Here is a 57,671-nt window from a genome sequence, read left to right as displayed (position 1 = left end):
TCCGCGAACCTGGCACTGAACGGGGTGACGAATGTGCGGGCCCGGCGCATCGCGGTGGGCAGCGAAACCGGAACCATCCGGGTGCCGGTGCTCGACCCGCGCTGCTCCAACAATTTTGGCGCCCTCAGCCTTGGTGGCTGGGAGCATGGCGAAATGGTCCCGCTGATGACGTTGGACAGCTTCGATCTGCCGTCCTGCCGTCTGCTCAAGGCCGATGTCGAGGGCATGGAGGCGGAGGTGCTGCGTGGGGCATCCGGGTTGATCATGCGCCACCGGCCGGTGCTGTATGTCGAGAACGACCGGCGCGACCGCTCGGCCGCGCTCATCGGGTTGATCCGGTCGATGGGCTACCGCGTGTGGTGGCACACGGCCCGCTTGTTCCACCACGACAATTTCGCCGGCAATCCCACCGACGTGTTCGACGGCATCGGCGCCGTCAATCTCGTCGCTTTGCCGCCGGGCAGCGACATCCACATTCCCGATCCCGAGATCACCGACGATCATGAATGGTGGCGGTAAGGGCCGCGACTGCGGCCCCGCAGGCCGTTTGAGGGCGAACGAAGCCGATGGGTCAGGCTTTACGTTCGATGATATGAGACGGTATCCATGACCGGATCACGATCATGACCGAAGCCTTGCCGCTGGACAGGGAAAGCGGGGGGAATTCGATCAGGCAAAGTGATACGGCACTGTGAATCCGACCAAGCCTTCCAAGTGATGGCGGTGGGAAGTCTGCTTTCCTGCTTGTGAACCAATTCAGACAAAGAGGTTTTGGTGGTTATGCTTCCGTCGGATGCGCCGAGTGACCGGTTTTCTGAGATACATGAGAAGGTCAAGAGCATATTCGCGAAAGACCGTTTCAGCATCATGTCTCTGATGGGCATAAATGGGGTGATTGGTGCGCCGGGAGGCATTTGGCACGGATTCGAAACCGATGATTGGAATGTATCCGGCAGAGTAGAGTTGTCGGAAAGTTTTGCAGAAGCTGACATAATAATTGCAAATATATTTGGAGAAGATTTGGGAGGCCTGAGGGGATACCTTGAAAAGCGCGGTTTCAGAGGGTTTCTGTGTTTCTGGCTTCATGACAACCACATTGCTCATCAGCAGAACAAGAATTCTATTGTCGAAGGTGATATGTACTTCAGCTCTCATCATGGGGCCGAACACGAAGATTATCTGCTGAACGAGCGTTCTATCGCGGGGCCAATACTGCCGGCCTGCTACAGAAACCTTCCGATTGAGACCGTCGATTGCGTTATGAGAATGTATAATGAATTTCCCAGGATATCGAAGGCGGTTGCTCCCTACTTTCTGTACGATGAAACCCCAAGAACAAAATATTTGGAGGATGTGGTTCGAAAATCTCCAGAGACTGTCTGCTTCTATACAAACTCATCGGATAGAAGTGAGAAGTATTATAAGAAGCTATCCGACATGGAAAAGGCCATCAGGTGGTTTTCCTTCAAGTCGTCTATAGTTGTTCCATTGAACAGGGATCTATCCATTCGCTTCTTTGATGGTCTGATGTGGGGCCATACAGTGATCGTTCCAGATCATCTGCTTGCGTTCGACCACGTTATCGACTCCAAGGCCGCAGAGCGTCTAGGCGTGATCCGCTATGACATGAGCCAAGGTGTGGAGGCGATCAATGAAGCGGTAAGCAAGGCAATCGCCGTTTTCGATGAGGCTGGAGTCGAGGGGGTGATGGAGCGTCACAACTTCGTGATCTCAAATCACCTTTATGCTCATAGAATGCGTGGGCTTTTGACGTTCCTGATGGATTTTGCGTCTCAAAACACTGTGAATACTGTTGTCCGGACACATTCCGGCTGGGGAATGAGAGCCCGTCGCGCTGATCGGCGGCCGTTGATTTAGAGTGCGTAACAAAACCGGCCAGGAACGGTTGGTAGGGGCATGGCAGCCCCTCTTGTTTCCGACGCCTTGTGGGCGATCATCGAACCGCTGATCCCGCCGGAGCCGCCCAAGCCAAAAGGCGGACGGCCCCGGTTGGACGATCGTGCGGCGCTGACCGGCATCCTATTCGTGCTGCGCACGGGTATTCCTTGGGAGCTTCTGCCGGTGGAGATGGGCTGCGGCTCGGGGATGACCTGCTGGCGGCGTCTGCACGAGTGGCATCGGGCTGGCGTGTGGGAACGGCTGCATCGTGTGCTGCTCGACCGGCTCGGCTATGCCAACGCCATCAACTGGGATCGTGCAGCGGTGGACAGCGCCAGCGTCCCGGCAAAAAGGGGGGTGAGGAGACCGGCCCGAACCCGACGGATCGCGGCAAGCCGGGCTCCAAGCGCCACATCCTCGTCGATGCTAACGGCATCCCGCTCGCCCTGAGGATCTCGCCAGCCAACCGGCACGACAGCAAGCTGCTGGAGGCGCTGGTCGATGCCGTGCCGGCGATCCGCCAGTGTGCGGGCCGGCCCCGGCGCCGCCCGGCCAAGCTGCACGCCGACAAGGGCTACGACTTTGCACACTGCCGGCAGGCGCTGCGCCAACGAGCGATCATTCCGCGGATCGCCCGGCGTGGCGTCGAGAGCAGCGAGCGTCTTGGCCGACACCGATGGGTGGTCGAGCGTACGCTCGCTTGGTTTGCCCGCTTCCGCCGCATCGCCGTCCGCTACGAACGGCGCGCCGACATCTTCACTGCCTTTCACCATATCGCGGCCAGCCTCATCTGCTGGCGCTTCGTCCAGAGATGGTTCTGTTAGGCGCTCTTAGGTGGTGTCTGGCGGACAGGGCGGCGACTGCGGCCCTGCGGTCCCATGCCTGCGAAGGCAAGCGGCCGGTCGGATGTATCGCATCGACAGCCATCTGCGAGCCGCGTGACTGCTGTACGGTGCGATGCCGCCGATGTGGCGCCTTCCTCCACGCGTGCATGGCGAAAGGAGGTTCCCGTTCTTTTTGCTCCGCCTTTTCCGGGCGGGGTTCAGGACATGATCCGCAAGATGTTGTCGACCCAAGGGCCAATGGCATGCCGTTCTCCGACATGGACATAGGCCTCCGCGGCAATTCTCTGGCGCTGTTCCGGAAACTGGGCCAGCCATTCGAATGCCGCGGCCAGGCGGTCGGCGATCGGCTGCTGCGGGGTGTGTACGGTCGAATAGTCGTCGCGCATCCAGCCGGTCTGCGGGTCGGGCGAGTAAACCTGCTCGCGCCGTCCGGGAATGATGATGCCCGTCTTGCCGTCGGTGATGTATTCCTCATACCCTGGAGCGTCGCTGCACAGCAGCACGGCGCCGAACTTTAGGGCGCGCAAGGCCGAATAGCTATGCAGCCCCGCCGCTGGAAGAGCGAACAGGTCAGCGGCGAGCAAAAGCTCGTACAAAGCCTCTTCTTCGATACGCTCCTTGATCCAGGTGACGTTCCGAAGATCCATTCCTTGCAGGGATTCCAGAGGCAGTTGGGGCGACAGGATGGTCAGGGTGGCGTCGGGAACGGTTTGTCGCAGGCGCTGGAAGGCCAGCAGCACTTCCATGCCGCCGCGCAGATTGAAGCCGTCGCGATGACCATGGGCGGAGTTGGTGAACAGGATGTTCAGGGGCTTGCGCTGCGGAATGGAGCGGATCTTCTGCTCGATCCGATCGTGCATGGCCTTCGGAGCGTCGACGCCGAGGGGAATGTAATGAGCCTTGGCCGCGATGGTCGGGCTGTCGAAACAGCGCAGCATGGTTTCGTGGCTGCTCTTCAGGTGAGTGAAGATCGCCCGGCAATTGTCAGATTCGAGTTGAGCCTTGACCATATGGTAAATCGGTTGGATGCGCAGCGATACGTTGCGTGTTTTCCCCATGGAGAGAAAGGGGAAGAACAATGTCATTGGGCTTTCGTAATGCAAGATGAAAGGCAGCGTGCTGGAATGTAAGGGAGCCGTGTGATGGAAGACGATGTCAGCATTTCCTTTTAAGGAATCGATGCACATCTGGCTGACGGGATCTCGGGAATTAAGAAAGACCGTCATATAAGCTTTGTGGTCGATCCTTCCACGGAACGCGCCTTCGCCAAAAATAAAGGCGTCGTTCATAAGGCTGTAGCAGATATTGTTTAGTCTTGAGCTATGAAATTGAAAATTAACATCGGGGAATATTGTTTCAACGCCTTCTGGGCATGATTCAACAAAGCTGGAAAGTAACGGATGATATCCATTGATCCCATCATAAAAGCTCATTTTCCAAGGAATAATAACTTTAAGCATCGAGCGCGCCTGATGTGGGAGGGGAGTCTTTGAGAATGCGCGATTATGAGTTACTATAGCTATAGTAACAGTTTGTTTTTAATTTAATAATAGAAATTAAAAAAATCAATGCGATAAGTTAGCAATCGTTCATTTAAATCAAGAAATTTTCTTGGGTATTTCCTGACATTATATGGCTTTTGCAGGCTCATCAACGGTGGGATCATCCAATGAGCCCGCCGTTGATGAGAGACTTCAATTCGTTTTGGACGCTCATGTCGAGAATACGGTAGTCCTGACTGGCGATACCTTTCAAGCCGTTGGCTGTGTTGATGATATAGGTGCCGCGGTAGGTCCGGTAGCCGGATGGCGGAGTGATTGTGCCGTTGTGGCCGACCTCCCTCAGCAGCGATACCAGGGATGCGGCGGCTTCCTTGATGTAGAGGGACCGATTGGCGCTGTTCTGGCCTGAACGGACGCGGAAGGCGGCGATAGGCTGATAGAGGCAGTGGATGTCCGCAAAGCGGAAGAAGCGGGCCCAGAGGTCGAAGTCACCCGCGAACTCCAGTTCGTCCCGCAGACGTCCGCCGGCTGCGTTCCAGAGATCGCGTCGCCAGTAGGAGGACTCCAACTGCAGAAAACCGGTACTGCAGGGAAGCATGCCTTCGGTGTGGCAGCCGTCCAGGAAGGATGCCCGCGAGATGCCGGGGTGGCGCGCGATATGGACGATGGCTCCAGTCTCGTCCGCCACCGGGCAAACCACCGATGAGATCCACCGCACCTTGTCCGACATGCGGAAAGCGTTGGCGATGGTGAACAGCGAGCGTGGCAGGTGGAAGTCGTCCCCACCCAGCCAACCCATGATCTCACCGGTGCTCACCGCAAATCCCTTGTTGATCGCATGGTGAGCGCCCCGGTCCTTTTCGGACACCCAGTAGGATAGATGCTTCTCGTGCTTCTTGATGATGTCGACGGTGCCGTCGTTCGAGCCGCCATCGATCAGAATGTATTCAAGGTTGGGGTAGCCTTGCGACAGAATGCTGTCTATGGCTTCCTCCAGATAACCCGACACGTTGTAGGTCGGCATGACAAGCGTAATTCGAGGAAATTCCAAATTCGACATGGCATTGCATCCTGATTTTTTCTGGCACCAGTCCTGCCTCACCGAAACCGGAGAGGCGGCCGATCAGGTACCGGGTCGGCCTCGTCTTGGCCGCGCCTTACCCGCGAGCCCGCACCCAAGCCTGGTAGAGCCCGCCGAAAATCATCGGATACTCGGCCTCCAGCCGGTCCCAGCGGGCGAGCGAGGTCATCGCCGGGTCTTCGGGGAAGCGCTTGCGGTACAGCGCCGCCACCGCCGGATCGGCCAGCCGGAAGCCCAGGAACTCCAGGCCCAAAGTCTCGAGTGCGCCGGCCAGCCAGGGCAGGGTGACGTGCAGTTCGTGGACATGCATCAGCAGGTCGCGGCAGGCGCTGGTGCCGTAGAAGTCAGGGGAGTGGGCGACGACGCGCGCCGGATGCCCGTCCGGCAGGCCCAGGATGTCGCGGCGGACATGGCGGATGCCGTCCAGCGTCGACGGGTGGCCGCGTTCGGCGATGAATTGCCTGGCGGCCAGGATCGGCCGGCGGGCGGCGGCGCTGTAGAAGCCCACCTCCATCACGCCATGCGGGCGCAGCAGCCCGCGCAGAACGCGCAGGCCCGCCATCGGGTCTTCCATGTGGTGCAGCACGCCGACGCTGTGGACCACGTCGAAGCGGCGGCCCAGCGTCTCCAGTTCCAGCAGGTCGGCCTGGGCGAACTCGACATTGTTCAGGCCCAGCCGCCGGCTCTGCCGCGTGGCGTAGGCGAGGCTGCGGCGGCTGAGGTCGACCGCCAGCACCCTTGCGTTCTTCAGGGTGGAGGCGGCCCACACCGCCTCGCGCCCGGTGCCGCAGCCGGCGACCAGCACCTCCGGCGCCTCCCAGCCCGGCGCGTTCCAAGCGGAGGGCCAGGCCGGCGAGGCGGGCAGGGCGGCATGCGGGAACAGGGCATGCAGGAAGCGGGACAGCGGCACCGGCTCCGGCAGCAGGCCGGTGGTCATCCAGCGCGGATAGGGGTTCTCTTCATACTGGGCGCGCACGCCGACCGACACCGGGTGGCTGATCCGGGTCAGCGCCGGCAGTTCCGCCTGGATCGCCGCTTCGGCCAGCGGTTCGGCGACCTGCCGGTTCAGCAGCCGGGCGATCTCCTCGGGCCAGGACAGGGACTGCAGGGCTTCCGCCCGCTCCCAGCGGTAGAGCGGCCGGTAGGCGCCGAGCAGGGCGACCAGCACCGCCGGCGGCTGCTCTTTGCGCTCCAGCGCCGCTTCCGCCGCGCGGACCAGCACCGCCAGCACCTGGAACTCGCCGTCGTTCTCGGCGAAGACATATTCGTTGAGGAAGCACTGCTCGGCGATGGCGGCGCACAGGGCGCGCCAGGACGGCCGGTCGGGCAGGCCGGGGCCGGTCAGCGCCAGCAGCAGCACCCGGCGCAGCCGGGTCAGCGCGCGTTCCAGAGCGGGATCGCAGACCGGGGCGGCGCGCAGATGGGCCAGCAGCAGGGCATCCTCCGCCAGCCCGGCGAGCGACCCGTCGGCCAGCAGCGCAAGGCTGGCGCCGTCCAGGGACGGGCCGGCATCCTCCGGCAAGGCGGCGAGGGTCTTGAGGACGGGCGATGCCATCAGGACGCCGGCGATGGCGCGGGACAGCCCACTCCCCTCCACCTCCGGCCGGCCGAGCGCGGCCAGCAGGTCGGCGCGCAGGCCCTCATCCACGCCTTCCGGTTCCGGCGGGGCGGCGTCGCGCAACGCCTCGGTGAACGCGATCCAGTTGCGCGGCTCGTCGGGGGCGAGGCGGATCGCCTTGCGCACATAGGGCAGGGCCTGGTCGCGCCAGCCGCCCTGCAGGAACAGGGCCGCGATGCCGAAGCACAGCTCCGCGTCCTCCGGTGCCGTGCGGGCGATGCCGAAGGCCTCGGCCTCCGCTTCGACGGTGCGGCCGGCGGCGATCAGCAGCGACAGCAGGGCGCGGCGCAACGGCAGGGGCAGCGGCTGGTTGGCCGGCCGGCCGGCGGTGGCGCGGCGCAGCTCCTCGATGGCGGCGTCGGGGTTGCCGGTTTCCTGGTGCAGGCGGGCGAGGTTGTTGTGGACCTCCGGCAGGTCGGGGGCGAGGCGCAGGGCTTCGCGGTAGGCCTCCAGCGCGCCCGCGGCGTCGCCGCCGGTCTGCAGGGCGGCGCCCAGATTGGCCAGCAGCGGCGTGCGGACGGGATCGTCCGGGTTCGCGATGCGGGCCAGCCCGTCGCGGCAGACGGTGGCCGCCTCCTCCCAATGGCCGGCGACGCGCAGGCTGTCGGCCAGCCGCAGCCGGGAGTCGAGATGGCCGGGATCGACCGCCAGCACCCGGTGGAAGGCGGCGATCGCCGATTCCGGCTGGCCGGCCCGGTGGTGCAGGGTGCCGATCAGGTGCAGGGTCCCGGCCAGACGCGGGCGCAGCGCCACCGCCTGTTCGGCCTGCTCCAGCGCCTCCTCGTCGCGGCCCAGCCGGGCCAGAAACGAGGCGTGGTTGCCCAGAATCTCCGGCAGGAGCGGACGGTGGGAGAGCGCCCGGCGGAACAGCGCCTCGGCCTCCTCGGGCCGGCCCTCCAGCATACGGACCAGCGCCAGGGTGCCCAGCGTCTCGGCCTGTGCCTGACGCAGCGCCTGGGGGGCTTGCGCGGCGCCGCCGGCAAGGCGCAGCGCCTCGTCGCAGGTTGCCGCCGCCTCGGCCAGCTGGCCGCGGCGCAGCCGGGCGAGCGCCTGGGCGCGGTGGGCCTGGATAGCCGCCTGGATATCGGCCGCCCCGGTCCCCGTCCGGCGCAGCGCCTCGGCAGCCGCCGCGAACCCCTCGTCGGCACGGCCGGCGGCGACGAGCGCGATCGCCAGCACGCTCCAGCCGTCGGCGCTGCCCGGCTGCGCCCGCACCGCGGCCTGCGCCCAGGCCACGGTGTCGGCCGGCCGGCCAAGGATGCGGGCGGTTTCGGCCAGCGACAGCAGCCCGGCCGCATCGCCCGGCGGGCTGCCGCAAAGCTCGCCATAGGGCCCCTCCGCCTCCTCCGGCCGGCCGGACCGGCACAGTTCCAGAACCTGCGACAGACGCTGTTCCAGGGCACGGTGCTCCGGGGCGCTTCGGTCGGTCGGAAGGCCGGCGGTCCCGGTTGCGGTTTCGGCGGTCATGGAGCAGGACCCTTCGGTTTGGAGGGGATGAGGGCTGTCCGGCCTCAATAGGCCTGGTAGGATTTTTCCTCGACCAGCTCGGAGCCGAGCTGCCGGTTCAGGTCGCGCTTCAGCGCCGCGCGGCGGTCGTTGGTGTGGTAGACCTGCCGGGCCAGCTCGACGAAGCGCGGGCCGAAATCCTTGGCGCGCTCGCAGTCGCGAATGTCGTCCTCGATCTCCCACAGGGTGGTGTTGACCGCGCGCAGTTCGTCGATCAGCGCCGCGACCTCCGGCCGGGCGGTGTCGGCCTGCGCCGCCACGGCGACCAGCGCCTCGCGCTCGCGCCGGACATTGGCCAGCTTGTCGGCGTCGGCGATGCGCTCGGCCTTGATGTCGAGGATGGTGATCTTGTCCAGCAGTTCGCCCCAGGAGACGGGCGCCATAATCGGCATGTCGGAAGGTCCGGTTCGGAGGTGGGGGGAAGATGCGGCGCGCTCGCGCAGGGCGCGCTCCAGGCGGTCCATGGCGCCGTCCCAGGAACCGGGGCGGTCCTGCCGGAACAGGCGCATGGTGGGATACCAGGGACTGTCCTCGCGGTCGAGCATCCAGCGCCAGTCGGGGGCGAAGGGGACCAGCACCCAGACCGGGATGCCGAGGGCGCCGGCGAGATGGGCGACGGAGGTGTCGACGCAGACCACCAGATCGAGGCCGGCCATGATGGCGGCGGTGTCGGCGAAATCCCTGATGTCGGGCGACAGGTTCAGCAGGGGGAAGCCGCCGGGCGGGGTCGCCGCCTGTGCTTCGGTCGGCCCCTTCTGGATGGAAACCAGGCTGACGCCGGGGATGCCGGCCAGCCGGGCGAAGGGGGCCAGCCCGATGGAGCGGTTGCGGTCGTTGCCGTGGGTCGGCGATCCCGCCCAGACGATGCCCACCTTCAGACCCGCCAGCCCCTTCAGCCGCTCGCCCCAGCGCGCCGCCGGTTCGGGCTCCGCCGTCAAATAGGGAACACGGTGCGGGATGGTGTCCATCTGGGTCCCGAACACCTCGGCCAGGCTCAGCATCGGCAGGTGCAGGTCGAAGGCGTCGGTGGGAAGCTGGCCGCTGACGAAGCGCTCCACGCCCGGCAGCCCGGCCATCACCCGCTCCAGAGGTGCCGGCAGGCCCAGGATCACCCGGCCGCCGCGCGCCGCCACCAGGGGGACGTAGCGGCAGAACTGCAGGGCGTCGCCCAGCCCCTGCTCGCCGTGCAGCAGGATGCGGCGGCCGTCCAGCGGCTCACCGTTCCAGCGGGGCTTGGTGGGCATGGCGGCGTGGGTGGGAGCGTCCTTGCAGCGCAGCCGCCACTCGTATTCCCGCCAGCCCTCCTCGAAGCGGCCGGCGACCAGCAGGGCCATGCCCAGGTTGCGGTGGGCGTCCGGCCCGGCCGGGTCGATGGCGACGGCGCGGCGGAAACCGGAGACCGCCTCGTTCACCCGGTTCTGGTTCAGCCGGGCGTTGCCATGGTTGGCATGGCCGCCGGCGAAGGCCGGATCAATGGCGACGGCACGGGCATGGGCGCGGGCGGCCTCTTCCAGGCGCCCCTGCTCCTGCAGGGCCAGGCCAAGGCTGGTGTGGCCGGCGGCGAAATGCGGGTCGAGCGTCACGGCGCGCCGGTGGCAGTCCATCGCCTCGACCGTCCGGCGCAGCCCGCGCAACGCGATGCCCATGTTGTTGCAGGCGGCGATGTGGGCCGGGTCGATGGCCAGCCCGCGGCGGTAGGCGGCGACGGCGCCATCCAAGTCTTCGCGTTCCTGAAGGACGTTGGCCAACCCGTTGTGGCCTTCCGACGTCATCGGATTGGCACGGACCGCAAGGCGGTAGGCGCGTTCGGCCTCGGCGGAGCGGCCCTGCGCACGGTACAGCCCGCCCAGGTTCTCATAGGCGGCGGCCATATCCGGCCGCAGGGCGATGGCGCTGCGGTAAGCCGCGGAGGCCGCCCCATGTCCATGGTCGCGCAGGATGTTGCCGAGATTGAGGCGCGGCTCCGCGATGCCCGGATCGACGCGCAATGCACGGTCCAGAAGGCGAAGCCCTGTCTGCAGTTGTCCGGCTCGCCGGGCGACCAGCCCCAGCAGATGGAGAGCATCGGTCTGGTCGGGCGTGATCTCGAGAATGCAGCGGTAGAACCTTGCGGCAACGGCAAGCCGGCCGCTCTGATGATGCTGTACCGCGGCCGCGAGCGCCTCCTGAATAGTCGCCATGCTTGAATCTATAGTCCCTGCCCTCGCTTCCGCCCCCCCTGGGCGTTCGACCGTCGCAACGGAATAGCGGGTGTCGCCGAAATCTCCAAGCCCATCCTCGTCGCATCGATGAGCGAAAAGCAGTCTTTGTTAAAAATCTGTAGCAGAAACGACTGAAAACAGCCAAGGCAGGGCTTTTCTGCAAGTCATTCAAGGGTCCGCCACTGTGCATCGATTCGACAACAGGCATTCTTCGCTTCCCGGCACAGGGCGCGGCCGATCGGCCGAAACAAGTGGAGGCAAGTTCCAACTGGCCTGTTGCGGATCCGCCATGCCGGTCATTTTTCAAGCCATGTCAAAGCGTTGGCGAAACCAGTCGGGACCAGGGGCTAGCCGCTTTTGCGGGCGGTCACACGATGGGGGGCTTTGCCGTACCCATTTTGATAGAAAACGCGTTGCTTTGCATCGGTTCCATCGGATAACAAGGTCACGGTGTGCTAGTTCGCGCGAGGGCTGAGTCTCGCCTGCCCTCAGCCAAGCGAGAGCGAGCCATCAAAGAATGGTTCATCCGCCGGCGAACCAAACCTGAAGGGGATCAGTATGGCTGGAACTACTCTAACAACGGGCTCTACTCTAACTATATCATCATCGCAGTATGATACGATCATCGGCAGTGACGGCACCGATGTCATCACGATCGCAACGGGCGGCAGCACGCTGTCGATCTCGGCTTTGGAAACCTTGATCGGTTCGGTCGACATTGACTTCATCACTCTGACTGCCGGTTCGACCCTTCAGGTTTCGTTGCTGGAAACCCTGGTGGGCAGCTCGGAGACGGATGTCGTCACCGTGGGCACGTCGGGTTCCACGATGCTGGTGAGCCTGCTTGAGACGCTCACCGGCGGCGTCGGCACCGACGTCATCACGGTCGGCTCCACCGGCAGCACGATGCTGGTGAGCCTGCTTGAGACGATCACCGGCGGCACCGGCACCGACGTCGTCACCCTGGGCATCTCGGGCAACACCATCCTGGTGACTGGCCTCGAGACCCTGACCGGCGGCACCGGCACCGACGTCGTCACCCTGGGCGCGGTTTCCAACACGCTGACCGTCGGCGCGATCGAGACGCTGACCGCCGGCGCGGGCACCGACGTCATCACGCTCGGCACCACCGGCAGCACGCTGCTGGTCAATGCGGTCGAGACCCTGACCGGCGGCACCGGCACCGACGTCGTCACCCTGGGCGTCTCGGGCAACACCATCCTGGTGACTGGCCTCGAGACCCTGACCGGCGGCGCCGGCACCGACGTCGTCACCCTGGGCGCGGCCTCCAACACGCTGACCGTCGGCGCGATCGAGACGCTGACCGCCGGTACGGGCACCGACGTCATCACGCTCGGCTCCACCGGCAGCACGCTGCGGGTCAATGCGGTCGAGACCCTGACCGGCGGCACCGGCACCGACGTCGTCACCCTGGGCGCGGTCTCCAACACGCTGACCGTCGGCGCGATCGAGACCCTGACCGCCGGCGCGGGCACCGACGTCATCACGCTCGGCACCACCGGCAGCACGCTGCTGGTCAATGCTGTCGAGACGCTGACCGGCGGCACCGGCACCGACGTCGTCACCCTGGGCAATTCGGGCAACACCATCCTGGTGACTGGCCTCGAGACCCTGACCGGCGGCACTGCCTCCGACCTGGTCTATCTCGGCTCGGCCGGCAACACGCTGTTGCTGTCGGCGGTCGAAACGCTGGTCGGCGGCGCGGGCACCGACGCCGTCGCGCTCGGCACCACCGGCAGCACGCTGCTGGTCCGCGATGTCGAGTTCCTGCTTGGCGCGACCGGCACCGACGTGGTGACCCTGGGCAACACCGGCAACACGCTGACCGTCGGGGCGCTCGAGACGCTGACCGGTGGTACGGCGATTGACGCCGTCGCGCTCGGCTCCGCCGGCAGCACGCTGCTGGTCTCTGCTCTTGAGACCCTGATCGGCGCCACCGGCACCGACGTCGTCACCCTGGGCGGCTCTGGCAACACCATCCTGGTGTCGCGCCTCGAGACCCTGACCGGCGGCGCGGGTTCCGACCTGGTCTATTTCGGCACGACCGGCAACACGCTGCTGGTTTCGGGCGTCGAGATCCTGGTCGGCGGCACCGGCACCGACGTGGTCACGCTGGGCACCTCGGGCAACACGATCCTTCTGCGTGACCTTGAGACCCTGACGGGCGCTGCCGGCACCGACGCCATCACGCTGGGCGACACGGGCAACACGCTGCTGGTTTCGGGTCTGGAGACCCTGACCGGTGGTTCGAGCAGCGACTCCGTCGCGCTGGGCACCTCGGGCAACACCCTGCTGGTCTCGGGTCTGGAGATCCTGACCGGCGGTACCGGCACCGACGTCGTCACCCTGGGTGGCGCCGGCAACACCGTGCTGGTTTCCTTGCTGGAGACCCTGGCCGGCGGTGTGGGCACCGACGTCATCCGTCTCGGCACCTCGGGCAACACCCTGCTGGTCTCGGCTCTGGAGACCCTGACCGGCGCTGCCGGCACCGACGTGGTCACCCTGGGTTCGGTCGGCGGCACGCTGCTGGCTTCGGCTCTGGAGACGATCACCGGCGGCACGGGCTCCGACCTGGTCTTCCTCGGCTCCTCGGGCAACACCCTGCTGGCGTCCGGGCTTGAGTACCTGATCGGCGGCGCGGGCACCGACGCCGTCACGCTGGGTTCCGTCGGCAACACCGTCGTCGTCCGTGGTCTGGAGACCCTGGCCGGCGGTACCGGCACCGACGTGATCACCATCGGCGACACCGGCACCACCATGCTGGTCTCGGGTCTGGAGACCCTGGCCGGCGGTGCGGGCAGCGATGTCATCACGCTGGGCACCTCGGGCAACACCCTGCTGGTTTCGGCTCTGGAGACCCTGACCGGCGCTGCCGGCACCGACGTGGTCACCCTGGGTTCGGTCGGCGGCACGCTGCTGATTTCGAGCATCGAGACGCTGACCGGCGGCACGGGCTCCGACCTGGTCTTCCTCGGCTCCTCGGGCAACATCCTGCTGGCGTCCGGGCTTGAGTACCTGATCGGCGGCGCGGGCACCGACTCCGTCACGCTGGGTTCCGTCGGCAACACCGTCGTCGTCCGTGGTCTGGAGACCCTGACCGGCGGCGTCGGCACCGACATCGTGACACTGGGTGACACCGGCAACACCACGTTGGTCTCGCTGATCGAGACGGTCATCGGCGGCACCGCCACCGATGCCATCACGCTCGGCACCTCGGGCAACACGCTGTTCGTCTCCCTCGTCGAGACCCTGACGGGCGATACGGGCACCGACGTCATCACCATCGGTTCGGTCCTCGGCAACACCATCCTGGTGTCGCGTATCGAGACCTTGACCGGCCAGGCTGGCAGCGACGTCGTCCGTCTCGGCACCGCTGGCAACACCATGACCGTCTCGCTGCTCGAGACGATCACCGGCGGCACCGGCACCGACGTGGTCACCCTGGGTTCGGTCGGCAGCACGCTGCTGGCTTCGGCTCTGGAGACGATCACCGGCGGCACGGGCTCCGACCTGGTCTTCCTCGGCTCCTCGGGCAACATCCTGCTGGCGTCCGGGCTTGAGTACCTGATCGGCGGCGCGGGCACCGACTCCGTCACGCTGGGTTCCGTCGGCAACACCGTCGTCGTCCGTGGTCTGGAGACCCTGGCCGGCGGTACCGGCACCGACGTGATCACCATCGGCGACACCGGCACCACCATGCTGGTCTCGGGTCTGGAGACCCTGGCCGGCGGTGCGGGCAGCGATGTCATCACGCTGGGCACCTCGGGCAACACCCTGCTGGTTTCGGCTCTGGAGACCCTGACCGGCGCTGCCGGCACCGACGTGGTCACCCTGGGTTCGGTCGGCAGCACGCTGCTGGCTTCGGCTCTGGAGACGATCACCGGCGGCACGGGCTCCGACCTGGTCTTCCTCGGCTCCTCGGGCAACATCCTGCTGGCGTCCGGGCTTGAGTACCTGATCGGCGGCGCGGGCACCGACTCCGTCACGCTGGGTTCCGTCGGCAACACCGTCGTCGTCCGTGGTCTGGAGACCCTGGCCGGCGGTACCGGCACCGACGTGATCACCATCGGCGACACTGGCACCACCATGCTGGTCTCGGGTCTGGAGACCCTGGCCGGCGGTGCGGGCAGCGATGTCATCACGCTCGGCACCTCGGGCAGCACCCTTCTGGTCTCGGCTCTGGAGACCCTGAACGGTGCGGCGGGCACCGACGTCGTCACCCTGGGTGGCGCCGGCAACACCGTGCTGGTTTCCTTGCTGGAGACCCTGGCCGGCGGTGTGGGCAGCGACGTCATCCGTCTCGGCACCTCGGGCAGCACCCTGCTGGTCTCGGGTCTGGAGACCCTGACCGGCGCTGCCGGCACCGACGTGGTCACCCTGGGTTCGGTCGGCAGCACGCTGCTGGCTTCGGCTCTGGAGACGATCACCGGCGGCACGGGCTCCGATCTGGTCTTCCTCGGCTCCTCGGGCAACACCCTGCTGGCGTCCGGGCTTGAGTACCTGATCGGCGGCGCGGGCACCGACTCCGTCACGCTGGGCACCTTGGGCAACACCGTCGTCGTCCGCGGTCTGGAGACCCTGGTCGGCGATGCCGGCACCGACGTGATCACCATCGGCGATACCGGCACCACCATGCTGGTCTCGGGTCTGGAGACCCTGGCCGGCGGTGCGGGCAGCGACGTCATCCGTCTCGGCACCTCGGGCAGCACCCTGCTGGTCTCGGGTCTGGAGACCCTGACCGGCGCTGCCGGCACCGACGTGGTCACCCTGGGTTCGGTCGGCAGCACGCTGCTGGCTTCGGCTCTGGAGACGATCACCGGCGGCACGGGCTCCGACCTGGTCTTCCTCGGCTCCTCGGGCAACATCCTGCTGGCGTCCGGGCTTGAGTACCTGATCGGCGGCGCGGGCACCGACTCCGTCACGCTGGGTTCCGTCGGCAACACCGTCATCGTCCGTGGTCTGGAGACCCTGGTCGGCGATGCCGGCACCGACGTGATCACCATCGGCGACACCGGCACCACCATGCTGGTCTCGGGTCTGGAGACCCTGGCCGGCGGTGCGGGCAGCGATGTCATCACGCTCGGCACCTCGGGCAGCACCCTGCTGGTTTCGGGTCTGGAGATCCTGACCGGCGGCACCGGCACCGACGTGGTCACCCTGGGCTCGGCCGGCGGCACGCTGCTGGTTTCGCGCATCGAGACGCTGACCGGCGGCGCGGGCTCGGATGTCGTCAGCCTGGGTACGACCGGTACGACCATGACCGCGACGTCTCTTGAGACGATCACGGGCGGTGTCGGCACCGACGTCATCACCATCGGTTCGGTGGGTTCGACCTTCCTGGCCAACTCCCTCGAGACGATCACCGGCGCCGCTGGCACCGATCTCATCTTCCTGGGTTCGGTCGGCAACACGGTCCTGGCTTCGGGCATCGAGATCCTGGTCGGCGGCACCACCACCGACGTCGTGACGCTGGGTACTGCCGGCAACACGATGATCCTCCGTGGTCTGGAGACCCTGACCGGCGGTACCGGCACCGACGTCATCACCATCGGCGACACCGGCACCACCATGCTGGTCTCGGGTCTGGAGACCCTGGCCGGCGGTGCGGGCAGCGATGTCATCACGCTGGGTACGGCTGGCAGCACCATTCTGGTTTCGGGTCTGGAGACCCTGACCGGCGCGGCTGGCACCGACGTCATCACCATCGGCTCGGTCGGCACGACCCTCCTGGCCAATGCTCTGGAGACGATCACCGGCGGCACCGGTTCGGAACTGGTCTTCCTGGGCTCGGCCGGTTCGACGGCCCTGGTGCAGGCGATCGACATCCTGATCGGCGGCACGGGCACCGACGTCATCACCCTCGGCTCGGCCGGCAACACGGTGCTGCTGCGCGGCATCGAGACGCTGTCCGGTGGCGTGGGCACCGACGTCATCACTCTGGGCAACACGGCCAACTCGCTGCTCGTCAGCGGGATCGAGACGCTGATCGGCGGTTCCGCCTCCGACATCGTCACGACGGGCACGGCTGGCGGCGCCATGCTGGTGTCGGGCGTCGAGACCCTGCTCGGCGGCACGGGCACCGACGTCATCACCATCGGCTCGGCCGGCGGTACTGTGCTGGCGCTCGGCATCGAGACGCTGATCGGCGGCACGGGCCTGGAGGTCATCTTCACCGGTTCGGCGGGGGCAACCCTGACCGTCTCGGGCGCGGACTACGTGATCGGCGGCGCCGGCACCGACATCCTGACCCTGGGTTCGACCGGCAACACCACCACCATCCGCGGCATCGAGACGCTGGTTGGCGGTTCGGGCAGCGACGTGGTGTTCCTGGGTGACACCGGCAACACGATGAGCCTGGGCCTGGATGTCGAGATCCTGGTCGGCGGCACCGCCACCGACGTGCTGAGCATCAGCACTTCGGGAACGACCCTGCTGACCCGTGCGATCGAGACCCTGATCGGCAACGTCGGTACCGACGTGATCACGCTCGGCGACACGCTGAACACGATCACCGTGTCGGGCATCGACACCCTGACCGGCGGCGCCGCCACCGACATCGTCTTCACCGGTTCCGCCGGCGTGACGATGCTGGCTTCGGGCGTCGAGTTCCTGGTCGGCGGCGCGGGCACCGACATCGTCACCCTGGGCTCCTCGGGCAACACCGTCATCACCCGCGGCATCGATACGCTGTCGGGCGGTGCGGGCACCGACTGGGTGTTCCTGGGCGACACCGGCGTCACCATGGCGCTGGGCACGGGCATCGAACTGCTGATCGGTGGTGCGGCCACCGACGTGGTGAGCACCGGCAGCGTGGGCAGCACCCTGCTGACCCGTGCGGTCGAAACCCTGATCGGCAACGTCGGTACCGACGTGATCACGCTCGGCGACACGCCGAACACGGTCACCGTGTCGGGCATCGACACCCTGACCGGCGGCGCCGCCACCGACATCGTCTTCACCGGCTCCGCCGGCGTGACGATGCTGGCTTCGGGCGTCGAGTTCCTGGTCGGCGGCACCGGTTCGGACGTCGTGACCCTGGGTGCGTCGGGTAACACCGTCATCACCCGCGGCATCGACACCATGATCGGTGGTGCGGGCAGCGACCTGGTGATCCTGGGCGACACCGGCGTCACCATGCGGGCCGAGAGCGGCATCGAGATCATCGTCGGCGGTGCGGCCACGGATGTGGTCAGCCTCGGCGACGGCGGCTCGACGGTCCTGCTGCGCGGCATCGAGACCCTGATCGGCGGTACCGGCAACGACGTGATCACCACCGGCGACACCGGCGTGACCATGGAAGTCCGGAACATCGATATGCTGATCGGCGGCTCGGGCACCGACTCGATCTCGGTGACCAGCGGGTCGATCCGCTTCCAGGGTGGTACTGGCGACAGCATCAGCCTGGCGTCGGGCAGCGGCACCGATACGGTCGTGTACTCGTCCTTCAGCGACATCGCGGCGCTGGGTGCGAATACCGGCTTCATCTCGGTGTCGAACTTCCAGTCGGGCACCGACAAGGTGCAGTTGACCGGTACGGCCCGGACGGATGCGGACAAGAACGGCGACGCGGCTCTGGCCACGGCGACCGCGGCGACCAACGGGGTGAGCATGACCGACGAACTGGTCAGCCTGTCCTCGGTGGTCAGCGGCAGCCTGATGGATGCCGGCCTTGCCAACTTCCGCTCGGCGCTCGGTACGCTGACGAACTCGTCGGCTGGTGCAAGCACGCTGGTTCTGGCCAACAACGGCACCAGCTCCGGCCTGTACCAGGTGGTCGATACCAACGGCGACGGCCAGGTGGCCGCCTCCGAGGTTCGCCTGCTCGGCGTGTACAACAGCCAGGTGCTCTCGCTCTCCGACCTCAACCTCGGTTGATACGGGCACTGAGCCTAAGCATCACGGTAAAAGGGAAGGGCGCCCGCAAGGGCGCCCTTTTCTTTGGGAAGATCGTCGATCCGCTGACCGGTGCCTTGTCCGGCCTTTCAAGTCGAACCAGGACGGGCAACGGCAAAAGAAAGAGGCGGCAACCGGTCATCCCGGTTGCCGCCTCTTTCTTTCTTATCGCTTCCGATACCGCCATCGCGGCGGAGGGGAGATGGGTGATCCGTTCCGAAGCTGGTTCTGGCTTTACGCTCGATGATATCAGTGGGCAGGCATGGCGGACAGGCGGTCGGTCATGCGCAGGATGCCTTGGGCAAGGCGGATGATGGCTGGCGAGCCGATGAACAGTTCGCGCAGGGCCGCCCCTTCACCGAAGCGAAGAACAAAGCCGTTCGGGTTGAAGACCACCGCGACCTTGGTGGTTTGCGAAAGAACATGCTGGGTGCGCCCCTGGAAGACGGCGTCGAGGATCGACCGCGCCAGTTCACGTGCGTCTTCGATCTCCAGACAGGCGATCTCCGGTCCCAGCCGGCTTTCGTTGAAGTGGAAAATCCCCTCCAGACGGACGGCCTCGTCGCCTTGGGGCGTTTCGTCTTCGTGCAGCGTGATGTGGGACAGGAACTTGCCGTCCGGGAACAGGACGCTCCGGTCATCCACCTCGATATTGATGACGAGTTTGTTGGCGACAGCCATCGGGGCTCCATGGAGGAATGGGGGCTGGATGTTCCGGCGTGGCGCATCCAGGCGATTGCAGCGCGCCTGACGGGACAGGGGCGGGGGAAACGCAGGCGCGGGGCATCCTCCGACGCGCCGATCACGGCGGCCCGCAGTTCGGTCTTGGCCTTGTTGTTCCGCAAGGCGATGAAGATCGCCCCACTGCCGGCGATGACCGTCAGCAGCGGGGCAAGCCCGGCCGTGACCCGTGTCGCCAAACCGGATGGTCCGCCGTCAGTAGCCGCTTCGCCGTTACTGGGCGTGGCCATCGGTTCGCTGCGCCCTGCGCGCCATCTCGGCCTCGGCCAGCCCGGCCACCACGTCGGCCATGCGGCGTTCGGCGCGCCAGCCCAGCAGCTGCTCCGCCTTGGCCGGATTGCCGACGCTGAAGGCGATGTCCGACGGGCGCAGCAGGGCGGCGTTGCCGTGGACATGCCGACGCCAGTCCAGGCCGAAATAGGAGAAGGCCCGCTCGACGAAATCCTCCAGCCGGTGCGCCTCGCCGGTGGCGATCACGAAATCCTCGGGCTGGTCATGGGCCAGCATGCGGGCCATGGCGTCGACATATTCCGGCGCCCATCCCCAGTCGCGGGCGATGGACAGAGTTCCCAGTTCCAGGCTGTCGGTCTTCCGCTCGGCGATGTCGGCGGCGCCGCGGACGATCTTCTGGGTGACGTAGCGGACCGGGCGCAGCGGCGATTCATGGTTGAACAGGATGCCGGAGCAGGCGAACAGCCCATAGGCCTCCCGGTAGTTGGCCACCGCCCAATAAGCCGCCGCCTTGCCCACGCCATAGGGGCTGCGGGGATGGAAGGGGGTCGATTCGTCGGCCGGATCGCCGGTGTTGCCGAAGCACTCGCTGGACGAGGCGTTGTAGAAACGCGCGTCGAGCTTCAGGAAGCGGATCGCCTCCAGGATGTTGATGGTGCTGGTGATGGTGCTGTTCAGCGTCTCGACCGGCTGCTCGAAGGACAGTCCGACCGAGGCCTGGCTGGCGAGGTTGTAGATCTCGGCCGGGCGGACCCGGGCGACCACCTCGACCACGCTGCGGAAATCGGTCAGCACGGCCGAATGCAGGGCGACCCGGCCGAAGATGCCGAGCCGCCGCAGGTTGGAGAAGCTCGACATCTCCCGATCGCGGGAGGTGCCGTGGACTGCATAGCCCTTGCCCAGAAGCAGTTGGGCGAGATAGGCGCCGTCCTGACCCGAGACGCCGAAGATCAGCGCGGTCTTCGGCTCGCTCCCGGCCGTTGGTCCGATGGTCATGAACAGCGCCTTGTCCGTCGCGGGGCGAGATCAGTGATGGTCGTCCCCATTGGCCGCCAGACGCATGTCGGCCTCGACCATTTCCCGCACCAGATCACGGAAGGCGGTGGTGTGGGTCCAGCCCAGCTTGGCGCGTGCCTTGCTGGGATCGCCCAGCAGCAGGTCGACCTCGGTCGGGCGGAAATAGCGCGGGTCGATGCGGACCACCACCTTGCCGGTCTTCTGGCAGACGCCTTCCTCGTCGACGCCCTCGCCGCGCCACTCGATGCCGCGGCCGACATGGCCGAAGGCCAGCTCGACGAACTCGCGCACGCTGTGGGTCTCGCCGGTGGCCAGCACGTAATCGTCGGCCTCATCCTGCTGCAGGATGCGCCACATGCCCTCGACATAGTCGCGCGCATGGCCCCAGTCGCGCTTGGCGTCCAGGTTGCCGAGATACAGGCAGTCCTGCCGGCCATGCTCGATGGCGGCGACCGCGCGGGTGATCTTGCGGGTGACGAAGGTCTCGCCGCGGGTCGGACCCTCGTGGTTGAACAGGATGCCGTTGCTGGCATGCATGCCGTAGGCCTCGCGGTAGTTCACCGTGATCCAGTAGGCGTACAGCTTGGCGGCGGCATAGGGGCTGCGCGGGTAGAAGGGCGTGGTCTCGCGCTGCGGCGTCTCCTGCACCTTGCCGTACAGTTCCGAGGTGGAGGCCTGATAGAAGCGCGCGGTCTTCTCCATGCCCAGGATCCGGATCGCCTCCAGCAGGCGCAGGGTGCCGATGCCGTCGGCGTTGGCGGTGTATTCCGGCGTCTCGAAGCTCACATGCACGTGGCTCTGGGCGGCCAGATTGTAGATCTCGGTCGGCTGGATCTGCTGGACCAGACGGATCAGGTTGGTGCTGTCGGTCAGGTCGCCGTAATGCATGAAGAAGCGCACGTCCTCCTCATGCGGGTCGCGGTAGAGATGCTCCACGCGCCCCGTGTTGAAGGACGAGGACCGGCGCTTGACGCCATGGACGATATAGCCCTTCCCCAGCAGAAGCTCGGCGAGATACGCGCCATCCTGGCCGGTGGCGCCGGTGATGAGGGCAACTTTGCGCAAAGGACCGACCCTTGATCTGTACGGCGTTGATGATCGGGCACTATCCCCAAAGGGTCCGGGCAAGGCAAGGGGGCTTGCGACCCGACCCCGGAGAAGGCGCGGCGCGGAGGCCGGGGCCGGGAACCGGGATCGGGAGTTGAAGCGGAGGCGGCCCGCGGCATGAACGGAGTTGAAGCGCCCATCGCGGAACGATAGGGTGCGCGCCGAATGGGCCGGCCGTCCCCGGCGTCCCCGGCCGGGGTGCGGCCGCGGGATCGGGGCGGGGCCGCACTGCACGGATCCTCATGACCACCGTCGCCGAAGCATTGCAGATCGCCGTCGGATACTATCGCGCCGACCGCTTCGACGAAGCGCGCGCGCTGTATCTGCGCATTCTGGAGGTCGATTCGCGCAACCCCCAGGCCATGCACCTGCTGGGGCTGGCCGAACGCCGGCTGGGTCGCCCGGACAAGGCGCTGGAGATGATCCGCAACGCCCTGGACATCCTGCCGGGGATGGCCGACGCCTGCTACAATCTCGGCAGCATTTTGGCCGAACTTGGTCGGATCGACGAAGCGGTGGCGGCTCACCGCCGTGCCCTGGTCCTGGCACCGGACCTGGAGGACGCCTACAACGCGCTTGCCGCGCTGCTGTGCGGCCGTGGCGGTCCGCGCGACTGGGGGCTGGCCATCCTGACCTTCCGCCGCGTGCTGAGACTCAATCCGAACCGCATCACCGCCTATCATGATCTCGGAATCGCATTGCGCCAGACTGGTGCGCTCGAGGAAGCGCAAACCAGTCAGCGTCTTGTGCTTTCCCTGCAGCCGGACTTCGGCGGTGCCTGCGCGAATCTCGGGAACATCCGGATCGAGATGGGCGATCCGGACGGGGCCATGGCCTGCTTCCGCCGCTCCCTCCTGCTGGAGCCGGAGCAGGGCGGGGTGCTCTACAATCAGGGCAATGCCCAGCATGCCGCCGGACTGGCCGAGGCGGCGGTCCAAAGCTATGCGCGGGCGGCGCGGGCCGGCATCACGCTGGCGCTTCCCCGGCTTGGCCACGCGCTGATGGAGCTGGGCCGGCTGGCGGAGGCCGAGCAGGTCCTGCGCGCGGCGCTGTTCAGCCCCGACGGCGACGTGCCCGGCGCCATCGACCTGCTGTCGACCCTTCTGATCCGCCAAGGCCGGCTGGAGGAATCGCGGCGCTTCTTCGCCGAATACCGCTATCCGCATGCGGCCAGCCCCGACGCCTTCCGCATCGACTGCCTGACCGCGATCGCCGAAAGCTGGGTGGCCGCCGGCGATTGGGAGCGCGCGGCGGCGCTGCTGGACGAGGTGCAGTGGCACGGCAGTCGCTTCTTCACCGTCAAGTCGATCGCCTGCCTGGGCCGGACCCTTGCCCGCCAAGGGCGGCGCCTGGAGCGGCGGGAGAACCCCGATCCGTCGCAGCCGCGCATCTGCTCGTCGACGCTCGCCACCCATGGGCGCTTCGCCCACAATGTGCTGGAATATGTGCTGCTGCGGCTCTACGCCGAAAAATTCGGCTATCGGCTTGAGACGCCGGACTGGGTCGGCGGCTGTTACTTCGATCTCGACGATCCGAAGCCGTCGGGCGGGCTGAAGCCGCTGTCCTACGGCCGGCACATGCTGAACGATCTGGTGGCCGGCCGGCGCGACGACCCGCGCCCGGACGTCGACATCCTGTCGCCGCTGTTCCTGTTCGAGCATCGCGAGGAATGGCGCGAGCGGGTGCAGTCCTGGCTGCGGCCGCGGCCGGAATGGCTGCCCCATGTCGATCCGGTGGTGCAGGCGCTCAGGCGCCGCGGCAACACGGTGGTGGCGCTGCACATCCGCCGCGGGGACTTCGTCTGGTTCCGCTACACCATCACCGAGACCTCCTGGTACGTCGACTGGCTGAAGGAGCTGTGGCCGACGCTGGACCGGCCGGTGCTCTACATCGCCACCGACGACCCGGCCACCATCGGCGACTTCGCGGAATTCGCGCCGGTCTCGCTGGACGATCTGGCGAAGGACGGGGCGGTGGAGCCGTGGAAGGGGCTGGAGTTCCTGCAGGACTTCCACGTGCTGATGAGCGCCGACGTGCTGGGCGTCAGCGCGCAGAGCGGCTACAGCCAGTTGGCGGCGCTGCTGAACCGCAACGCCCGCCTGTTCGTCGAGCCGGATGCGGCGGCGGGGCGCATCAGGTCCTATTCTCCCTGGACGAGTTCGTCCGGCACCCCTTAAGACCACTCACCATCACGATCAAAGCGACGCCCTCAGCGGGCGGGAGGGCAGCCCCATGGATCTCGCGACCAAGGAATTCTACGACGACTTCTGGCCCCGTTTCGTGCCGATCTACGACGAGACCAAGAAGTACATGCTGGAGACGCTGACCGAGCGGCAGATCGGCCGGGCGCTGGATGCCGGCTGCGGCCACGGCATCTGCTCCGTCATCCTGTCGGAAATGGCCGAACAGGTGGTGTCGGTCGACGTGTCGTCGGACAGCCTCGCCACCGCGCGCCAGCAGGCCCAGCGCTTCGGCCGCGACAACATCGAGTTCCATCACCAAGACCTGCAGGAGCTGGACACGAATCTCGGGCCGTTCGACCTGGTCTGGTGCTGGGGCGTGGCGATGATGGCGCCCGACCCGATGAAGGTGATGCGCAACCTGATGGCCGTCACCAAGCCGGGCGGCACCGTCTATCTCGGCCTCTACCTGAAGACCTGGCTGTCGCCGGTGCATGAGGGCGTGCGCCATTTCTGCCGCGCCTACATGGACACGCCGGCCCGGCGCAAGCTGGTCGGCGGCTTCTTCACCGGCCTGACCAAGGTCGCCTGCATGTTGAAGGGGCAGGAGATCAACCGCCGCGCCGACAACGTGTCGATCCAGGCCCAGGTCGAGGACTGGTACTATCCGCCCTACAAGACCTTCTATTCGATCGAGGAGATCGTCGCGCTGTTCGAGCGCAACGGCTTCAAGGCCGAATGCATCCAGGACCGGCTGGGCCGGATGAAGAGCGCCACGATCTTCGTCATCCGGGCGACGAAGAATGCCTGAGGCGGCGGCGGGGCAGGAGCACCGCACGGCTCCGCCCGACTGGGAGGAGTTGGGCCGGCTGCTGTCCCGCGGCTACATCGACAGCGGCTTCATCGGCGGCGTCACCCGCGTGCCGGTGGAGGACGTCGTGCGCGACATGCTGTCGGAGGCGCGCGCCGACGAGCAGGTGGCGGAGCTGCGGCGAACCGCCGCGGCCGCCGGCGTCGATGTGGACAAGGCCCGCATCCTGGAGGTCGGGTCCGGCTGCGGCATGACCGTGGTGCGCGGCCGCACGGCGCACGGGCTGGACATCCACGGCATCGAGCCCAGCATGGGCGAATACAGCTCCACGCTCGACGTCTGCGGCCGGCTGATCGACCATTACGGCCTGCCGGCCGACGCGGTGCGCGACGCCACCGGCGAGGCGATCCCCTTCGCGGATGCCAGCTTCGACATCGTCTATTCCTCCAACGTGCTGGAGCATGTCGGCGACCCGTCGGCGGTGCTGGACGAGGCGCTGCGCGTGCTGAAGCCGGGCGGGCTGCTGCTGGTCGTCGTGCCCAACTACGGCTCCTGGTGGGAGGGGCATTACGGCATCCTGTGGCTGCCGCGGATGCCGGCCGGGCTGGCCAAGCTCTATGTCCGGCTGTTCGGGCGCGACCCGGCCTATGTCGACACCCTCAACCTGATCGACCGCCCCTGGTTCGACCGCTGGCTCCGCCGCCATCCCGGCGGGCTGGAGGTTCTGGACTGGGGCTGGGGCGTCTTCGAGCAGCGCCTGCGCACGCTGGGCTTCGGCGACTGGGCGGCGCTGTCGGTCGCCAAGCGCATCGTCACCTTCGTCCACCGCTCCGGTCTGCTGGAACCGGCGATCTGGCTCGCCCGGCGCCTGCATTGGGAGACGCCGATCATCTTCGCGGCGCGCAAGCGCTGAGCGGGGTGGGGCAAGCCTGAGTAGGCTTTCTGCAACCTCCTCCGGTCAGAATCCGGTGCGATGGAGGTTGATCAGCGATTTCCATTCCAGAAGCCGGTTCTCCCAGCGGTAGTTGGCTGTGAATGCCTGCCGCTGAAGGCGGAGTGAAGCAGACAGATCCGTACCATCCCCATCACGCCATTGCTTGAGCTTCGTGATCAGAGCGGCCTTGAAGAGGGCAGCGCGACAGGTGTCAGCTAAACAACGCTAAGGCAGAACGGACAAAGAACCCCGTTCAGAGATCAGCATCCTCGCTTCCGTTTACGCCAAGAGCTGCATAGAGCGCGGTCTTTCCGACCTTGATCCGCGCAGCGGCTTCACGAACCGTGAGGCCTTGGGCGAGGAGCGCCTTTGCCCGGCGTAGCTTGTCCTCGGTCACCACTGGCGTGCGCCCGCCCTTCCGGCCACGGGCAACGGCAGCGACCAAACCGGCACGGGTCCGTTCCCGGATGAGGTCACGCTCAAATTGGCCAAGAGCGCCGAAGATGTGGAATACCAGCCGGCCGCCGGGTGTGGTCGTGTCGATCGCTTCGGTCAGCGACCGAAAGCCGACGCCACGGGCCTCCAGCATGTTCACGGTCTCAATCAGGTGCGGCAGCGATCGGCCGAGACGGTCCAGCTTCCAGACCACCAGACTGTCGCCGGCCCGTGCGAAGGCGATGGCCGCCGCCAGCCCAGGTCGATCAGCCTTGGCTCCGGATGCTTGATCCTGAAAGACCCGTTCGCAGTCCGCCTTGGCCAAGGCGTCGAGTTGCAGAGCCGGATCCTGATCAGCGGTCGAGACTCTGGCATAGCCGATGTTCGCCACCGCCCGCTCCGTTTGTCCGGAAACCCGTCCGACAAACTATGTGTCCGGAAAGCCGTCGTCAACGCGGGTTGACGGACACTTCGGCGGCTGGCCATCAAAGGGCGGGAAATCGGACACGCTGGCCCAGGCGGATCAGAGTGTCGCGAGAAGAAGAGCCCTGGCGCGATCAGGCTTGGCTCTGCTGGTCCTCGTGTTTCCGTGGATGGCCATTCACCAAAGCGTGGGCGGCGTGACCGGCCTCTTCGAACCAACTGGCGTCGCGGTGCACCAGCGATGCGGAGAAGGCGCCGTCGAGCAGCAACAGGATCTGGCGTGCGAGGGCTTGCGGATTGTTATAACCCGCAAGCTCCAGTTCGTCCGCAAGCCATGAGGCGAAGGCACTCTTGTGACGCGCGCCGATCTTCACAGCGGGATGGCCCGGCAGGGCGGCTAGTTCCGCCGTGGTCCGCAGGAAGCCGCAGCCCTTCCATTTCGGGTGGCGTGCGTTGCGCGCGAGGCTGGCGAAGATGGCTGCAACCTTCTCTGCCGCCCCGCCTTCGGCGCCAGCGAACCAGCTCGCCATCAGCTTCAGGTTGGGCTGGTCGCGCGCGTCAAGATAGGCGGCGACGAGGTCATCCTTGCTCTCGAAATGATAATAGAGCGTGCGCTTGGTGATGCCCGCCTTCTCGGCGATGGCATCGACACTGACGCGGCCGATCCCCTCCGCATAGAAGAGCTTGGATGCTGCCTGGATGATCCGTCCGCGCGTGTTCGCATGTCTTGGCATGATGGCCAAAGTATACCGTACAGTGAGTATACTCAAGCCGCCACGGCGGCCATCCTGCCCTCCTCACCGACGAAGAGGGGATGATTATGATCGAGTGTGTCCTGAAGGAGATCGACGGAGCGATCGCGACGCTGACGCTGAACCGCCCGGAGAAGCTCAATGCCCTCAATTACGAGACCATCGACGCCTTGCTCGGGGTTCTCGACGACATCGAGGGCGACAACCATGTACGTGGGGTGATCCTCACCGGAACAGGGCGCGCCTTCTCCGCCGGCGGCGACATTCCCGAGTTCTCCCGCTCCGTGGCAGAGAGTCCCGAAGCGGCACTTCGTGACTTCGTGGCGCGCGGCCAGCGGCTCACCGCCCGCATCGAGGCGTTCCGCAAACCCATCCTGGTGGCGGTCAACGGCCTCGCCTATGGCGGCGGCTGCGAGGTGACGGAAGCCGCTCCCCTCGCAATCGCCAGCGAGCGCGCCGTCTTCGCTAAGCCCGAGATCCGCCTTGGGATGCCGCCCACCTTTGGCGGCACCCAGCGCCTGCCCAGGCTCGCCGGGCGCAAGCGCGCCATGCAGTTGCTGCTCACCGGTGAGACCTTTTCGCCCGATCGGGCGCTGGAACTGGGCCTCGTCAACGCGGTCGTTCCTCATGAGGAACTGTTGCCGGCGGCGCGGATGCTGTTGGAGCGCATTCTCGTCCATTCGCCGCTCGCCGTTGCCACCATCCTCACCGCGGTCACGCGGGGCATCAATCTGCCCATCGCCGAAGGTTTGGCGGTGGAGGCCGAGCAGTTCGCCCGGATGGCGCCGACCGCCGACCTGCGCGAGGGGCTGGGCGCCTGGATCGCCCGGCGGGAACCGGCCTATCCAGGCACCTGGTCCTCCGCCGTCACGATCTGAATAATGGAAGCCAATGCTGGCGACGCTCTGAACGTTCGTTCGCTGTCGGCAACCGACATCTGGGTGGTGCCATCGGCCTGATGCCAGGACTGTTGCCTCGCTGCCGGTTGTCCGTCAAAGGGTGGCAATGCGGACAGGCGGGCAGCGCGGTTCCGTGACAGGCGGTCCTGCGTTCGTCCATAACCCTTCCCCGTCATAAGCCGGCCTTGGGGTCTGGCACCGGCTGGAGAGGGAGATGGCGTGCCGCGACATCGTTTGTTGCCCGACACGGAGTTACGGCGGCTTCTTGGTATTCCCGCGGATCGGGATGCTCTGGCGCGTCGCTTCACGCTCACCCCTTCGGATCAGGACCTCGTTCTGACACGGCGGGGCACGGCCAACCGGCTGGGCTTTGCCGTGCAGCTGGCGCTGCTTCGGCATTCCGGCCGCGCGCTTGCCCAGATCGAGGAACCGCTCGACGCTCTCGTCGACTGGATCGCCACCCAGATCCATGTGCCGGCGCACCTGTTCACCGCTTATGCGCGCCGGCCCCAGACGATGACCGATCATGCTCGGCAACTCGCCGCCATGCTCGGGTTGCGGCCATCGACCAATCTCGATCTTCCCTTCATGATCGAAGCGGCCGCCCAGGCCGCCTGGACCACGAACAGGCCGGAACCGATCGTCACCGCCATCGTCTCCGCCCTCCGCTCCCAAAACCTCATTCTGCCGGCATTGCCGGTGATCGAGCGCACCGGCGCCGCTGGGCGCGCCCGTGCCCGCAAGCGGGCGGTGGATGCTCTGCTTGCCGGCCTCACCGACGAGCAACTGGCCGAACTCGATCGTCTGCCGGTGGTCGATCCTGACCTCGGCGGGACTCCTCTTTCCTGGTTGAAGGCGATGCCGAGCGCGCCGAAAGCCGGACATGTCCGTGACCTGCTCGACAAGCTTCAGGCCGTCCGCGCCATTGGGATCGCATCCGACATCGACACGCGCATTCCCGAAGTCCGGTTCCGCCAGTTCGTCCGGGAAGGTCAGGCATCGCCCGCCTATCTGCTCGGCCGCTACACCGCTCAACGGCGGCGAGCAACCCTGGTTGCCGTGCTGTTCGATCTGGAATCCCGATTGATCGACGCCGTGCTCGACATGGCCGACCGGCTGATCGGTGGCGCCTTCACACGGGGCAAGCACGCCAAGGAAAAGACTTACGCCGCGACCACACGCGATGTCGGCCGCCTGATGCGGCTCTTCCATGACACCATTGAGGCGCTCGCCGTAGCCCAGGACAGCGACCGTGATGCTTTTGCCGTCGTCGACGAGAGCGTCGGCTGGGCGAAGCTGTTGCGTGCCCGCCCCGAAGTGGCCAGCCTTGCCGATTTGGCGGAGGAGAATCCCCTTGTCCGTGCCGCCGACCGCTACATCACGATCCGGAAGTTCCTCCCGGCTCTTCTCGAAGCTCTCACCTTCAAGGCTGCCAGGGACAACGACCCGCTGCTCGCAGCGGTCGCGCTGCTGCGCGATCTCAACCAGTCCGGAAAGCGCGACATACCGGCGGACGCACCGATGCCTTTCCGCAAGGAGTGGCGACGGCTGGTCGTCGATGGCGGGAAACCCAATCGCCGGCTGTACGAGATGGCGGTGGTCGCCACTCTGCGCAACAAACTCCGCTCCGGCGATGTCTGGGTCGAACGGTCCTCCAACTATCGCCGTTTCGACAGTTATCTGCTGCCAACCATGGCCGTCGCGCCGGTCCTGTCGGAGTTGGGGTTGCCTGACACAGCCGATGCCTGGATAGCAATGCGTGGTCAGGAACTCGACGAGCGGCTGAAGCGCTTCACTCTGCGGCTCCGGCGTAGCCAACTTGATGGGGTCGAACTCCGAGACGATCGGTTGCACATCACGCCGCTGAGGGCGACGACGCCTGTGGAGGCAACTGTCCTGGCCGGCCGCCTCGACGCTTTGCTGCCACGCGTGCGCATCACCGAACTGCTGCATGAGGTCAACCGCGCGACGGGCTTCGCGGCGGCGTTCACGAACCTGCGCACCGGCGAGCCCTGCGCCAACGAGAACGCGCTGCTCGCCGCTATCCTCGCCGACGGCACCAATCTGGGCTTGGCACGCATGGCGGACGCCAGCCAAGGCGTGACCCGCGACCAGCTGGTGTGGACCGCCGATGCCTACATCCGTCCCGAAACCTACCGGGCGGCCCTGGCCCGGATCATCGAGGCGCAGCACCGCTTACCGATCGCCGCTCTGTGGGGGAGTGGAACGACATCCTCATCGGATGGACAATTCTTTCGCTCTGGAAAACGAGGGAACGTCGCCGGCGAAGTAAACGCCCGCTATGGCGTCGATCCCGGCTTCAGCTTCTACACTCATGTCTCCGATCAGCATGGCCCCTACCATGTCCAGGTCATTTCGGCCGCGACCCACGAGGCGCCTTATGTGCTCGATGGGCTGCTCCACCACGGCACCAGTTTGAAGATCGACACCCATTACGTGGACACCGGGGGCGTGTCCGACCATGTCTTCATTCTCTGCTCACTGCTCGGTTTCCGCTTCTGTCCCCGGCTGCGTGACTTCCCCGACCGGAAGTTGGCCAGCATCGAACCTTCCGGATCCTACAAGGCCTTGCTGCCGCTTCTCGGACGGCGGATCAAGGTGGAGGTTATCCGCGAGCATTGGGATGAGGTCGTGCGCCTGGTCGCATCCCTGAAGAGCGGTTCGGTCGCGCCGTCCACCATGCTGAAGAAGCTGGCGGCTTATGAGCGGCAGAACCAACTCGACCTTGCTCTCCAGGAGCTTGGCCGGATCGAACGCACTCTGTTCATGCTCGACTGGTTGGAGAGCCCGGAACTGAGGCGGCGCTGCCACGCCGGTCTTAACAAGGGAGAACAGCGTCATGCCCTGGCCCAGGCGATCTGTACCTTCAAGCAAGGCCGGATTGCCGATCGCGGCACGGAGACACAGGAATACCGGGCCTCGGGACTGAACCTGTTGATCGCCGCCATCGTCTATTGGAACTCCACCTACATGGCCGATGCCATCGCGCACCTTCGTGCGAAGGGAGAGGCGGTGCCTGATGAACTGCTTGCCCACACGTCTCCGGTCGGCTGGGAACACATCGGCCTGTCGGGCGATTTCCTGTGGGAACGGGCGGCGTCCACACCGGTCGGCCGGCGCCCGCTCAACCTTGAGCGCCAACGTCGGGCTGCCTGACCACCATGTTCTCAGATCGTTCTGCCTTAGCGTTGTTTAGCTGACACTTATCGCGCTGCCCTCTTGAATGCCTCTTCGAAGCTGTCGCCGCCGTTACCGTAGGGAACCATGGTGGCGAAGCCGGCCGTGCTTTCCGGAAGCGCGCCGCGATCCGTGCAGACCAAACTGCAGCCGGCGGCAAGTGCTTCAAGCGGCGCAATGCCTGAGGTTTCCTCGATGGCAGTGGGGTAGGCGACGATGGCGGTGTTCAGCAACTGCTCTGAAAGGCGGGCATGGGAGAGAGGGCCGCGATATTCGGCGCCCTCCACGTTCAGGTTGCTGAGCAGGCTGTTGTAGCGTTCGTTCGCCTCCGTGATGCCGTAGATCGACTGACCGGAGTAGATGGTAAGCTTTGCGGTCGGGCATTCGGCCAGGATCTCCGGCCACAGTTTCAGCAATGTTTCCAGCCCGCGCGGCGGCGCCGAGACATAGGCCACCTCCAGCGCCGCTCGCTTCCGATCGAACAGCCTGGCCTCGTCGTCTTGCGGCCGGAGGATGAAGGGGTTGCAGGCGTTGCGGATCACATGGCACCGCTCAGCGGCAATGGTGTCCTTGAACTTTTCCAGGAAGACCCGTCTTTGCGACTCGCTGACGAACACAATTCCATCGACGGAGCGTGCATGTTCAGTGTCCAGATAATGAGCCAGAATCCCTAGATCCTGAAACATTACGTCATGGTGGATGTGAACCCATAGAAAAACGGGAGTTGAAGGAAGAAGTTTCTTTATTTTTGCTGCGTTGTTCGCATTATTATTGACGATGATCGCATCTGCCCCGGAAATGTCCGAGACGGTTAAGTTGATGCAGTTCAATATCTGGACACCACTCTTGCGCGATCCGGATTCGCTAAGAATGGAAAGGGTCACTTGATGACCCTCGTTGGCAAGGCAATCAGAAAAATATACCAATGATGAAATGATCCCTCCCATTCCTTTTGTCTCTGTATAGGAATCGCTCGCATTCGTCTGATAGGGATCGAGGATGAAAAGCTTCATGATCAAAAGAACTTTCTGGAGGCGCATGGATCAGTGATGCTCATCGGGGTAACGTGTGCATCGTCCTGCGGCCAAGTGTCGTCGGTCGTCGGCTGGCTCGCTTCATAAGCTTTCCACCTTTGACTTTCCAGGGGAAGAAACAACACCGTTCCTCGTGAAGGTATTCCCCACCTGATACACCGTCCGACCGATCATGAATTTTCCAAGCGATGGGATGGCTTTGAAGGGTTGCAATATCGATGGGCCGGCGGGTAGCGATTGACCTGCCAAATTGGCCTGTGCTATCCGCGGCGGATGATGCGCCGGGACCAGACAGGCAAAGTGTCTGTCTTGGCCATGAGGTTTCACTCAAGCAGTTTTCTCGATCGGGCAGCAGGCTGACCAGGAGGAGGCTGCGGGTCGCATGGCTTTTCAGATTTTCCAGATCCGTCCATTGCATGGATGGGGTTCGGAAAAGCTGCTCGGGACACCTGCCCTCTGCATTGCCCCACGCGTTCGTAGAGCAGGGTGGGGCGTTCGCATCGCCAACCTTTCGGTCAAGATAACGTCATGGGTCAAGACACCGCACGCGCCATCGAGCAGTACCGGGCCGGACGGCGCGACGAAGCCCTGGCACTGGCCGAGCAGGCGTTGCGCGGGAATCCCGGCGATTCCGGGGCGCTCAACCTTGCCGGCGCGATCCTGTACGAGCTTGGCCGCCTGGACGAGGCGGAGGGCGCGCTGTCGCGGCTGGTCGCGCTCGACCCTCTTTTCGTGCAGGCACGCATCAATCTGGCGGTGGTTCGGCAGACGAAAGGCGCCGGGATCAAGGCCGCCGCCCAGTTCCGCATCGTCGCGGCGTTGATCCCCGATCAGATGGAAGCGCATGAGCGCCTGGGCAGCCTGCTGCACGGGTTGGGCGACAATGTGGGCGCCACGCGCCATCTCCGCCATGCCGCCAGACTGGCGCCCGAGGATCCCAACCGCCGGGTCCTGCTGTCGGTATCGCTGATGTCGAACGGCGCCTTTGCCGAAGCGGCCGAAATCCTGTCCGGCGTGCTGGCGCGGCATCCCGGCCATAGCGACGCCCGCAGCCATCTGGCCGGAGCGTGGTTGTCGCTTGGCCGCCCCGATCTGGCGGATGAGGCCCTGTCGAAGGCATCGGCAGAATTGGGGGCAGAATTGGGGGCGGAGGCCGCGCCCATGGCCGGCGGTGCGACCGAAACCCTCGACCGCGCCCGTCTCTACCTCCGCATCGCCGACGAGGCGCGCCGCCCGCACGTTCCGGACGGGATGCTGGTGCGCGCGCCCTTTTCGGTGCTGTCCGGCTATGGCGATTTCGCCCAGCATTTCGTGCGCAGCCTCATGGAGCGTGGGCAGACGCTGCGGCTGGCCGGGCTGAAGGGCGAGGAGAGCTGGCGCCCCTCCTTCGCCGACCCGATCCTGCAGGCGGCGGCGCGCCGGCTGGGCGACCCCCTGCGTCCCCGGCTGGCGCTCAGCATGCTGACCCCGTTGCTGGTCGAGCCGATCCCCGGCGTGCCGACCGTCAACTACACCATGTTCGAGGGGCCGCGGATCCCCGACAGTTGGGCCGCCTGCAACCGGGCGCACGATCTGGTGGTCGTCCCGACCGACTCCTCGCGGCTGGCCTGGATCGCCGCCGGCCATCCGGAAGACCGCATCCGCGTCTGTCCGCCCGGCATCGCTCCCAACCCGGCGGACGCCTCGGCCCGGCCGATGGCCCTCATGGGACCGCGCGGACGGGCGGTCATGGACTACCGGGTGCGCGTCCTCAACATCTCCGACTTCGTCGCGCGCAAGAACCTGGACGGGCTGCTGCGGGTCTGGCTGCGCGCCACCCGCGCCGATGACGACGCGATCCTGATCCTGAAGGTGGGGAAGGGCGGGGCGTCACTGGTCGGCGAGGTCCGCCGGCTGGTCGAGCAGGGCATGCGTGTCACCGGCCGGCGGCTGGAGGAGGCCGCCCCGATCGCGCTGCTGACCGAGCGCTACGACGAACAGGGCATCGCCGCCCTCTATGCCATGGCGACCCATTATTTCAGCCTGTCGCACGGCGAGGGCTGGGACCTGCCGATCACCCGGGCCGGCTGCCTGGGGGCCGGCCTGATCGCGCCCCGGCACAGCGCCTATACCGCCTATCTCAACGATGAGGTCGCGCACCTGATCCCCTGCACCGTCGGCCCGGCGCGGATGCCCTACAGCGAGGCCTACTACCCGCCTTTCCACGGGCTGGACTGGTGGCATCCGGACGAGGATGCCGCGGCCGACATTCTGTCCCAGGTCGTCCGGAACCCTGAAGGCGAGCGCCGCGACGCCGCCCGTCACCTGAGGGAAAGCTTCACCTGGGACGCCGCGGCACACCGGCTGCTGGATGCCCTAGACGGGGTGGGGAGCTGATCCTCCCTCCCCTCTGGCCTGGAATCCCTCTGGCCGAGCCCTCCGGGCGGACGCAGAGGGGGCCGGACCTTACTGCGTGGCGTCGACGAACGCCTCGGCGAAGGCGCGCCAGCTGCGTTCGGTGCGGATGAAGGCCTTGGCGCGGGCCGCGCGCGCCTTGGCGGCGGCACGGTCGGCGTAGAGCCGCTCCAGCGCCTCCACCAGTTCGTCGACCGAGGATTCGCCCCAGCCGAAGCGGCTGCCGTCGCGGTCGGCGACCGGAACCTGCCGGTCCAGCGTCAGGCACAGGTCGTCCCCATGGGCCCGGCTCTTCAGCAGGTCGCGGTGGCCGGTGTTGTTGGACAGCACCACCGGGACGCCGCAGGCCATCGCCTCCATGGCGACGAGGTTGGTCGCCCCTTCGCAGCGGTTGGGGAAGACGGCGGCGTGGCAGTCGGCCAGCACGCCGGCGATCTGGTGGCGGCCGAGGAAGCCCAGGTCGGCGAATCCCTCCTCGTCGGCGCCGTTCTCCAGCGCCCAGGTCTTCACGTCGATCATGTTGTTGGGCAGGACCCGCGGCGGCTTCGCCGCCAGCGGCGATTCCGCCATGGTCATGCCGACCTCCGGCCAGGCGTTCTGCCAGGCGGTGACCAGCAGCGCATCGGGATGGCGCTGACGGAAGCGCAGGAAGGCGGCCAGCACGATGTCCTGCCCCTTGCGGAACTCCAGCTTGCCGCCGGAGAAGATCACGAAGCGGTCGCCGAAGCGGCCGCTCGGCTCCGCCTCCACCATCTCGGTCGGGTCGATGCCCTGGAAGGCGAGGCCGACATTGTCGAAGCCCCAGATTTCCAGAAGCTGCTTGTTGTAGGTGGAGTGCACGACGATGCGGTCGTACTGGCGGGCGCGGGCCATCACCTCGGGCGTGAAGCGGGTTTCCTCATAGGCGATGACGCCGATGTTGCGGCGCCCGCGGAAGCGCCCGGACGGGCCGCCGGCGGTGAAGCCGTTGCCCAGCGCGTGCAGGACATCGAACTCCTTCAGCAGCAGCATGTGGCCCTTGGCGCTGTCGGCCATGGCGGCGACCTGCTGGTAGGGGCTTTCCAACGGCTGCAGCTTCGCCCGGTTCTCCGGACGCAGGGTGCCCATCAGCGGCTTTTCCAGCAGCAGCGGCGGCCGGCCCTGATCGGCGAGGTAGAGGGCGGTATGGACACCCACCAGCCCCCAGCCGTGGACCTCCGTGAGCTGCCAGGTGAAGGCCAAATTCGGAATCATGATGGAAACCCCAGTTCCGGGCGCAAGTCCGCCCGCCCAAGCGGCCGGACGATCCCGCGCCGGACCGGCGCTTGTCAAGTCGAGCGGAGCAGACTGGATTCCCCGGCAGCCCGATGCTACGACAGCGGTGGCTTTTCATAGCGGCATGGGGCGCAAGGGTGCGGACGGAATCGCTTTTCTCCCTGGAGGGCAAACGGGTGTGGGTGGCCGGGCATCGCGGCATGGCCGGGGCGGCCATCGTCCGCCGGCTGGACCGCGAGCCGTGCGAGCTGATCACCGTCGGCCGCGACCGCGTCGACCTGCGCCGTCAGGCGGAAGTCGAGGAGTGGATGGCCGAAGCGAAGCCGGATGCGGTCTTCGTCGCCGCCGCCACCGTCGGCGGCATCATGGCCAACTCCACCCGGCCGGCCGAGTTCCTCTACGACAACCTGGCGATCGAGACCAACATCATCCACGGCGCCTACCGGGTCGGCGTGAAGAAGCTGGTCTTCCTGGGCTCGTCCTGCATCTATCCCCGCCTGGCCGAGCAGCCGATGCGCGAGGACTCCCTGCTGACCGGCCCGCTGGAGCCGACCAACGAGTGGTACGCCATCGCCAAGATCGCCGGCATCAAGCTGTGCCAGGCATACCGGCGCCAGTATGGCTGCGACTTCATCTCGGCGATGCCGACCAACCTCTATGGCCTGAACGACAATTTCGACCTGCAGGGGGGCCATGTCGCCGCCGCCCTGCTGGCCAAAATCCACCGCGCCAAGGTCGAAGGCCAGCCCTTCGTCGAGCTGTGGGGGACGGGCGCGCCCAAGCGCGAGTTCCTGTACGCCGACGATCTGGCCGACGGCCTGGTCTTTCTCGCCCGGCACTATTCGGACGAGCCGCACGTCAATGTCGGCACCGGAACCGAAGTGTCGATCCGCGAACTGGCCGAGCTGATCCGCGACGTCGTCGGCTATGAGGGCGAGTTCCGCTTCGACACCTCCAAGCCGGACGGCAGCCCGCGCAAGCTGATGGATGTCAGCCGGATGACGGAGATGGGCTGGACCGCCCCCACGGCCTTGCGCGAGGGCTTCGCCGCCACCTACCGCTGGTTCCTGGAGAACGTCGACCGCGGCACCTTGCGGGGGCTGTGATCCCGCCGGGCGTAAGTTCTGACTTGCGCCCGGCGGTAAGGGCCGCGACTGTGGCCCCGCAGCTTCATGCCTGCGAAGGCGAGCGGCCGGACGGCCGCGCCCGCCGTTTGAGGGCGAGCATAAAGCCTGACGCATCAGGCTTTATGCTCGAGGGCATGGCCTCCGCAAGAGGTGCCGGCATCACAGCTGCGGCACATACGATTCGACGGGCCAGCCGGCGGCGACATCCTGCTGGGTGCTGAACAGCAGATTCAGGAAATAGTCCGATTGGAGCCGGGTGCCCCGCGGGATCAGCTTTGGAAGCGATCCGTCGGGGTAGAGCAGGAAGGTCGAATAGCCGTGCCCTTCCATGAAGGACCGCAGGCTGGCCTGCGAGCATCCCATCTTGCTCAGCCCGAATTCATGCAGTTCCGCGATGACGTAAGGCACCTTGCGGTCCCTGACCAGGGAGCCCGCACCCTCCAGGATCCGCTGCTCGGCTCCCTCGGTGTCGATCTTGATCAGCCTTGGCATGGGGAGGCCGGCTGCCGCGACCGCCTGTTCCAGGGTGGTGGCCGACAGCGTATGGGCGATCGGGTTTTCCGAAGACTTCCGGTTACCGGGAAACTGGCCGGGATCCCACAGGGCATTGCCGCCGCTGTCGTCGCTGTTGATGAAGAAGCTGACCTCGCCCTCCTTGTCGGTGACCGGGCGGTCCGAAACGGTCACATGGCTGAAGCCGTTCAGGGAAAGGTTGTTCTTCAGCCGGGACAGGTTATGGGCTCCCGGCTCGATGCTGAGGACCCGCCCGGCCGCTCCGGTGAGGGCACCCAGAAGAACCGAGAAGAATCCGGCATTCGCGCCCACGTCCACGACGCTGTCGCCGTCACGGACCAGACGGATCAGGGCCATCGACACGTCAGGCTCATAATAGCGGCCGCTGCGGACGTAGGATGAAATGGTCTTTTCGTTGCTGTATTGCTCGTCGAGGTCGAGCTTGATCTGCAGCTTCCTGTCAGGAAGCGGCAGGTTGATGGTGATCACGGACATGGCGGCTTTCCTGTAGGGCCGACTGTGTGCATCGGCTGCCGGACCGGCGGTTTCGGGTGAAGCATCTCACGCCTGGGAAGCGGCTGCCACCCAGTCGCGCCACATCGCGCGGTAGGCCGCTTCGATCGAGCGGGCGAAGCCCTTGTAGTCGGTCAGCGGGGCGGCATTCAGCCGGTCGCGCATCGTCCGGCGCAGTGTCGTCATCCGGTCCGGATCGCCGGCAAGCGCCACCGCGGTGGCGATGTAGCCCGCCTCGTCGGAGGCCACCAGCTCGCTCAGCCCGCAATGGGTCAGCAGGCTTGCGCCGACCCGGGCGACATGGTTCGCGCCGGTCACCGTCACCACCGGCACGCCCATCCACAGCGCTTCGCAGGTGGTGGTGGTGCCGTTGTAGGGGAAGGGGTCCAGCCCGATGTCGATGCGGTCGTAGGCGCGCAGATGCCCGTCGGCGGCGTCGATGCGGGCCAGCAGTTCGATCCGGCCGGCATCGATCCCGAACTTGACGAAGGTGTTCAGGTAGCGCCGCCGGGTCTCCTCGTCGCCCATCTGGGCGCTCTTGATGATCAGGCGGGAGTCCGGCACCCGATTCAGGATCTCCGACCAGACGCGCACCACCTCCCCCGTCACCTTGGAGGTGTTGTTGAAGGAGCCGAAGGTGACATGGCCGTTGGCGCGGAAGGGCGGCTCCGCCGGCGGGGCGACGTCCACCGGGGGGCGATAGCTGTGGAAGCCGTGCGGCAGCCGGACGATTCGTTCGGCGCTCAGCCGGTCGGCCTCGCCCGGCGGTTCGGCGATGGCATCGCTCAGCCGCCAGTCGATGGCGCGCATGCCGGTGGTGTCGGGATAGCCCAGCCACGTCGCCTGGACCGGCGCCGGCTTGCGGGCGAACAGGGTCAGCCGGTTGTTGGCGGTGTGGCCGGTCAGATCGACCAGGATGTCGATGCCGTCCTGCTCGATCATTGCCGCGGCCCGCGTGTCGTCGACCCCGGCCAGCGAACGCCAGCCGTCGGCCATTCCCTTCAGCCGTTCGGTGACCACGTCAGAGCGTGTCGCCGCGTGGTAGCAGAACACCTCGAAGCGCCCGCGGTCATGCTCGCGGATCAGCGGCTCGGCGAAGAAGGCGACCGAATGGGCGCAGAAGTCGGGCGAGACATAGCCGACGCGCAGACGGCGTTCTGGATCGCGCGGGTTGGCGTGGCGTTTTCCGGTGGGCAGCAGCGGGTCTGCATGGCGCTGCGCCCACACCGCATGGGCCTTGAAGATGGTCTCGGGCGGGATGGCGGGGGTGTAGTGCAGGGCCAGCAGCAGGTTGGAATGCATCAGCGCATGGGTCGGATGTGCCTCCAACCCCTTCTGGAAGACGCCGACCGCCTCCTCGATGCGGCCCATCTCCTTCAGCGTTTCGCCCAGATTGTTCCAGGACTCCGCCGATTTCGGATCCACCTTCAGCGCGGCGACGAAGCATTCCACGGCGCGAGCCAGTTCAACCTCGCCCTTGTGCAGGTCGCCCAGATTGCACAGCGCCGCCGTCATGTCCGGCTTCAGGCGCAGCGCCTCGCCGTAAGCGGCCTTGGCCGCCTCGCGGTCGCCGCGGCGGCGCAGGATGTTGGCCAGGTTGAAATGGGCCTCGGCATAGTCGGGCTTCAGGCGGATGGCGCTGCGCAACGCCTCCTCCGCCTCCGCCGTCCGTCCCAGGTCGAGCAGCAGGCAGCCGTGGTTGCTGTGGACGAAGGGATCGGTGGCGTTGCGGGCGAGTGCCCGGCGGTAGCAGTCAAGGGCCTCGTTCCAGTCGCCGCGGCTGCGCAGGATGATGGCGAGGTTGTTGTTGGTGTTCGCATGTTCGGGGTCGATGGCCAGCACGGCGTGGTAGCCGGCCTCCGCCTCCGCAATCCGGCCCGCCCGGTGCAGGGTCAGCGCGCGGGCGAAACCGGCGTCTGCGTCCGCCGCGGCCGGCGCCGCGCCGCGCAGGGAGGGGGCCGGAGAGGCCGGGCGCCTGGCCTTGGCCTGCTTGCGTAAAGGCTTTTTCATCTGGCTGACCGCTTGGCGTTAAGTCTCTGTCGGCGAAGAGCCGCCCTGCCGGTCGATAGCAATGACCGTGCGATGTTCGCAAGCGACATCTCGTCCCGGATCGGGATGTGCCGAAACGACACATCCGGCGGGGACATATGATGGATGGTTGATGTCCACCGGGACAGATGGCTTGCCGCTGTCAGGCTACTTCTGCTATTTCAACGAAATCGCGTGCTCATGATTGTCCGCAAGTGACGGCCTCTCTACGCGCATCGTCGCGCCCCGGCCCAAGGAGCGCATGGTCGATCGGGACCGGGTGATCGAACGGTATGAAGACCTTGCTTTCGCGACGCAATTCTTATCCTTTACGGCGGTTCCCATGACCCTTGCTGCGGAAGTCCCTTGCGCCCACACCGGGCTGCATTCCCTGGCCGCCGTCGCGCGCCAGCGTGGCCTCGACGTCTCGGCCGAGCGGCTTCAGCACAGCAATGTCATCGGGAACGAGGAACTGGACACCGCGCGTCTGTTGCGCATCGCCAAGTCGATCGGCCTGAAGGCCGAGGCGACGACGTTGGAGTGGGAGGATCTGGGCAAGCTCCAGGACGCCTTCCCCGCCATCCTGCGCCTGCGCAACGGCAACTCGATGGTGGTCGTCGGCTTCGGCAAGCAGGGCGACACCGAGGTCGCCATCCTGCAGGATCCGCTGGCCGGGCAGGAGCTCATCCTGCCGGTCGACCGCATCCGCCTGAGCCAGGCCTGGGCCGGCGAGATCGTGCTGCTGAAGCGCGACTACGGGCTTGCCGACGCCGAACAGCCCTTCGGCCTGAAGTGGTTCGTGGTGGAGATCCTGCGCCACAAGCGCATCTTCCGCGACATCGGCATCGCCGCGATCCTGATGAGCCTGTTCGCGCTCGCCGTGCCGATCTTCTTCCAGCTGGTGATCGACCGTGTGCTGGTCCACCGCGGCCTGGGCACGCTCAGCGTGCTGATGGTCGGCATGGTCGGCGTCATCCTGTTCGAGACGGCTTTCTCCTACCTGCGCCAGTACCTGATGCTCTACGCGACCAAGAAGATCGACGCGAAGATGAACGTCCAGGTCTTCAATAAGCTGGTCGGCCTGCCGATGCATTATTTCGAACGGGTGTCGTCGGGCGAGATCGTCAAGAACGTCCAGCAGGCGGAGCGCATCCGCAACTTCCTGACCGGCCAGCTCTTCATGACGCTGATCGACCTGGTCTCTCTGTTCATCTTCCTGCCGATCATGTTCATGTACAGCGTGCCGCTGACAGTTCTGGTCCTGGTTTTCGCGCTCCTAATGGCGATCAACATCGGCATCATGATCCCGCTGATCAAAGGCCGGCTGAAGAAGCTGTATGATGCGGAAGTCCGCCAGCAGTCCTTCCTGATCGAGAACATCCACGGCATGCGCACGGTGAAGTCGCTGGCGCTCGACGCCCGCCAGAAGCAGGAATGGGACCACCGCGTCGCCCGCGCCGCCGAACAGCGCTTTGACGTCGGCCGCATCATGATCATCGGCCAGACGGTGGCCATGCCGCTGAACCAGCTGATGATGGCCTGCCTCCTGGGCCTGGGCGCCTATCTGGCGCTGAACGGCGAGTTGATGATGGGGGCGCTGATCGCCTTCTACATCCTGGCCGGCCGCGTCACCCAGCCCTTGCTGCAGATGGCCCAGCTGGTGCAGCAGTTCCAGGAGGTGTCGATCTCCGTCCAGAGGCTGGGCACGATCATGAACCATCCGCCGGAAGAGGGGCGCACCGGCCGCGGCCTGCGCACGCCGTTGCGCGGCACGGTGGAGTTCCAGGAGGTTCGCTTCCGTTATGCTCCCACCTCGCCGCCGGCGCTCGACGGCGTGAACTTCACCGCGGCGGAGGGCACGATCCTCGGCGTGATGGGCCGCAGCGGCTCCGGCAAGACCACCCTGACCCGGCTTCTGCAGGGGCTGCACCGGGCGCAGGAAGGCCTGATCCGCATCGACGGCCGCGACTTGCGCGAATACGACCTCGACCATCTCCGCGCCTCGATCGGCGTGGTGCTGCAGGACAATTTCCTGTTCACCGGCACCATCCGCGAGAACGTCTCCGCCGCCAAGCCGGGGGCGACGACCGAGGAGATCCTGAGGGTCATCCATCTGGCCGGCGCCGACGAGTTCGTCGAGCGGCTGCCCAAGGGCCTGGACACCATGCTGGAGGAAGGTTCGTCCAACCTCTCCGGCGGTCAGCGCCAGCGTCTGGCCATCGCCCGGGCGCTCCTGACCAATCCGAAGATCCTGATCCTGGACGAGGCGACCAGCGCGCTCGACGCCGAAAGCGAGGCGATCGTCCAGGCCAACCTGATGAACATCGCCCGCGGCCGCACCGTGATCATCATCTCGCACCGCCTGTCGTCGCTGGTGCCGTCCGACACCATCCTGGTGATGGACCGCGGCAAGGTGGTGGACAGCGGCAAGCATGACGAGCTGCTCGAACGCTGCGACATCTACCAGCATCTCTGGCACCAGCAGAACCGGCACATCTAGGAGCGCGTCCCTTGACCGCACAGAAGCTTGCGACCATCCAGACGACGCGCGTTCCTGCCAACGACGTGGCGCAGCAGAAGCCGGGGCAGCCGCACGACAAGCGGACCAAGGCACACGGGAAGGCGGCGATCGGCGCCTTCCAGAAGGACACGGATGCGATCCAGAACGCCCCCGATCCCTTCCTGGCGCGCATCACGCTGCATCTGCTGGCCCTGTTCGTCATCGGGCTGCTCACCTGGGCGTCCCTGTCCTATCTGGACAAGATCGTCGCCTCCAAGGGAAAGGTGATCTCCACCGAGCCCAACGTGATGGTTCAGCCGCTGGAGATGGCGGCGATCAAGCAGGTCCTGGTCCGTGCCGGCGATGTCGTGCACCAGGGGCAGGTGCTGGCGACGCTGGACCCGACCTTCACCCAGGCCGACGTCCTGCAGCTGGAATCCCGCCTTGCCAACGCCGACGCGCAGATCGCCCGGCTGGAGGCCGAGCATGACGGCACCTCCTTCGCGCCGGCCGCGGACCGCTATGGCTATGGCACGCTGCAGCAGGCGCTGTGGCGCGAGCGTCAGGCCCAGTACCAGTCGCAGATGCAGAATTACGAGGAGAAGCTGGCGCGGCTGCGGTCCAACGTCTCCAAGTACGAGATGGACCGCGTCCATCTGAACGAGCGGCTGAAGGTGGTGCGCGAGATCGAGAACATGCGCTCCTCGCTGATGGCCACCCAGGTCGGCAGCAAGCTGAACCTGCTGCAGGCCACCAGCGACCGCATCGAGATCGAACGCAACCTGGTCCTGAACCAGAACGAGCTGCAGGGAAACCGCCATGATCTGCAAGCCCTGCTGGCCGAGCGCGACGTCTTCATCCAGCAGTGGAACGGCAAGATCATCGAGGAGCTGACCACCCAGCGCAACGAGCGCGAGGCGCTGCGCGAGCAGCTGACCAAGGCGCGCAAGCGCCAGGCGCTGGTCCAGCTCGATGCGCCGATTGATGCCATCGTGCTGGAGGTCTCTCCCAAGGCCACCCCCGGCTCCATCGCCAAGGAGGCGGAGCCGCTCTTCACCCTGGTGCCGGTCGGCTCGCCTCTGGAAGTCGAGGCCAACATCGACGCCCGCGAGCTTTCCTTCGTCCAGGTCGGCGACAAGGTGCGCATCAAGCTCGACGCCTATCCCTACATGCAGCACGGCTCGCTCGAAGGCGAGGTGGCGATGATCAGCGAGGATTCCTTCTCCGACAAGGACAACGCGAACGGCGTCCTCTTCTACCGGGCGCGGATCAAGCTGCTGAACACCACACTGGACAATGTGCCGTCCAACTTCCGCCTGATCCCTGGCATGCCGCTGACGGCCGACATCAAGGTCGGCGAACGCCGCATCATCACCTATTTCCTGCGACCCATCCTGCGCGGGGTCGACGAAAGCCTGCGGGAGCCCTGATCTTGTTCGGCAATCTGCTGAAGCGAAGCAAATCCACCCCTCTCCGCAAGCCGGACTTCCAGCGCGGCCTCGCCGCCTTCGAGGCGGAGGACTATGCCGCCGCCGTCGCGGACTGGATGCCGCTGGCCGAACGCGGCCATGCCGAGGCGCAATACCGCATGGGCCAGCTCTATGCGCGCGGGCAGGGGGTGGTGCGCGATTTCGGCGACGCCGCCCACTGGTTCCGCAAGGCGGCAGAGCAGGGCCATACAGAAGCGCAGTTCTCGCTTGGCCTGTGCTACGCCAACGGCGAGGGCGCGCCGCAGGACACCGCCTTGCCGGTGCGCTGGTACAAGACGGTGGCCAAATCCAACCCGGTCGCGGCGGAGGCCAACCTGGCCCTGCTCTATCCCAACGGGCTGGGCATCGGGCCGGACATCTCCCAGGCGCTGCATTGGTACCGGCTGGCCGCCGAGGCCGGCCATGCCGAGGCCCAGCACCACATGGGCCTGCTGCATGCCTTCGGGCAGGGGGTGTCGCAGGATCATGCCGCCGCCGCCGCCTGGTACATGAGGTCGGCCGAGCAGGGCCATGCCATGGCGCAGCACGCGCTCGCCTCCCTCTATGCCAACGGCCAGGGGGTGGAGCGCGACATCGAACAGGCGATCGCCTGGTACGGGCGCGCCGCCGAACAGGGATTTGTCAATTCCCAGTTGGCGCTTGCCATCATCTACGAGCACGGCACCGGAGTGGAAGCCGATCCGGCCCGCGCGGCGGAGTTCTACCGCAAGGCGGCCGAACAGGGGCAGCCTGTGGCCCAGGTCAATCTCGGCCTGCTCTATGCCCGCGGGCACGGGGTGCCCAAGGATTATCGCGAAACCCTGAAATGGTGCCGCTTGTCGGCCGAACAGGGCAACATCAATGCCCAGTTCAACCTGGGCCTGATCCATTCCAACGGGTTGGCCGGTCCGCCCGACTATGCCGAAGCCGCGGTTTGGTACCGGAAGGCGGCGATGCAGGGCAATGTCGGCGCCCAGGTCAATCTGGGCCTGATGTTGGCGCATGGCTGGGGTGGGCGGCACGAGCTGGCTGAAGGTGTGGATTGGCTCCGTAAGGCTGCGGCGCAGGGGCATGCCGGCGCCATGACCAATCTGGGCGCCCTCTACGCCGCCCGTGACGGCAAGGCCTACAACCCGATCCAGGCCTATGTCTGGTACATCATGGCCGCCGCCTCCACCCAGCCCGGTGCCGAGCGCGAAGGGCTGGAGGCCAAGGCGCATGAACTGGGGGCCGCGCTGACCGGCGAGGACCGCCACAAGGCGCAGGTCATCATGGAAGACTGGAAGAAGAACCCCAAGCTGATGCTGGCCGGCTGACGGGGGCGGTCGGCGACGGACGGGGGCGGTCGGACGGGAGCGATCCCATCGCCCCTGCCGATGGGGTGCCGTCATCTCTCCCCGCCACTCAGACGGTGCAGGCGGAGGCTGTCGACGGTCACCGTGGCATTGCCCAGATGGACGATGCGGAACTCCAGCCCGCCGTCCGGGCGATAGGAGAGGGCGGGAATCCGGAAGGCGACGGTTGCGCCCTCCGGAAGGCTCGCCGCGGTCAGGCCTCCTGACAGCAGCTTGGTGTCGTCGTCCTGGACGATCTCCATTCCCAGCACGGGCCGGTCGGCAGCGCGGACCCCCTCGGCGCCCCCCGTCACCACCAGGCGGTAATCACCGGCGGGAAGCCTGATGTACGGACCGCGCAGCATATAGCTGGGCGCCGCATCCACCGGAACCCGGACCGGACCGGCATTCCGACGGTCGTCGACCACCATGCTGCGCTTCATGCGTTCCAGCAATTCCAGCCCCTCATTGTCCATCCGGAGGCTGTCGGCCCGCTGGACGATCAGAGGGTTGCCCAGAAGGGGCTGCCGCCGGTCCGGTCCGGCAAGTTCCGGCCACAGCCGCAGGCGCAGAGGGTCGGGGCCGGTCGCCGCCCGGCTGCGCGGATCCGCCGTGGCTGGTTCCCGCACCGCCACGCCGTTCCTGCGCAGCCGGGCGGCGAAGTCGGCGATGCCGTCGGCGTTCCCCTGGAAGGCTTCGTGCTCGTCCAGCCCTCCCCAGGCCAGCAGGTCCGGCGTCCGTCCGACCAGGATGCCCCCCGTTCCAGAGAAGCGGTGCAGCAGGACCTCCGCCCCTCCATCCGGCCGGGACAGCCGGTCCAGCGCGTGGGCCAGGAAGTCGGGAGGCATCCCGTCGCCGCCTGACGGGGCGCCGTCCGCCGGAACTCCGGAGACGAGCGCAGTGACGTCGGCGGTCGCGGCAATCAGCCCGGCATTCAGCCCGCGGTTGGCATGCGGCACGCTGTCGGTCTGACAGCAGGCGATCACCAGGTCCGCCTGCCGGGCCGCGTGTTCCAGCACGTCGTCGTACAGTTCCACCAGGATGCGCTCGCAGCGGTCCCGGCCCAATGTCTGGCGGTCCAATTCGGCAAACAGGATGCGCTGGTGCCGCTGCGCCCTGTCCACCAGCACCACCGACAATGCGCGGGCGTGGGAGGCGGTGGTCATCCGCTGCATCCAGGGGCCGCGCCAGCCTTTGCGGGCGATCTGCTGGGACCGGAAATAGGGGCTGGTCAGCCGTGCCCGGTAATTCTCCGTGTCGACCAGCGCCTGCTCGATGCGCGCGGCGTTGGCGGCGGGCTCCTCGGCCGGTCTTCCGGCTGCCGCGTGAAGGGTCTCCCGCCGAAGGCGGAGCAGGATGTCCCGCGCCTCGACCGCGACCATGCTGGAACCGGCAAGGCCGGTCAGCAGGGCGACGGCTTCGGCCTGTTCCGCTTCCCCGCTCATCACCGCCAGCCGCTTGGCCAGATCCAGGCGGAAGAACGGAAAGTCGGGGTCGAGGCGGACGGCCTCGCGGGCATGCCCGAGTCCCGCCGCCCCGCCTCCTGCGGCACGGGCCAGATAATGGTGCAGTGAGGCGCGGATCAGCCGGACGAGGTCCGGCCGCCGTTCCGCGGCCGGCAAGTCTTCCGGCGCCTGTTCGGACAGCACCGCGACGACCCGGTCCAGATAGGTGCGGTAGTTGAAGAAGCGGTCGAACAGGTCGTAGGGCAGGACATCGTCTTCCGGGGCAAGGGCCCAGCTGCCGGGGTTCACCGCCAGAACGGTCTTCATGGCCAGCAGCGCACCGGCGACGTCCTGTGCCGTGCCGAAATGCAGCCGTGCCCGCACGGCGTTGAAGCGCGGCACGAGGTCCCGCGGCCGGCGCTCGATCCACAGATCCTGGAAGGCGAACAGCCGGGTGCGCAAGGCCGCGGCGGCGGAGCCGGCGGGGACCGGATCGGCGCCGCCCCGGCCCTCCTCCTCGCTCGACGCCATCAGGCGGCACCCCAGCCCGATCAGCATCTCGCGGGCCATGTCGTTCGCCGCCCGGCCCGCCGCGGGATCGTCCCAGGGGCCGTGTCGGTCCAGCAAGGCTTCCCAGTGCGCGATGTTGGCGGCTTCCAGTGCTTCGACAGCCTCGGTGCGGCCGCCGCCCGGCTGCCACCCCTTCCAGAAGACGACGCGCTTCTGGACCCGCTCCCGCAGGCCGACCCTGCTGCCCGGTCGCCGCTGCGGCCGGGGCCGGGCCGCCAGCACCGTGCAGAGCCGCAGGTAGTGCGATGCAACGACGTCCGGGGCCAGGGCCTGGCGCAGGCGTGGCGCGGCACGCCAGGCGCGGGCCTCATGCTCGTCATAGCGGTCGAGCACCTGACGGATGGTCCGCGCCAGCCCGCCGGGCGTGGCCGGGTAGCTGACCAGCCCATGGTCGCTGCCGGCATAGAGCGGCAGCACGCTGCCTTCCTGTACCAGCGTGACGCAGCCCATGCAGGCGGCCTCGATCCCGCGGGTCACCATGCCGCCCGGACGCCGGTAATAGGCGACGGCCAGTCTGCTGCGCGACAGGAGATCGTAATAGGTCGCGTTGTCCAGGAAGCCGTTGAAGCCGAACAGCCGCAGCCCCTCGATTCCCAGAATCTGGTGAATCAGCGCCGCCTTGTCGGGGTGCCAGGGCGCGAACAGGGTGCCGGAAAGGAACAGGTCAACGTCACGGTCCCGCCGCCGCAGCCGGGGCAGGCCGGCAGGGTGGCCGAAGCTCTTGGGCACGGTGGTGACGGGCGCGTCCACCAGCGGCCGGACCCCGGCATGCTCGGTATGGTCGGTGACAAGCACCTCGTCGAACAGGCGGAGCCAGGGCAACATTGCCTGGATGTGCATGTCGTAGTCGGCGGTCTGGCCCAGGAGCGGACAGGGCAGGCTGTCCAGATCGGGCGGGATCTGGTGCCATTCCACCATTTCGCACAGGACGAAATCCGGCGGTTCCTCGCCCCGCCACAGCCGGTGCACCGAGGCATAGGGGGAATTCGGCCGGTCACCCGTTGCGTGGCCGATGTTGGTCAGGGCGAATTTCGGATCCTGCGCCCCGCCGGCCAGCAGCACATGCGGACCGGAGGAGGGGGACGGCAGCAGCGACAGAATTTCGATCCGTGGTTTGCGCAGCAGGGCCAGCAGGGAGCGCGCATGGGCTTGCCAGGGAGAGGGGGAAGGCGCGTGCGGCGTCGAGGCGGCCAGCCGTTCCAGCAGGGCGATGGCGCCGGTCTCGTCACCGGCGATCCACAGGGCGGCGGCCTCGTGGAAACGCGGAGCGGCCCCGTCGAAACGGCCAAGCCCGTCGATGGCTTCGTCGGTACGGCCGATCAGGCCGAGGGCGGCATGGTGCTGCCAGAGATCGTCGCGCCCGAGTGCGATGAGCCCGGTATAGTTCCCCGTTACGAAGAGGTGTTCGGCGTCGTTTCTCTGCATTCCCGCTTCAGCCATGCCAGGGCGCGGTAAATTCCGATCAGAGTCGCCGCATCCTCGATCTCGGAGTTGTCGGCCATCCGCTCCACCGTTCCCAGGTCGAACAGAGTGGTGGCGCCGAGACCTATTTCAATTTCATCCGCGCCGTCCTTGCCGGGGGCGGCTCCAGGGGTGGCGGCGATATCCGGCCGGCAGCGGCGGGCCAGGAACAGCAGGCCCCGTGCCGCCATGGTCGCCCCCTCCGGCGTGAAGGAGCCGAGCGGAACCAGATCCTCCGGTCCGCAAACCAGCCCGGTCTCCTCGGTCAGTTCACGCCGGGCGGCATCGGCCGGATTCTCACCCTCGTCGATGAAGCCCTTCACCATCTCCCAACTGCGCTGTCCGAGCGGATGACGGTGGTTGTGAAGCAGGGCGAAGCGGCCGTCCGCTTCACCCAGCACCGCCACGCCCGTGACCATGCCGGGGCCGGCATGCACGGGTTCGACGACCAGATACCCTTTGACAGAGGTGCCGTCACCGCGCAGGTCGTCGGCATAAGCCCGCCATTTGCTGTTCGCGTAGACGAGACGGCGCGAGGTGAGGATGGGCGGCATCGGAAGGAAATCCGGGGTGGAGGTCAATCTGCCCCGACCTCATAGCTCGGTTCGTAGACGATGATCTTGCTGCCGCCGTAATCGATGCCGAATTTGACGGTGATCAGGCGGTTCAGCCGTTCGATCAGGCGGCGGCGCATCTCCGGCTTGACGAAGAACACCATGAAGCCGCCGCCGCCGGCACCCAGCAGCTTGCCGCCGCTCGCCCCGGCAGCCCGCGCTTCCGCATAGATCTCGTCGACTACGGGGTTGCTGACGGAGCTGGCGAGCTGGCGCTTGAGCTGCCATGCCTCATGCATCAGCTCTCCCAGCCGGTAGGCGGGTTCGCGTTCGTCGCTGAGCAGGGAAACCCCCTCGTCCACCATGGCGCGGATGCCCATCAACTGGCGCTCGCGCTGCTCCAGATTCTCGATCTTCTCCTTGGCGACTTCCGACGCGATGCGCGACAGGCCGGTGAAGACCAGCAGCATCGAGGACAGAAGTTCGGCACGCCGCTCCGGGCTGATGATCAGGGGGGTGACGGCAAAGCCGCCATCGGTGTGGAAATCGATCCGGTTCAGACCGCCGTAGGCGGCCCAGACCTGGTCCTGGTAACCGACATTCTCGCCGATCACCTCCTGCTCGATGCGGATCGCTTCATTCGCCAGATCGCGCTTGCTGATCATCTCCCCACGCATGGCGTAGAGGGCGTTCAACAGGCCGACCGTGAAGGACGAGCTGGACCCCAGCCCCGAACGGGCAGGCAGATCCGCATCGTGATGGACCTCCAGCCCGCGATTGGCGTTCATCTCGGAGAAGACGGCGCGGACTGCCGGATGTTCGATTTCCTCGATGGTCTTGGCCAGCTCGATGCGTGAATAGGCGAGGCGGTACTTGTGGTCGAAGAAGGGCGGCAGGCTGCGGACGTTGAGATAGCAGTATTTGTCGATCGCCAGTCCGAACACGGCTCCACCATGGTGCCGCACCCAGGTCGGGTAGTCGGTGCCACCGCCGAAAAGCGAAATGCGGAAAGGGGTGCGGCTGATTATCACAGGCGGATATCCTTAATATTGGGCCGGACTGCCGGCTTCAAGAATGTCCGGCCTGCTCGATGAATAGCTGCTCGCCCTTATCCGGGGCGCTCTAGCGTCCATTGGATGCCTACTGAAGCAGGCGATAGACGCTAGGCTTTTGATTTTTCGTGCGATTTACGTTCCAAGCGATTCCGTCCGAAACGATCGCACCCTAATCGGCCAGGACTTCCATGCCGCTTTCCAGCAGAGCGCGGGACAGGGAATGCTTGGTCATCTGTTCGATGTGCTCGCGGGTTTCCCAGCCGAAACGCTGGGCCACCATGTCGAGATAGCGCTTATTGGTGAAATATTCGGTAAAGGCCTGATCGCGGAAGCGCAGAACCTCCGCGGCGGAAATCTTTTCCGTCGGCAGCGGGGTGCAGTCATAGCTGTGCTGGGAATAGCCGCTCCACTGTTCCGGCAGGGCCCATCCCCTTTCCACCGCCATGGCGTAGAGCGGCGATCCCGGATAGGCCATCGCGGAATAGAAGTTGCCGAACTCGCAGTTCAGTTCCTTGGCCAGTTCCAGCGTCGCCCGCATGCTTTCCACATCGTCGTCGGGCAGGCCGAAGATGTAGTTGCCGATGACGTGGATGCCGGCAGCCTGGATCGACTGGACCACCGCACGGATGTCGTCCTGGGTGAAGGACTTGGACGCGCCGTCGCGGACATGCTCGCTGCCGGATTCGATGCCCAGGGCAAGCCAGCGGAACCCCGCCTTGCGCAGCTTTTCCAGCATGTGCGGCTTGACCGTGTCGACCCGGGCGTAGGCCCAGATGTTCAGGTCATAGCCGCGCTCGATCAGCCGGTCGCAGATCGCCAGGACATGGCGTTCGTTCAGGACGAACATCTCGTCGATGAACTTGTAGGTCTTGACGCCATGGTCGTTGTACAGCCGGTCGATCTCTGCGACGACGGCGTCGGGCGACCGCATGCGGTAACGGTTCACTCCGAACGGCGCGTTGATGCAGCAGAAGCTGCATTTGTAGGGGCAGCCGAGCGAGGTGTAGATGGAGGCATAGGGTTGCCGCGATCCGAGATCGCCGAAGCACTGCCAGTTGTGCGCCCGGTACTTCTCCATGGGCAGCAGATCCCACACGTTGCCGTGCAGGTCGCCGTCGAGATCCTTGATCAGGGCCGGGGCGAGATTGCTGCGGATCGCGCCATCATCAGCGTCCCCTTCGCTCCCCGCCACGCGGTAGACCAGCCCCTCCACCGTTTGCAGCGGCGGAGCCGGTTCCTTCAGCGCGTCGAGAAGCTGGGCAACGGTCACCGGTCCTTCGCTGTTGCAGGCGAAGTCCACCGCCTCCTCGCGCAGCGTGCGCTCCGGCAGGGCGGCGACATGGCCGCCGACGATGATGATCGGCTGCTCGGGCGCCTGCGCCTTGATGGCGCGGCAGGTCAGCCCGGCTCCGACCATCTGCTGGGTCGAGGCGGAGGGCTGGTGGCCGAACACCACCATCGCGACCAGGCGCGGGGCCAGTTCGGCGATGCGCTCCGCCACCTGGTCGGCGGTCAGGTGATCGGCCTCGGCGTCGATGATGTGGATGGAATGGCCGCGGTCGCGGACATAGCCGCCGATCAGCCGGCACCACAGCGGCGGTTCGATCGCCGTCAGAGTTGACCCGAGGGACTGATAGATCTTGGTCCGCTCACCAGGGTTGACGAGGACGAGATCGACTTTCGGACTCATAGGATTGTTGCCAGACTCGGGTCATGAAGAGTGTATCGGCCAGCATAGTTCGAAGGTAAAAGGCGGTCTAGGGAAAACAAGCTGCATTGTATAATAATTTAAGGTGGGTATCACCAGAATCCGGGCTGTTAACGATTGAAGAGCGGGGCTGTCATATTAAAAACCTGAAATTATTTACTGTGCATACAGGAGTATGACAAACCAGATTCCAGAAAACTTCTGGATGCCTCCGCGCAATATCAAAGATCTGTTCATGTCTTATGGGTGGAGGATGGCTGCCGTCGTCATGGCGGTGCCGAGCCAGGATCGCCGCCTTCGGTTCGGGCCGGCACGGCATGCCACGAGAAGCCCCGGCAAACGGGACCAGGCGGGTTGTTGCGCATTCCACCAGGCGCATGTCCGTTCCAGGCCGTCGCGCAGCGATGTCCTGGCGCGACACCCGAGCGCCAGACAGCGTGAGGCATCCAAGCCTTTGCGCGGCATGCCGTCAGGCTTCTCCACGGCATAGTGGAAGCCGCCGTCGTAACCGACGGCCGCGGCCACCATCCCCGTCAGCTCGGCGATGCTGACATCCTCGCCCGAGCCGACATTGACGATCTCCTCGCCGCTGAAACGCTCCATCAGGAAAACCAGGGCATCGGCGGCATCGTCCACATAGAGGAACTCGCGCCGCGGCCGGCCGGTTCCCCAAACCCCACCGGCCCGGTCCTGGTCGCCTTCGCAGCCTGGATCTTGCGTATCAAGGCCGGCACCACATGGCTGGCGGCCAGGTCGAGGTTGTCGCCGGGACCGTAGAGGTTGGTCGGGACGACGGCGATGAAGTCGCGGCCATACTGGCGGCGATAGGCCTGGCACAGCTTGATGCCGGCGACTTTCGCGGTGGCGTACCACTGGTTGGTCGGCTCGAAAGCACCGGTCAGCAAGGATTTCTCGACGATCGGCTGGTCGGCGAATTTGGGATAGATGCAGGACGACCCGAGGAGCATCAGCTTCTCAACCCCGGCCAGATGGGCGCCATGGATGATGTTGGTCTCGATCGCCAGGTTGTCATAGAGGAATTCGGCCGGCCGGGTATGGTTGGCCAGGATGCCGCCCACCGTGGCGGCGCAGATCGACCGCGCCGCGGTCGACGGTAAGCAGTTGCGCGCCTTCGGCCGTCAGTCGACGGACCAGGGCCGATCCGACCATACCCGCTTTCCGGCAAGCGGATACGCCACCGGAGCCGCCTGCGTTCCAGTCGTGCTGTCCATGGCGCGTCCTTCCTGTCCGTCGGCATGCCGTTCGGCCGGGGCGAATGCCGTTGGCCAGTAAAGCTCAAAAATAACGGCCTGTTGCGCGCACCGCAATCCAAATGCCGCTATCCAGGAAACCCGACCAAGGGAGAGTATCCAAGTATGTAACCGCTTCTTCCGCCGCATTGGCGTACCATTGAGTCAAGACGGTGGGGGGGCCGTCCACCGAATCATCACAGTTTTCACCACCTCGATGGACGCTGCAGAAATATTGAACACTTAAAATTAGGATAATAAACAAAGAGAGAACCCTGCTCTCACCATTCCAGTTTATTATCAATAAAAATTGATGTTTCCATTTTGCCTGTAACGTAATATCAAAAACGCATATCGGCCGCGCGCCCTCTTTGGGAAATTATTCTGATCTCAACCCTCGTGCATTTCAGGGCTTCCATGGTAAAGACAGAATTCAAAAGCAATGTTAAGAAGATCCCCCGGGTTAGTTTTGTTCTTCTTGATTGGAAATGCCGGGAAAGCTTTCACTCTCTTGATTACTTGGCGGATCAAGATGTTCCGCGACACGATTATGAAATCATCTGGATTGAGTATTATGCCCACAGGTCAAAAGAGATAAGGCAAAAGATATCAGACTATAGAGGCAAGAGTCGTCCGGCTCCTGTTGACCTTTGGCTTATTATGAATATGCCGGACGATCTATATTATCACAAACATCTGATGTATAATATTGGCATCGCAAAGAGTCGGGGTGATATTGTCGTCATCTGTGATTCTGATGCAATGTTCACGAAATCATTTGTTCGGACGGTGATCGAAACCTTCGAACGCACGCCTGAGATTGCCCTGCACTTTGACGAGGTGCGCAATTCCAGGCAGGATTTTTATCCTTTCAACTATCCGCCGTTCGAACTGCTGACCGGGGATGGGGCGATCAATTGGCGCGACGGCAAGACCACCGGGCTGTGGGACACCGAAGACCCGCTGCATAGCCGCAATTATGGGGCGTGCCTGTGCGCCAAGCGTGCCGACCTGATCGCCATCGGCGGCGCCGATGAACACATGGATTATCTCGGCCATGTCTGCGGCCCGTACGAGTTGACCTTCCGCCTCGTGAACAAAGGCCGGAAGGAGGTCTGGCACGAAAGCGAGTTTCTGTACCACACGTGGCATCCGGGATCGGATGGCGACTTCAACTACATCGGGCCTACCGATGGCCGGCATATGTCTTCCACCGCACTCGAGGCGCTGGAGACCGGTCGCGTCATGCCGCTCACCGAGAACCCCGTCATCCGCCATGAGCGTGAAAACGGGGTCCCGCCGGTGAACGGCCAGTTCATCAATCCTGCCTGCCTGAAGGCCTGGACGCAGGAGGAGGTGGCCAAGTCGCCCCGCTTCAAGCTCTTCAAGTGCGGCCAGGGCGGCACCAAGCTGGTGCGGGAACTGGCCACCTACAACATCCTGTCCTACGACGACAAATTCTATGGCGTCCCGCACTCCCTGGGGCCGGTGGATCTGGCCAGGAAGGAGGATCGGGAAAAACCGCAGGTCATCGAGGGGGCCTCGGCCGATGAGATCGAGGCGCTTCTGGCCGAGCGTTCCTCCCCCGCTCCCGTCGCGACGCTTCCCGTGCGGCAGCCCTCCAGGCCGCAGGGCGTCCAGGCCCCTCCGGTTCTGGTCGGCATGGCCGGACCCTTCAACGTGGTCTTCTATGACGACGCCTATTTCGGCGTTCCGATCTCGCTGGGGCCGGTCGACCTTGCGGATCCGGCCCAGCGCGCCTTGCCAGAAATCCTGAAGGCTTCGACATGGAACGACGTGGACTCCATGATCCGGGCGCAGCGCCTGAGCCGGCTGGAGGTGGAGAGCCGTGCCCGGGAGCAGATGCTGGAGCAATTGCGGGCGGAACTTGCCGCCAAGGACGCGATGATCGCGGACTTCCTTGACACGATCACCGCCATGCGGGGTGAGAGCCGAAGCTGGAATGAGGTGCGCGATCGCCTGCGTCGGGAGGTGTTCAGCTTGCAGTTCCGGTTGAACGGTGCCGAGCTGTTCGACGCCTTCACGCCGACCGACATCGCGGAGCGCCGTGCCGACGGCATCCACGTCACCGCCGACAAGCCGGCCGGCCATTTCCTGCACGGCCCGCGCCTGTCGCTGGACAAGGGCAAGTACACGCTCGACATCTGGGGGGCAAGGCAGCGCGCGTCCGCAGCGGGTCTGCCGGTTTTGAATGTGGAACTGGTCACCAACGGCACGACCACCGTCGGGACGTTCAACACCGAGCACTTCGCCGAAACGCCCACGCTGGTCTCGCTGGTGTTCCAACTGAACGATGCGCCCACGGACGCCAGGCATGAATTCGAAATCCGCCTCGCCCATCACGGCCATGTGGATCTGGTCGTTTCGAGGATAAGGCTGCGCTTGACCTCCGGTACAGGCGCAGCTTCCCCGGCGGATCTTCGCAGGCAGCACGCATGACGGGGCGGCCCTGCCGAGGTCCGGCCAAAAACAGATCATTCGCTTTCCAGCGGAGGAGGCGGGGTGTCCCACAGGATGTTTGAACAGCGTCTTGCCACGGTCGAGAAGCGGATGGCCGAGCGAGACCAGCGGAACCAGGAGCTGTCGGCCCTGCTCGAAAGGGTGGGCGAGCAGAATCGGCTGCTCCGGCAGGCCTTGGACGAACAGGACAGGCGCATCCGGTCCCTGGAAGGCGAGGTGGCCGAACAGGCTCGTGTGCTTCAGGCGATCCAGTGGGATCTCGCGGATTCCGGCAGGCCGGAGGATGCCGGCCGGACTCTCCTCAGCCTGTCGGCCCGCGTTCAGCTGATCGACGATGCGCTGACCGACCTTCGCCTTGCTTCTTTGGAAAGGTCCGGCACTCGGTAGAGTAGCGCCCCGGCCATTCGGGCCGGGGGGATGGCTGATGAAAGAGAGCAGCATGTTTATCCATTTCGACCTGCCCCGTGCCGCCGGGGATTCGCTGATGGACTGTGTCGAGCGCGTCTATGGTGCGTCGCGGGTGCTGCATCTTGGACGCGGGCTTCGTTTCGATATGTCGTACGAGGCCCTGCTCAGCAAGACGCCTGACGAAATTGATCTGATAAAAAGCCAGTACGGATGCGCAGTGACGAAGCATGCCTTCTCCCTGCATAAAATAATTGGGGTTCCGTATGTTGGGTTTGTTCGCAATCCGTTTGACTGGTATGTTTCTTCTTATTATTGGGCGATAAAGAATAGCCTTGGAGATCCGTCAGAGCATTATGGGTATATGATAGATAAGAAAAATATGTCATTGGAGTACTTTGTTCACTGGCTTCATGATACTGGTCACGACAACAATCAAACCAAGAATATTTTTCATCTCTCAAAGGATTATGGCAGCCTCCTGCCACCGGATCCCGCGAGCATCACTCTTGATGAAGCGAGTTTTTCTCAAGCCATTGAATTGACTGAAACCGCATTCGCGGTTCTTGCGCCGACCGATCTGTTCGGTCCGGCGCTCTATGTCATGGGCATGCTGTTCGACTGGCCGGACCTGCCGCCGTGGCGGCTGCGCTCTTCGTCCAACTGGCGCGCCTCGGCGTCGATTCCCGACACGCTCATGGACTTCGTGCGCGAGCGCAGCCCCTACGACTGGAAGCTGTTCGACGCCGTCCGGAAAGGGTTCGAACAGCGCTATGCCGATATCCTGGCCGCCCGCGCCGCCGAGATCGCGGACTACGAAGCCTGCTCGCGGAACCCCGCCTGGCAGGACGCGATGCCGTTTCATGTCCACGACGTTCCGGATCGCCTTCTGCAGGGCGTCCGCCTTCAGGCGCCGCCGCCGCCCCGCGACCCGGTCGCCGTCTCCAGCGCCCTGCGGGGGAACCGCATATCGGGGCTCAAGCTGCATCTTCACGGCGTGGTCCATGGGCATTTCCTGCTGTCGCCCCGCAGCGACAGCCCGCCTTTCCTGGCCGTGCCGCTGGTCAGCCTGATCGACCAGATGGCCGATCCGGATCGGCTCTGGCCATTCTACGGCCCGGGCGTCCTGTTCGACCGGTCGCTGGAAGGGCTCCGGCAACGGCTCGAGGCGGGAGAGGTTCCGAGCCTGGTGGAGAGCCAGGGGGATCTCCAGATCTGGTTCTATCGTGGCGCGTACCGTTTCGTGGAGTGGACGGCCGGCACCGGCATCGACGCGGTGTAC

At 65.7% G+C, this 57,671-nt stretch carries 33 protein-coding genes and 2 pseudogenes (2 of these 35 cut by a window edge); 17 read left to right on the top strand and 18 right to left on the bottom strand.

What is annotated here, in order from left to right:
• The 3 genes and pseudogenes from DM194_RS26905 to DM194_RS26895 all read left to right on the top strand — a co-directional run.
• Positions 1-519 carry the 3' portion of an FkbM family methyltransferase gene (locus DM194_RS26905; RefSeq protein WP_162630195.1) on the top strand. Its footprint begins 291 nt before the window's first position, so 519 of the gene's 810 nt are visible here — the last part of the coding sequence; its start codon lies beyond the left edge, outside the window; its stop codon occupies positions 517-519.
• 261 nt (positions 520-780) lie between these two features.
• A complete protein-coding gene (locus DM194_RS28355) occupies positions 781-1,878 on the top strand; it encodes a hypothetical protein (protein ID WP_162630194.1) in 1,098 nt (365 codons plus the stop codon).
• Positions 1,879-1,917: 39 nt separating this feature from the next.
• Positions 1,918-2,636, top strand: a pseudogene (locus tag DM194_RS26895) (IS5 family transposase); the annotation flags it as partial.
• A 305-nt stretch (positions 2,637-2,941) separates the two neighbouring features.
• Here DM194_RS26895 and DM194_RS26890 read toward each other — a convergent pair.
• From DM194_RS26890 to DM194_RS26875, 4 genes are all read right to left on the bottom strand, one after another.
• A complete protein-coding gene (locus DM194_RS26890; RefSeq protein WP_111070707.1) occupies positions 2,942-4,204 on the bottom strand; it encodes a glycosyltransferase in 1,263 nt (420 codons plus the stop codon).
• Positions 4,205-4,406: 202 nt separating this feature from the next.
• Positions 4,407-5,306, bottom strand: coding sequence for a glycosyltransferase family 2 protein (locus tag DM194_RS26885; RefSeq protein WP_111070706.1), 900 nt, complete (start codon positions 5,304-5,306; stop codon positions 4,407-4,409).
• 97 nt (positions 5,307-5,403) lie between these two features.
• The gene (locus DM194_RS26880; RefSeq protein ID WP_111070705.1) at positions 5,404-8,412 is read right to left on the bottom strand and encodes a class I SAM-dependent methyltransferase; all 3,009 of its coding nucleotides are present in this window, start codon (positions 8,410-8,412) and stop codon (positions 5,404-5,406) included.
• 44 nt (positions 8,413-8,456) lie between these two features.
• On the bottom strand, positions 8,457-10,631 hold the full coding sequence (locus DM194_RS26875) for a DUF6165 family protein (RefSeq protein ID WP_111070704.1): 2,175 nt from the start codon (positions 10,629-10,631) through the stop codon (positions 8,457-8,459).
• A gap of 579 nt (positions 10,632-11,210) precedes the next feature.
• Here DM194_RS26875 and DM194_RS26870 point away from each other — a divergent pair.
• Positions 11,211-18,548, top strand: coding sequence for a calcium-binding protein (locus tag DM194_RS26870; RefSeq protein WP_176581523.1), 7,338 nt, complete (start codon positions 11,211-11,213; stop codon positions 18,546-18,548).
• 267 nt (positions 18,549-18,815) lie between these two features.
• Here DM194_RS26870 and DM194_RS26865 read toward each other — a convergent pair whose 3' ends face one another.
• The 3 genes from DM194_RS26865 to gmd form a co-directional block, all read right to left on the bottom strand.
• Complete coding sequence (locus tag DM194_RS26865; RefSeq protein ID WP_111070703.1) at positions 18,816-19,247, bottom strand: hypothetical protein; 432 nt, start codon at positions 19,245-19,247, stop codon at positions 18,816-18,818.
• Positions 19,248-19,520: 273 nt separating this feature from the next.
• A complete protein-coding gene (locus DM194_RS26860; RefSeq protein ID WP_111070702.1) occupies positions 19,521-20,534 on the bottom strand; it encodes a GDP-mannose 4,6-dehydratase in 1,014 nt (337 codons plus the stop codon).
• A 30-nt stretch (positions 20,535-20,564) separates the two neighbouring features.
• Positions 20,565-21,620: a GDP-mannose 4,6-dehydratase gene (gene gmd / locus DM194_RS26855; protein ID WP_111070701.1), complete on the bottom strand. Its 1,056-nt coding sequence runs from the start codon at positions 21,618-21,620 to the stop codon at positions 20,565-20,567.
• Between the two features lie 284 nt (positions 21,621-21,904).
• Here gmd and DM194_RS26850 point away from each other — a divergent pair, with 284 nt between their 5' ends.
• Genes DM194_RS26850 through DM194_RS26840 form a run of 3 tightly spaced genes read left to right on the top strand, consistent with a single transcriptional unit; the run spans position 21,905 to position 25,566 of the window.
• Positions 21,905-23,839, top strand: coding sequence for a tetratricopeptide repeat protein (locus DM194_RS26850; RefSeq protein WP_111070700.1), 1,935 nt, complete (start codon positions 21,905-21,907; stop codon positions 23,837-23,839).
• Positions 23,840-23,894: 55 nt separating this feature from the next.
• Positions 23,895-24,653: a class I SAM-dependent methyltransferase gene (locus tag DM194_RS26845; protein ID WP_111070699.1), complete on the top strand. Its 759-nt coding sequence runs from the start codon at positions 23,895-23,897 to the stop codon at positions 24,651-24,653.
• Positions 24,646-25,566 carry a class I SAM-dependent methyltransferase gene (locus DM194_RS26840; protein ID WP_111070698.1) on the top strand — a complete coding sequence of 307 codons (921 nt, stop codon included), beginning with the start codon at positions 24,646-24,648 and terminating at the stop codon, positions 25,564-25,566. Before DM194_RS26845 ends, DM194_RS26840 begins: the two co-directional genes overlap by 8 nt.
• A gap of 274 nt (positions 25,567-25,840) precedes the next feature.
• On the opposite strand, the gene DM194_RS26835 is transcribed toward DM194_RS26840, so the two are convergent.
• Both DM194_RS26835 and DM194_RS26830 read right to left on the bottom strand, forming a co-directional pair.
• Positions 25,841-26,413: a recombinase family protein gene (locus DM194_RS26835; RefSeq protein ID WP_111070697.1), complete on the bottom strand. Its 573-nt coding sequence runs from the start codon at positions 26,411-26,413 to the stop codon at positions 25,841-25,843.
• A gap of 166 nt (positions 26,414-26,579) precedes the next feature.
• Positions 26,580-27,179, bottom strand: coding sequence for a TetR/AcrR family transcriptional regulator (locus DM194_RS26830; protein ID WP_111070829.1), 600 nt, complete (start codon positions 27,177-27,179; stop codon positions 26,580-26,582).
• Between the two features lie 86 nt (positions 27,180-27,265).
• Here DM194_RS26830 and DM194_RS26825 point away from each other — a divergent pair, with 86 nt between their 5' ends.
• Both DM194_RS26825 and DM194_RS26820 read left to right on the top strand, forming a co-directional pair.
• Positions 27,266-28,075, top strand: a complete 810-nt coding sequence (locus DM194_RS26825; protein ID WP_111070696.1) for a crotonase/enoyl-CoA hydratase family protein — start codon at positions 27,266-27,268, stop codon at positions 28,073-28,075.
• A 240-nt stretch (positions 28,076-28,315) separates the two neighbouring features.
• Positions 28,316-31,273: a Tn3 family transposase gene (locus DM194_RS26820; RefSeq protein WP_111070695.1), complete on the top strand. Its 2,958-nt coding sequence runs from the start codon at positions 28,316-28,318 to the stop codon at positions 31,271-31,273.
• Between the two features lie 47 nt (positions 31,274-31,320).
• On the opposite strand, the gene DM194_RS26815 is transcribed toward DM194_RS26820, so the two are convergent.
• Complete coding sequence (locus DM194_RS26815) at positions 31,321-32,307, bottom strand: glycosyltransferase family 4 protein (RefSeq protein ID WP_162630192.1); 987 nt, start codon at positions 32,305-32,307, stop codon at positions 31,321-31,323.
• A 549-nt stretch (positions 32,308-32,856) separates the two neighbouring features.
• On the opposite strand from DM194_RS26815, the gene DM194_RS26810 reads away from it, so the two are divergent.
• Positions 32,857-34,704 (top strand): tetratricopeptide repeat protein, encoded by a 1,848-nt coding sequence (locus DM194_RS26810; protein ID WP_111070693.1) that lies wholly within the window; start codon positions 32,857-32,859, stop codon positions 34,702-34,704.
• A gap of 69 nt (positions 34,705-34,773) precedes the next feature.
• On the opposite strand, the gene DM194_RS26805 is transcribed toward DM194_RS26810, so the two are convergent.
• A complete protein-coding gene (locus DM194_RS26805; protein ID WP_111070692.1) occupies positions 34,774-35,955 on the bottom strand; it encodes a glycosyltransferase family 4 protein in 1,182 nt (393 codons plus the stop codon).
• Between the two features lie 113 nt (positions 35,956-36,068).
• Here DM194_RS26805 and fcl point away from each other — a divergent pair, with 113 nt between their 5' ends.
• Positions 36,069-37,082, top strand: coding sequence for a GDP-L-fucose synthase (gene fcl / locus DM194_RS26800; RefSeq protein WP_425457352.1), 1,014 nt, complete (start codon positions 36,069-36,071; stop codon positions 37,080-37,082).
• Positions 37,083-37,262: 180 nt separating this feature from the next.
• Here the strand turns inward: fcl and DM194_RS26795 are convergent, their stop codons facing one another.
• Both DM194_RS26795 and DM194_RS26790 read right to left on the bottom strand, forming a co-directional pair.
• Complete coding sequence (locus tag DM194_RS26795) at positions 37,263-38,111, bottom strand: FkbM family methyltransferase (protein WP_111070690.1); 849 nt, start codon at positions 38,109-38,111, stop codon at positions 37,263-37,265.
• 66 nt (positions 38,112-38,177) lie between these two features.
• On the bottom strand, positions 38,178-40,139 hold the full coding sequence (locus DM194_RS26790) for an O-linked N-acetylglucosamine transferase, SPINDLY family protein (protein WP_111070689.1): 1,962 nt from the start codon (positions 40,137-40,139) through the stop codon (positions 38,178-38,180).
• 361 nt (positions 40,140-40,500) lie between these two features.
• Between DM194_RS26790 and DM194_RS26785 the strand changes: the two genes are divergently transcribed.
• From DM194_RS26785 to DM194_RS26775, 3 genes are read left to right on the top strand one after another with little or no spacing between them, the layout of a single operon-like run.
• A complete protein-coding gene (locus tag DM194_RS26785) occupies positions 40,501-42,657 on the top strand; it encodes a peptidase domain-containing ABC transporter (protein WP_111070828.1) in 2,157 nt (718 codons plus the stop codon).
• An 11-nt stretch (positions 42,658-42,668) separates the two neighbouring features.
• Positions 42,669-44,087 (top strand): HlyD family type I secretion periplasmic adaptor subunit, encoded by a 1,419-nt coding sequence (locus tag DM194_RS26780; protein WP_246024705.1) that lies wholly within the window; start codon positions 42,669-42,671, stop codon positions 44,085-44,087.
• Between the two features lie 2 nt (positions 44,088-44,089).
• A complete protein-coding gene (locus tag DM194_RS26775) occupies positions 44,090-45,442 on the top strand; it encodes a tetratricopeptide repeat protein (RefSeq protein ID WP_111070687.1) in 1,353 nt (450 codons plus the stop codon).
• 71 nt (positions 45,443-45,513) lie between these two features.
• Here DM194_RS26775 and DM194_RS26770 read toward each other — a convergent pair whose 3' ends face one another.
• From DM194_RS26770 to DM194_RS26750, 5 genes and pseudogenes are all read right to left on the bottom strand, one after another.
• The gene (locus DM194_RS26770; RefSeq protein WP_246024704.1) at positions 45,514-48,900 is read right to left on the bottom strand and encodes a hypothetical protein; all 3,387 of its coding nucleotides are present in this window, start codon (positions 48,898-48,900) and stop codon (positions 45,514-45,516) included.
• Entirely contained in the window at positions 48,867-49,490 is a 624-nt protein-coding gene (locus DM194_RS26765) for an NUDIX hydrolase (RefSeq protein ID WP_111070827.1), read from the bottom strand. The genes DM194_RS26770 and DM194_RS26765 overlap by 34 nt, the downstream gene beginning before the upstream one ends.
• A gap of 23 nt (positions 49,491-49,513) precedes the next feature.
• Positions 49,514-50,521, bottom strand: a complete 1,008-nt coding sequence (locus DM194_RS26760) for a GHMP family kinase ATP-binding protein (protein WP_111070685.1) — start codon at positions 50,519-50,521, stop codon at positions 49,514-49,516.
• A gap of 193 nt (positions 50,522-50,714) precedes the next feature.
• Positions 50,715-52,235 carry a B12-binding domain-containing radical SAM protein gene (locus DM194_RS26755; RefSeq protein ID WP_111070684.1) on the bottom strand — a complete coding sequence of 507 codons (1,521 nt, stop codon included), beginning with the start codon at positions 52,233-52,235 and terminating at the stop codon, positions 50,715-50,717.
• 258 nt (positions 52,236-52,493) lie between these two features.
• Positions 52,494-53,423 (bottom strand): annotated as a pseudogene (locus tag DM194_RS26750) (GDP-L-fucose synthase family protein).
• A 746-nt stretch (positions 53,424-54,169) separates the two neighbouring features.
• Here DM194_RS26750 and DM194_RS26745 point away from each other — a divergent pair.
• The 3 genes from DM194_RS26745 to DM194_RS26735 form a co-directional block, all read left to right on the top strand.
• Positions 54,170-55,963: a glycosyltransferase family 2 protein gene (locus DM194_RS26745; protein ID WP_176581522.1), complete on the top strand. Its 1,794-nt coding sequence runs from the start codon at positions 54,170-54,172 to the stop codon at positions 55,961-55,963.
• Positions 55,964-56,038: 75 nt separating this feature from the next.
• On the top strand, positions 56,039-56,371 hold the full coding sequence (locus DM194_RS26740) for a hypothetical protein (protein WP_246024703.1): 333 nt from the start codon (positions 56,039-56,041) through the stop codon (positions 56,369-56,371).
• A gap of 37 nt (positions 56,372-56,408) precedes the next feature.
• Positions 56,409-57,671 carry the 5' portion of an adenylyl-sulfate kinase gene (locus DM194_RS26735; protein WP_246024702.1) on the top strand. 1,254 nt of this gene lie beyond the right edge of the window, so 1,263 of the gene's 2,517 nt are visible here — the first part of the coding sequence; it begins with the start codon at positions 56,409-56,411; its stop codon lies off the right edge, out of view.

Source organism: Azospirillum ramasamyi (assembly GCF_003233655.1).
GTDB lineage: Bacteria > Pseudomonadota > Alphaproteobacteria > Azospirillales > Azospirillaceae > Azospirillum > Azospirillum ramasamyi.
This window is presented reverse-complemented; position numbering and strand designations above follow the sequence as displayed.

What these genes read in the sequence shown, in the direction of transcription:
- DM194_RS28355 (WP_162630194.1), top strand. Translation starts at nt 781, where the DNA reads ATGCTTCCGTCGGATGCGCCGAGTGACCGGTTTTCTGAGATACATGAG.
- DM194_RS26890 (WP_111070707.1), bottom strand. Translation starts at nt 4,204, where the DNA reads ATGCTTAAAGTTATTATTCCTTGGAAAATGAGCTTTTATGATGGGATC.
- DM194_RS26885 (WP_111070706.1), bottom strand. Translation starts at nt 5,306, where the DNA reads ATGTCGAATTTGGAATTTCCTCGAATTACGCTTGTCATGCCGACCTAC.
- DM194_RS26880 (WP_111070705.1), bottom strand. Translation starts at nt 8,412, where the DNA reads ATGACCGCCGAAACCGCAACCGGGACCGCCGGCCTTCCGACCGACCGA.
- DM194_RS26875 (WP_111070704.1), bottom strand. Translation starts at nt 10,631, where the DNA reads ATGGCGACTATTCAGGAGGCGCTCGCGGCCGCGGTACAGCATCATCAG.
- DM194_RS26870 (WP_176581523.1), top strand. Translation starts at nt 11,211, where the DNA reads ATGGCTGGAACTACTCTAACAACGGGCTCTACTCTAACTATATCATCA.
- DM194_RS26865 (WP_111070703.1), bottom strand. Translation starts at nt 19,247, where the DNA reads ATGGCTGTCGCCAACAAACTCGTCATCAATATCGAGGTGGATGACCGG.
- DM194_RS26860 (WP_111070702.1), bottom strand. Translation starts at nt 20,534, where the DNA reads ATGACCATCGGACCAACGGCCGGGAGCGAGCCGAAGACCGCGCTGATC.
- DM194_RS26850 (WP_111070700.1), top strand. Translation starts at nt 21,905, where the DNA reads ATGACCACCGTCGCCGAAGCATTGCAGATCGCCGTCGGATACTATCGC.
- DM194_RS26845 (WP_111070699.1), top strand. Translation starts at nt 23,895, where the DNA reads ATGGATCTCGCGACCAAGGAATTCTACGACGACTTCTGGCCCCGTTTC.
- DM194_RS26840 (WP_111070698.1), top strand. Translation starts at nt 24,646, where the DNA reads ATGCCTGAGGCGGCGGCGGGGCAGGAGCACCGCACGGCTCCGCCCGAC.
- DM194_RS26830 (WP_111070829.1), bottom strand. Translation starts at nt 27,179, where the DNA reads ATGCCAAGACATGCGAACACGCGCGGACGGATCATCCAGGCAGCATCC.
- DM194_RS26825 (WP_111070696.1), top strand. Translation starts at nt 27,266, where the DNA reads ATGATCGAGTGTGTCCTGAAGGAGATCGACGGAGCGATCGCGACGCTG.
- DM194_RS26815 (WP_162630192.1), bottom strand. Translation starts at nt 32,307, where the DNA reads ATGAAGCTTTTCATCCTCGATCCCTATCAGACGAATGCGAGCGATTCC.
- DM194_RS26810 (WP_111070693.1), top strand. Translation starts at nt 32,857, where the DNA reads ATGGGTCAAGACACCGCACGCGCCATCGAGCAGTACCGGGCCGGACGG.
- DM194_RS26805 (WP_111070692.1), bottom strand. Translation starts at nt 35,955, where the DNA reads ATGATTCCGAATTTGGCCTTCACCTGGCAGCTCACGGAGGTCCACGGC.
- fcl (WP_425457352.1), top strand. Translation starts at nt 36,069, where the DNA reads ATGCTACGACAGCGGTGGCTTTTCATAGCGGCATGGGGCGCAAGGGTG.
- DM194_RS26795 (WP_111070690.1), bottom strand. Translation starts at nt 38,111, where the DNA reads ATGTCCGTGATCACCATCAACCTGCCGCTTCCTGACAGGAAGCTGCAG.
- DM194_RS26790 (WP_111070689.1), bottom strand. Translation starts at nt 40,139, where the DNA reads ATGAAAAAGCCTTTACGCAAGCAGGCCAAGGCCAGGCGCCCGGCCTCT.
- DM194_RS26785 (WP_111070828.1), top strand. Translation starts at nt 40,501, where the DNA reads ATGACCCTTGCTGCGGAAGTCCCTTGCGCCCACACCGGGCTGCATTCC.
- DM194_RS26770 (WP_246024704.1), bottom strand. Translation starts at nt 48,900, where the DNA reads ATGCAGAGAAACGACGCCGAACACCTCTTCGTAACGGGGAACTATACC.
- DM194_RS26765 (WP_111070827.1), bottom strand. Translation starts at nt 49,490, where the DNA reads ATGCCGCCCATCCTCACCTCGCGCCGTCTCGTCTACGCGAACAGCAAA.
- DM194_RS26755 (WP_111070684.1), bottom strand. Translation starts at nt 52,235, where the DNA reads ATGAGTCCGAAAGTCGATCTCGTCCTCGTCAACCCTGGTGAGCGGACC.
- DM194_RS26745 (WP_176581522.1), top strand. Translation starts at nt 54,170, where the DNA reads ATGCCGGACGATCTATATTATCACAAACATCTGATGTATAATATTGGC.
- DM194_RS26740 (WP_246024703.1), top strand. Translation starts at nt 56,039, where the DNA reads ATGTTTGAACAGCGTCTTGCCACGGTCGAGAAGCGGATGGCCGAGCGA.